This is a genomic window from Pseudomonas sp. 2725, from assembly GCF_050434585.1.
GTDB lineage: Bacteria > Pseudomonadota > Gammaproteobacteria > Pseudomonadales > Pseudomonadaceae > Aquipseudomonas > Aquipseudomonas jessenii.
Genome location: NZ_JBNDIV010000004.1, coordinates 461373 through 517687, shown reverse-complemented (window position 1 = coordinate 517687; position 56315 = coordinate 461373). Strand labels below are relative to the sequence as shown.

At 59.9% G+C, this 56315-nt stretch carries 59 protein-coding genes (1 of these 59 only partly in view); 25 read left to right on the top strand and 34 right to left on the bottom strand.

Annotated elements, in window-relative coordinates:
* Positions 1-91, bottom strand: partial view of a carboxy terminal-processing peptidase gene (locus tag ABIE16_RS13760; protein WP_429521370.1) — the start only. The gene continues 1991 nt to the left of window position 1, outside the view; 91 of the gene's 2082 nt are visible here — the first part of the coding sequence; it begins with the start codon at positions 89-91; its stop codon lies beyond the left edge, outside the window.
* A 138-nt stretch (positions 92-229) separates the two neighbouring features.
* Here ABIE16_RS13760 and ABIE16_RS13755 point away from each other — a divergent pair, with 138 nt between their 5' ends.
* Complete coding sequence (locus ABIE16_RS13755; RefSeq protein WP_218497216.1) at positions 230-1192, top strand: zinc-binding dehydrogenase; 963 nt, start codon at positions 230-232, stop codon at positions 1190-1192.
* A gap of 114 nt (positions 1193-1306) precedes the next feature.
* On the opposite strand, the gene ABIE16_RS13750 is transcribed toward ABIE16_RS13755, so the two are convergent.
* From ABIE16_RS13750 to ABIE16_RS13725, 6 genes are all read right to left on the bottom strand, one after another.
* Positions 1307-1960, bottom strand: a complete 654-nt coding sequence (locus ABIE16_RS13750; protein ID WP_150814121.1) for an HAD family hydrolase — start codon at positions 1958-1960, stop codon at positions 1307-1309.
* Positions 1961-1994: 34 nt separating this feature from the next.
* Positions 1995-2984, bottom strand: coding sequence for an ABC transporter ATP-binding protein (locus tag ABIE16_RS13745; RefSeq protein WP_218497218.1), 990 nt, complete (start codon positions 2982-2984; stop codon positions 1995-1997).
* Complete coding sequence (locus tag ABIE16_RS13740) at positions 2981-3781, bottom strand: ABC transporter permease (protein WP_218497220.1); 801 nt, start codon at positions 3779-3781, stop codon at positions 2981-2983. The genes ABIE16_RS13745 and ABIE16_RS13740 overlap by 4 nt, the downstream gene beginning before the upstream one ends.
* Positions 3768-4604 carry an ABC transporter permease gene (locus tag ABIE16_RS13735; protein ID WP_198530268.1) on the bottom strand — a complete coding sequence of 279 codons (837 nt, stop codon included), beginning with the start codon at positions 4602-4604 and terminating at the stop codon, positions 3768-3770. The genes ABIE16_RS13740 and ABIE16_RS13735 overlap by 14 nt, the downstream gene beginning before the upstream one ends.
* A gap of 5 nt (positions 4605-4609) precedes the next feature.
* Complete coding sequence (locus ABIE16_RS13730; protein ID WP_057715773.1) at positions 4610-5416, bottom strand: alkaline phosphatase family protein; 807 nt, start codon at positions 5414-5416, stop codon at positions 4610-4612.
* A 178-nt stretch (positions 5417-5594) separates the two neighbouring features.
* Positions 5595-6659, bottom strand: coding sequence for an ABC transporter substrate-binding protein (locus ABIE16_RS13725; RefSeq protein ID WP_218497232.1), 1065 nt, complete (start codon positions 6657-6659; stop codon positions 5595-5597).
* Positions 6660-7020: 361 nt separating this feature from the next.
* Here ABIE16_RS13725 and ABIE16_RS13720 point away from each other — a divergent pair, with 361 nt between their 5' ends.
* Positions 7021-7734, top strand: coding sequence for a UTRA domain-containing protein (locus ABIE16_RS13720; RefSeq protein WP_057715771.1), 714 nt, complete (start codon positions 7021-7023; stop codon positions 7732-7734).
* Positions 7735-7856: 122 nt separating this feature from the next.
* On the opposite strand, the gene ABIE16_RS13715 is transcribed toward ABIE16_RS13720, so the two are convergent.
* The 7 genes from ABIE16_RS13715 to minC all read right to left on the bottom strand — a co-directional run bounded on the left by ABIE16_RS13715 (position 7857) and on the right by minC (position 14662).
* Positions 7857-9968, bottom strand: a complete 2112-nt coding sequence (locus tag ABIE16_RS13715; protein ID WP_429521369.1) for a mechanosensitive ion channel family protein — start codon at positions 9966-9968, stop codon at positions 7857-7859.
* Between the two features lie 126 nt (positions 9969-10094).
* A complete protein-coding gene (locus tag ABIE16_RS13710) occupies positions 10095-10418 on the bottom strand; it encodes a hypothetical protein (protein WP_090453963.1) in 324 nt (107 codons plus the stop codon).
* Between the two features lie 27 nt (positions 10419-10445).
* Positions 10446-11735 (bottom strand): M18 family aminopeptidase, encoded by a 1290-nt coding sequence (locus tag ABIE16_RS13705; RefSeq protein ID WP_057715768.1) that lies wholly within the window; start codon positions 11733-11735, stop codon positions 10446-10448.
* 189 nt (positions 11736-11924) lie between these two features.
* Positions 11925-12560, bottom strand: a complete 636-nt coding sequence (locus ABIE16_RS13700) for an RluA family pseudouridine synthase (RefSeq protein WP_046037585.1) — start codon at positions 12558-12560, stop codon at positions 11925-11927.
* Positions 12561-12651: 91 nt separating this feature from the next.
* A complete protein-coding gene (gene minE, locus ABIE16_RS13695; protein ID WP_007974947.1) occupies positions 12652-12906 on the bottom strand; it encodes a cell division topological specificity factor MinE in 255 nt (84 codons plus the stop codon).
* Between the two features lie 3 nt (positions 12907-12909).
* On the bottom strand, positions 12910-13722 hold the full coding sequence (gene minD, locus ABIE16_RS13690) for a septum site-determining protein MinD (RefSeq protein WP_090453967.1): 813 nt from the start codon (positions 13720-13722) through the stop codon (positions 12910-12912).
* A gap of 202 nt (positions 13723-13924) precedes the next feature.
* Complete coding sequence (minC, locus tag ABIE16_RS13685; RefSeq protein WP_090457784.1) at positions 13925-14662, bottom strand: septum site-determining protein MinC; 738 nt, start codon at positions 14660-14662, stop codon at positions 13925-13927.
* Positions 14663-14780: 118 nt separating this feature from the next.
* On the opposite strand from minC, the gene ABIE16_RS13680 reads away from it, so the two are divergent.
* Complete coding sequence (locus ABIE16_RS13680) at positions 14781-15713, top strand: lipid A biosynthesis lauroyl acyltransferase (protein ID WP_090453969.1); 933 nt, start codon at positions 14781-14783, stop codon at positions 15711-15713.
* A 132-nt stretch (positions 15714-15845) separates the two neighbouring features.
* A complete protein-coding gene (locus ABIE16_RS13675; protein ID WP_090453970.1) occupies positions 15846-17018 on the top strand; it encodes a patatin-like phospholipase family protein in 1173 nt (390 codons plus the stop codon).
* Between the two features lie 115 nt (positions 17019-17133).
* Here the strand turns inward: ABIE16_RS13675 and ABIE16_RS13670 are convergent, their stop codons facing one another.
* The 8 genes from ABIE16_RS13670 to puuE all read right to left on the bottom strand — a co-directional run bounded on the left by ABIE16_RS13670 (position 17134) and on the right by puuE (position 25280).
* Positions 17134-17919 carry an outer membrane protein OmpK gene (locus tag ABIE16_RS13670; RefSeq protein WP_429521368.1) on the bottom strand — a complete coding sequence of 262 codons (786 nt, stop codon included), beginning with the start codon at positions 17917-17919 and terminating at the stop codon, positions 17134-17136.
* A gap of 377 nt (positions 17920-18296) precedes the next feature.
* Positions 18297-19082, bottom strand: coding sequence for an outer membrane protein OmpK (locus tag ABIE16_RS13665; RefSeq protein ID WP_218496859.1), 786 nt, complete (start codon positions 19080-19082; stop codon positions 18297-18299).
* A gap of 167 nt (positions 19083-19249) precedes the next feature.
* Complete coding sequence (locus tag ABIE16_RS13660; RefSeq protein WP_057715762.1) at positions 19250-20608, bottom strand: nucleobase:cation symporter-2 family protein; 1359 nt, start codon at positions 20606-20608, stop codon at positions 19250-19252.
* Between the two features lie 163 nt (positions 20609-20771).
* Positions 20772-22076 carry a urate hydroxylase PuuD gene (locus tag ABIE16_RS13655; RefSeq protein WP_340314462.1) on the bottom strand — a complete coding sequence of 435 codons (1305 nt, stop codon included), beginning with the start codon at positions 22074-22076 and terminating at the stop codon, positions 20772-20774.
* Positions 22077-22126: 50 nt separating this feature from the next.
* Positions 22127-22630 (bottom strand): ureidoglycolate lyase, encoded by a 504-nt coding sequence (locus tag ABIE16_RS13650; RefSeq protein ID WP_085723223.1) that lies wholly within the window; start codon positions 22628-22630, stop codon positions 22127-22129.
* Positions 22631-22754: 124 nt separating this feature from the next.
* Positions 22755-23750 (bottom strand): allantoicase, encoded by a 996-nt coding sequence (gene alc / locus ABIE16_RS13645; protein WP_057715760.1) that lies wholly within the window; start codon positions 23748-23750, stop codon positions 22755-22757.
* A gap of 91 nt (positions 23751-23841) precedes the next feature.
* The gene (gene uraD, locus ABIE16_RS13640; protein ID WP_429521367.1) at positions 23842-24357 is read right to left on the bottom strand and encodes a 2-oxo-4-hydroxy-4-carboxy-5-ureidoimidazoline decarboxylase; all 516 of its coding nucleotides are present in this window, start codon (positions 24355-24357) and stop codon (positions 23842-23844) included.
* On the bottom strand, positions 24354-25280 hold the full coding sequence (gene puuE / locus ABIE16_RS13635) for an allantoinase PuuE (protein WP_057715758.1): 927 nt from the start codon (positions 25278-25280) through the stop codon (positions 24354-24356). The genes uraD and puuE overlap by 4 nt, the downstream gene beginning before the upstream one ends.
* A 434-nt stretch (positions 25281-25714) precedes the next feature.
* On the opposite strand from puuE, the gene uraH reads away from it, so the two are divergent.
* Positions 25715-26068, top strand: a complete 354-nt coding sequence (gene uraH / locus ABIE16_RS13630) for a hydroxyisourate hydrolase (protein WP_003223171.1) — start codon at positions 25715-25717, stop codon at positions 26066-26068.
* 203 nt (positions 26069-26271) lie between these two features.
* Here the strand turns inward: uraH and ABIE16_RS13625 are convergent, their stop codons facing one another.
* The 3 genes from ABIE16_RS13625 to ABIE16_RS13615 form a co-directional block, all read right to left on the bottom strand.
* The gene (locus ABIE16_RS13625; protein ID WP_429521366.1) at positions 26272-26898 is read right to left on the bottom strand and encodes a LysE family translocator; all 627 of its coding nucleotides are present in this window, start codon (positions 26896-26898) and stop codon (positions 26272-26274) included.
* A gap of 72 nt (positions 26899-26970) precedes the next feature.
* Positions 26971-28320, bottom strand: coding sequence for an NCS2 family permease (locus tag ABIE16_RS13620; RefSeq protein WP_090453980.1), 1350 nt, complete (start codon positions 28318-28320; stop codon positions 26971-26973).
* 317 nt (positions 28321-28637) lie between these two features.
* Positions 28638-29084 carry a MarR family winged helix-turn-helix transcriptional regulator gene (locus ABIE16_RS13615; RefSeq protein WP_218496849.1) on the bottom strand — a complete coding sequence of 149 codons (447 nt, stop codon included), beginning with the start codon at positions 29082-29084 and terminating at the stop codon, positions 28638-28640.
* A gap of 82 nt (positions 29085-29166) precedes the next feature.
* Between ABIE16_RS13615 and ABIE16_RS13610 the strand changes: the two genes are divergently transcribed.
* Complete coding sequence (locus tag ABIE16_RS13610; protein WP_218496846.1) at positions 29167-30333, top strand: PLP-dependent aminotransferase family protein; 1167 nt, start codon at positions 29167-29169, stop codon at positions 30331-30333.
* A 166-nt stretch (positions 30334-30499) separates the two neighbouring features.
* Here the strand turns inward: ABIE16_RS13610 and ABIE16_RS13605 are convergent, their stop codons facing one another.
* From ABIE16_RS13605 to ABIE16_RS13585, 5 genes are all read right to left on the bottom strand, one after another.
* Entirely contained in the window at positions 30500-30871 is a 372-nt protein-coding gene (locus ABIE16_RS13605) for a glutathione S-transferase N-terminal domain-containing protein (RefSeq protein ID WP_046042961.1), read from the bottom strand.
* Positions 30872-30975: 104 nt separating this feature from the next.
* The gene (folE, locus tag ABIE16_RS13600; protein WP_007988130.1) at positions 30976-31521 is read right to left on the bottom strand and encodes a GTP cyclohydrolase I FolE; all 546 of its coding nucleotides are present in this window, start codon (positions 31519-31521) and stop codon (positions 30976-30978) included.
* A 77-nt stretch (positions 31522-31598) separates the two neighbouring features.
* Positions 31599-32156, bottom strand: coding sequence for a Smr/MutS family protein (locus ABIE16_RS13595; protein WP_429521365.1), 558 nt, complete (start codon positions 32154-32156; stop codon positions 31599-31601).
* Between the two features lie 78 nt (positions 32157-32234).
* Complete coding sequence (locus tag ABIE16_RS13590) at positions 32235-32555, bottom strand: hypothetical protein (RefSeq protein WP_008048404.1); 321 nt, start codon at positions 32553-32555, stop codon at positions 32235-32237.
* Positions 32556-32686: 131 nt separating this feature from the next.
* Positions 32687-33277 (bottom strand): cysteine hydrolase family protein, encoded by a 591-nt coding sequence (locus tag ABIE16_RS13585; RefSeq protein WP_056721821.1) that lies wholly within the window; start codon positions 33275-33277, stop codon positions 32687-32689.
* Positions 33278-33515: 238 nt separating this feature from the next.
* Here ABIE16_RS13585 and prmB point away from each other — a divergent pair, with 238 nt between their 5' ends.
* Entirely contained in the window at positions 33516-34424 is a 909-nt protein-coding gene (prmB, locus tag ABIE16_RS13580; protein WP_218496843.1) for a 50S ribosomal protein L3 N(5)-glutamine methyltransferase, read from the top strand.
* Between the two features lie 162 nt (positions 34425-34586).
* Here prmB and ABIE16_RS13575 read toward each other — a convergent pair whose 3' ends face one another.
* On the bottom strand, positions 34587-35378 hold the full coding sequence (locus ABIE16_RS13575; protein ID WP_218496831.1) for a hypothetical protein: 792 nt from the start codon (positions 35376-35378) through the stop codon (positions 34587-34589).
* 88 nt (positions 35379-35466) lie between these two features.
* Positions 35467-36465: an alpha/beta hydrolase gene (locus ABIE16_RS13570; RefSeq protein ID WP_090453986.1), complete on the bottom strand. Its 999-nt coding sequence runs from the start codon at positions 36463-36465 to the stop codon at positions 35467-35469.
* An 83-nt stretch (positions 36466-36548) separates the two neighbouring features.
* On the opposite strand from ABIE16_RS13570, the gene aroC reads away from it, so the two are divergent.
* The 5 genes from aroC to mtnC are packed head-to-tail and all read left to right on the top strand — an operon-like array spanning position 36549 to position 40692.
* Positions 36549-37640, top strand: a complete 1092-nt coding sequence (gene aroC, locus ABIE16_RS13565; RefSeq protein ID WP_057715749.1) for a chorismate synthase — start codon at positions 36549-36551, stop codon at positions 37638-37640.
* A gap of 29 nt (positions 37641-37669) precedes the next feature.
* A complete protein-coding gene (locus tag ABIE16_RS13560; protein ID WP_090453989.1) occupies positions 37670-38821 on the top strand; it encodes an MFS transporter in 1152 nt (383 codons plus the stop codon).
* Positions 38818-39438: a methylthioribulose 1-phosphate dehydratase gene (locus ABIE16_RS13555; RefSeq protein WP_218496829.1), complete on the top strand. Its 621-nt coding sequence runs from the start codon at positions 38818-38820 to the stop codon at positions 39436-39438. Before ABIE16_RS13560 ends, ABIE16_RS13555 begins: the two co-directional genes overlap by 4 nt.
* A gap of 20 nt (positions 39439-39458) precedes the next feature.
* Positions 39459-40004 (top strand): 1,2-dihydroxy-3-keto-5-methylthiopentene dioxygenase, encoded by a 546-nt coding sequence (locus ABIE16_RS13550; RefSeq protein ID WP_057715746.1) that lies wholly within the window; start codon positions 39459-39461, stop codon positions 40002-40004.
* Between the two features lie 4 nt (positions 40005-40008).
* Positions 40009-40692 (top strand): acireductone synthase, encoded by a 684-nt coding sequence (gene mtnC / locus ABIE16_RS13545; RefSeq protein ID WP_218496827.1) that lies wholly within the window; start codon positions 40009-40011, stop codon positions 40690-40692.
* A gap of 124 nt (positions 40693-40816) precedes the next feature.
* Here the strand turns inward: mtnC and ABIE16_RS13540 are convergent, their stop codons facing one another.
* On the bottom strand, positions 40817-41095 hold the full coding sequence (locus ABIE16_RS13540) for a DUF3509 domain-containing protein (RefSeq protein ID WP_057715744.1): 279 nt from the start codon (positions 41093-41095) through the stop codon (positions 40817-40819).
* Positions 41096-41465: 370 nt separating this feature from the next.
* On the opposite strand from ABIE16_RS13540, the gene ABIE16_RS13535 reads away from it, so the two are divergent.
* From ABIE16_RS13535 to ABIE16_RS13490, 10 genes are all read left to right on the top strand, one after another.
* Positions 41466-43304, top strand: a complete 1839-nt coding sequence (locus tag ABIE16_RS13535; protein ID WP_218496824.1) for a long-chain-acyl-CoA synthetase — start codon at positions 41466-41468, stop codon at positions 43302-43304.
* Positions 43305-43401: 97 nt separating this feature from the next.
* Positions 43402-43920 carry an ankyrin repeat domain-containing protein gene (locus ABIE16_RS13530; protein ID WP_218496822.1) on the top strand — a complete coding sequence of 173 codons (519 nt, stop codon included), beginning with the start codon at positions 43402-43404 and terminating at the stop codon, positions 43918-43920.
* Between the two features lie 231 nt (positions 43921-44151).
* Positions 44152-44682 carry a hypothetical protein gene (locus tag ABIE16_RS13525; RefSeq protein ID WP_218496819.1) on the top strand — a complete coding sequence of 177 codons (531 nt, stop codon included), beginning with the start codon at positions 44152-44154 and terminating at the stop codon, positions 44680-44682.
* Between the two features lie 80 nt (positions 44683-44762).
* Positions 44763-44954: a PLDc N-terminal domain-containing protein gene (locus ABIE16_RS13520; RefSeq protein ID WP_090453997.1), complete on the top strand. Its 192-nt coding sequence runs from the start codon at positions 44763-44765 to the stop codon at positions 44952-44954.
* Positions 44955-45114: 160 nt separating this feature from the next.
* Positions 45115-45990 (top strand): polyamine aminopropyltransferase, encoded by an 876-nt coding sequence (speE, locus tag ABIE16_RS13515; protein ID WP_057715739.1) that lies wholly within the window; start codon positions 45115-45117, stop codon positions 45988-45990.
* 216 nt (positions 45991-46206) lie between these two features.
* On the top strand, positions 46207-46440 hold the full coding sequence (locus ABIE16_RS13510) for a hypothetical protein (protein ID WP_150812355.1): 234 nt from the start codon (positions 46207-46209) through the stop codon (positions 46438-46440).
* Positions 46441-46649: 209 nt separating this feature from the next.
* The gene (locus ABIE16_RS13505; RefSeq protein ID WP_007971898.1) at positions 46650-46994 is read left to right on the top strand and encodes a ribonuclease E inhibitor RraB; all 345 of its coding nucleotides are present in this window, start codon (positions 46650-46652) and stop codon (positions 46992-46994) included.
* 366 nt (positions 46995-47360) lie between these two features.
* Positions 47361-48770: a circularly permuted type 2 ATP-grasp protein gene (locus ABIE16_RS13500; RefSeq protein WP_007988088.1), complete on the top strand. Its 1410-nt coding sequence runs from the start codon at positions 47361-47363 to the stop codon at positions 48768-48770.
* Between the two features lie 12 nt (positions 48771-48782).
* Entirely contained in the window at positions 48783-49733 is a 951-nt protein-coding gene (locus ABIE16_RS13495; RefSeq protein WP_057715736.1) for an alpha-E domain-containing protein, read from the top strand.
* Positions 49730-50539, top strand: a complete 810-nt coding sequence (locus ABIE16_RS13490; protein WP_429521364.1) for a transglutaminase family protein — start codon at positions 49730-49732, stop codon at positions 50537-50539. The genes ABIE16_RS13495 and ABIE16_RS13490 overlap by 4 nt, the downstream gene beginning before the upstream one ends.
* Before the next feature lie 120 nt (positions 50540-50659).
* On the opposite strand, the gene ABIE16_RS13485 is transcribed toward ABIE16_RS13490, so the two are convergent.
* The gene (locus tag ABIE16_RS13485; RefSeq protein WP_090454001.1) at positions 50660-51481 is read right to left on the bottom strand and encodes a c-type cytochrome; all 822 of its coding nucleotides are present in this window, start codon (positions 51479-51481) and stop codon (positions 50660-50662) included.
* A gap of 595 nt (positions 51482-52076) precedes the next feature.
* Here ABIE16_RS13485 and ABIE16_RS13480 point away from each other — a divergent pair.
* From ABIE16_RS13480 to ABIE16_RS13470, 3 genes are all read left to right on the top strand, one after another.
* Positions 52077-53282, top strand: coding sequence for an acetyl-CoA C-acetyltransferase (locus ABIE16_RS13480; RefSeq protein ID WP_007993058.1), 1206 nt, complete (start codon positions 52077-52079; stop codon positions 53280-53282).
* Between the two features lie 24 nt (positions 53283-53306).
* Positions 53307-55451: a 3-hydroxyacyl-CoA dehydrogenase NAD-binding domain-containing protein gene (locus ABIE16_RS13475; protein ID WP_429521363.1), complete on the top strand. Its 2145-nt coding sequence runs from the start codon at positions 53307-53309 to the stop codon at positions 55449-55451.
* A 95-nt stretch (positions 55452-55546) separates the two neighbouring features.
* Positions 55547-56269, top strand: a complete 723-nt coding sequence (locus ABIE16_RS13470; protein WP_102672401.1) for an amidotransferase — start codon at positions 55547-55549, stop codon at positions 56267-56269.
* Positions 56270-56315 lie beyond the last annotated feature (46 nt).

Below are 56315 nucleotides of genomic sequence, written 5' to 3'. Positions count from 1 at the left end.
AGCTATTGGCTGCGAATGTATTGCTCGACATCGGCAGCAAGCCGATACCGATGAATAAAGCGAGGGCAGTGCTGGGGAACAGATGCTTCATGCTGATTCGACGCGGGGACAATTGATAACGCATATTAGGCCGTCTTTGAAGTCGCCGGTTCTTTGGGAGCCGGTCGCATAATGCAAAAAACCCGACGCTATAGCTTCGGGCTCAGTCCAGACTCACTATGGAGGCACTGTGAAAGCATTGCAAGGCGTTGACGGTCAAGTGGTATGGGTTGATGAGCCGAGTCCTGCATGCGATGTAGGACAAGTTCGTATACGAGTGGCGGCAGCGGGCCTCAATCGTGCCGATTTGTTGCAGAAGGCCGGCCTTTACCCGCCCCCGCCAGGGGCCAGTCAAGTGCTCGGTCTAGAGTGCTCGGGGGTCATCAGCGAGGTGGGCGCCGGGTCCTCCTGGCAGGTCGGCGATCGGGTTTGCGCCTTGCTGGCCGGGGGCGGGATGGCCGAAGAGGTGGTTGTCGACGGGCGGCATGTGCTGCCGGTTCCCGATGGAATGTCACTGTTCGAAGCGGCTGCATTGCCCGAAGTTTATGCAACAGTCTGGTTGAATTTGTTTCAACTGGCCGCGCTCAAACCGGGTCAGAAAGTTCTTCTGCATGCCGGGGCAAGTGGAATCGGTTCAGCTGCCATTCAGCTGTGCAAAGCCTTCGGTAACCCGTGCTGGGTCAGTGTCGGCTCCGCAGAGCGATTGGCGTACTGCGAAGCGCTGGGCGCCCAGGGCGGCGTGGTGCGTAATGGCGATCTGGAGAGCCTGCGGGATCTGGGGCCGTTCGATGTGATTCTCGATCCGGTGGGCGGCAATTACGCGGCCCTGAACCTCAAGCTGCTGGCGCAGGATGGCCGCTGGGTGTTGATCGGTCTGATGGGCGGCCGCGAGGCCAAGCTGGATCTGGCTCAGGTGCTGGCCAAGCGTGTGCAGTTGCTGGGTTCGACTTTGCGCAGTCGCGACGATCAGTTCAAGGCCGATCTGTTCAGTGATTTGGGCCAGCATGTGTGGCCGTTGTTTGCTGAAGGGCGCTTGAGCCCGCAACTGGCCAGGACATTCCCGATCAAGGATGCCGAGGCGGCGTTTGCCGAGTTGGCGAGTAATACCGTGGCGGGGAAGGTGGTGCTGGTGATTGACGAAAGCCTCACCTGACAACACAAAAAACTGTGGGAGCGAGCTTGCTCGCGATGGCGGTCTGTCTGTCGGCATTAACGTTGACTGACACACTGCTATCGCGAGCAGGCTCGCTCCCACAGGGGATCCGGGTTACTTCCAGATATGGATCGGCCAGCCAGCCTTTTCAGCCTGCTCGCGCAACACCGGATCCGGGTTGACCACGTGGGGGAAGTCCACCTTCAGCAACAGCGGCAGGTCATTGCGGGAGTCGGAATAGAAACTCGCACCCTCGAGGTTTTCCTCCTCTGCATCCAGCCACTCCAGCAAGCGGGTGATCTTGCCTTCGCGGTAGGTCAGGGTGCCAACGGTGTGGCCTGTGTAGACGCCATGGGCCACTTCCAGTTCGATGCCCAGAATCTCGTCGATGCCCAAGCGCTCGGCGATGGGACCGACCAGGTGCGTGCCCGAGGCCGAGATCACCAGGATCCGGTCGCCGGCCTTGCGGTGCGCGGCGATGGCTTTGGTGGCATCGCTGAAAATGATCGGCTCGATGAAGTCCTCTACCCACGGACCAACCAGGTGCGCGACTTCTTCAGGCGTACGACCAATCAATGGTTCCAGGCTGAAGGCCATGTAGTCCTCCATGGCCAGATGGCCCCTGCCGTAGGCATCCATCAATTCCTTGTCGCGACGCAGGAACGACTCGCCATCGACCCAGCCGAGGCGGACCATTTGCTCGCTCCACAGTGAGGCGCAGTCGCCGTGGATCAGGGTTTCGTCCAGATCAAAAATTGCCAGGGCCATCAGTGCAGTTCTCTCTTCAGCGTCAGCAAAGGCATCAGGCTACCTCACACAGGGCCGTCGGATCGATGGAAAGCGCCAGGCGCTGACCATCGGGATGCAGGTCGGCCGCCGAGCGGTTCAGCACATCCACCACCAATTCCACGCCCCGGGCTTCGACCCGGTAGCGAATCACGTTGCCCAGCAGGCTGTGGCTGCGTACTTGCGCGTCCAGTTCACCGTTGAGGCTCAGTTCGATGGCTTCCGGGCGAATGGCAATGCGCTTGTTGATCGGTCGCTGCAACAGCTTCGAGGCACTGTCGGCGTCAAGCAGGTTGTAGTTGCCGATGAACCCGGCGGCGAACACATCGACTGGCGCAGTGTAGAGGGTTTCGGCGTCGCCACTTTGTACGATCTTTCCCTGATTCATCAGGAAAATCCGGTCAGACATGGTCAGGGCTTCTTCCTGATCGTGTGTGACGAAAATCGTGGTCAAGCCCAGTTCGCGCTGGATCTGACGGATCTGTTCGCGCAGGTGTTTGCGAATCCGCGCGTCCAGGGCCGACAACGGTTCATCCAGCAACAACAGGCGTGGCCGGGTCACCAGGGAGCGGGCGAGGGCCACGCGCTGGCACTGACCGCCCGACAGTTGGTGCGGGTAACGCGCGGCAAAGTCATTGAGCTCCACCAGTTTGAGCACTTCTGCGACGCGTTTGCGGCTGTCATCGGCATTGACCTTTTGCATGCGCAGGCCGAAGGCGACGTTTTGCTCCACGGTCATGTTGGGGAACAGCGCATAGCTTTGGAACACCATGCCGATCCCGCGTTTCTGCGGGCTCACCGGCACGATATCGGCACCATCGAGCAGGATTTTGCCGCCATCCACCGAAGTCAGGCCGGCGATGCAGCGCAGCAGGGTGGATTTGCCGCAACCGGACGGACCGAGCAGGGTGACGAATTCACCTTTCTGGATTTCGCAATTGATGTCGCTGAACACCGTGGTGCCGGCGAAGCTTTTCTGAAGATGTTGGACGCTGACATAGCTCATTCGCTTTTGTCCCTGTTCAAGATATTGGCGATCCAGGTCAGAACCAGCACAAAGAAGAAGTAGGAAATCACCAGCGCACTGGTGAAATGACCGCTGCTGTTGCGCATGTTGTTGAGGTAGACCTGCAGGGTTTCGTAGCGGGTACCGACAAGGATGTTGGCAAACACGAACTCACCGAACAGGAACGAGAACGACAGCAGCAACGCCACCATCAGGCCCTTGCGCAAGTTCGGCAGCACCACCAGGAAGGCGGCTTGAAAGGTGCTGGCGCCGAGCAACTGGGCGGCATCCATCAGGTCGCGCAGGTTGATCGCTTGCAGGTTGTTGGTGATCGCCCGGTACATGAACGGCAGCGCCACGGTGAAGTAGCAACCGATCAGGATCCACGGCGTGCCGACCATGGCGAATGGTCCGGAACCATAAAGCTGCAACAGCCCCACCGACGACACCACCGGCGGCACGGCGAAGGGCAGCAGGATCAGGATGTTCATCAGTGCGTCGAGTTTCGGGAAGTGGTAATGCACCACGAACAGCAACGGCAGAATCAGCACTACCGAAAGAATCAGCGAACCGATGCAGACCAGCAGCGACTGCCCGAACGCATTCAGGAAGCGCGGATCGCTCCACAGCTGGATGTACCACTTGAGGGTGAAGCCACTGGGCAGAATGGTCGCCGACCAACTGCTGGAGATCGAATAGATCAGCGTGCCGAGCAGCGGCAACAGCAGGATGGCAAACAGCAGATACACCACGACGCGGTGGTAGACACCGGCGGGCCCCAGTTCAGCGCGAGACATGGTAGCTCCTCTTCAACAGCAACTGATGCACGATGGTCACCAGGGTCATCAAGGCCACAAGCACCACGGCCAGGGCGCTGGCCAGGTTCGGGTCCAGGGAAATGTCACCGGATACCATCGCCGCGATGCGGATCGGCAGCACGTTGAAGTTGCCGGTGGTCAGGGCGTACACCGTGGCGTAGGCACCGAGGGCGTTTGCCAGCAGGATCACGAAGGTGCCCAGCAGTGCCGGCGTCAAAACAGGCAAGCCGATGTGGCGCCAGTACTGCCAACCGTCGGCGCCGAGCAGCGCAGCGGACTCGCGCCAGTCTTCACGCAGGGCATCGAAGGCCGGATAGAGCAGCAGCACGCCAAGAGGAATCTGGAAATAGGTGTAGAGAAGGATCAGCCCGGTTTTCGAGTACAGGTTGAAGTCCTGAATGATCCCGGCCTGCTTGAGCAGGATGGTGAAGCTGCCGTTGAAGCCGAGCAGAATGATGAACGCGAAGGCCAGGGGCACACCGGCGAAGTTACTGGTCATGTTGGCGAAGGCGTTGACGAAGTTGCGCAGTTTCGAGTCCACCCGGCGCAGGGAATAGGCGCCGAGTACCGCGATGATGATGCCGAACAAGCTGGACCAGAAACTGATCTCGAGACTGTACTGGATCGCCTGCAAGTAGAACTTCGAATTGAAGATCTTGGTGAAGTTGGCCAGGCCCCAGCCGAACTCTTCCGATTGCAGGCTGTTGATCATCACCCAGGTCAGCGGTGCGATTTCGAACACGATGAAGAACAGCGCAAATGGCACCAGGCACAAGGCCGCGAGCCATTTGCCGCGAGTCATGGAATTCACTTCAGAAGCTCCCGGCACACCGGCTTGTCGTGAGGCACGCCCAGCAGTTCGCAGACGGTGCCGCAAATGTCAGTCTGTTCGGGCGCAGCGCCCGAATCGAAACTGAAAGCGTCGCCGAGGACGAACAGCGGTACTTCGCGTTCTTCGGCAAGCAGCCCGTTGTGGGAGCGGTCGTTGTTCATGCCGTGGTCGGCGGTGACCAGCACTTGGTAACCGGCATCGAGCCAGCCTTGCAGGTAGTCGGCCAGGATGATGTCGGCCGAGCGGGCACTGTTGCGGTACTGCGGGGTGTCGAGGCCGTGCTTGTGCCCGGCGTCGTCGATGTTCATCGGGTGGATCAGCAGAAAATTCGGTGCATGGCGCAGGCGCAGGTTTTCGGCGTCGGCGAACAGGTGCGAATCCGGGTAGTGATCGTTCCAGTAAAAATGCCCATGCTGGATCGGTAGTTGCGGGTCATCGGTGTGACGGTCCCGGGCCGCCACGAAGGGCGAGCGGTTGTACAGCTCGCTGACCCAGTGATAGGCCGCCGCCGCGGTGACAAGGCCTGCGTCAGTGGCGTAGTGATAGATGCTGCGCTGGTTGGACAGGCGCGAGACATTGTTGTGGACGATGCCGCTGTCGATCGGCGCGACGCCGGTCAGGATGCATTCGTACAGGGGGCGGGACAGGGCCGGCAACTCGCACTGCAGTTTGTAGAGTGCCGCGCGTCCTGCGCCGACGTAGGCCTGCAGGTGCCCCATGGCGTGGCGGGCGACCTCGTAGTTGAGGCCGTCGAGCACGACAAGGATGACGTTGTGCTTCATAGGGGCGATGACTCCGTGAAACAGATGATTCAAGTACGCAACCAATCCCTTGTGGGAGCGAGCTTGCTCGCGATGAGGGACTTCCATTCAACATCAATGCTGAATGTCAGGTCGCTATCGCGAGCAAGCTCGCTCCCACAGGGATCTCCATCAGGCCTCCCGTTGGTGGGCTACCCGCTTACTGCATATTGATGATGACTTCTTCCTGCCACTTCTGAGGAAGGGCCTTGGAGGTCTTTTCCCAGGCGTCCGCGTCTTTGATCGGCGTCACTTTCTTGTACTGCTCGTTAGGCAGCAGCTTGGCCTGCACTTCGGCTGGCAGGGTCAGGTGTTCGGCGCGGATCGGACGGGCGTTGCCCTTGGCCAGGTTGATCTGGCCGGCGTCACTGAAGATGTATTCGCGGGTCAGCTTGGCGGCATTCGGGTTTTTCGCGTACTTGTTGATGATGGTGGTGTAGCCGGAGATCACCGAGCCGTCGGACGGGATCAGCACCACGTAGTCATCCGGGTTGGCCATCTTGGCCTTGTAGCTCAGGCCGTTGAAGTCCCAGACCACGCCGACTTCGATTTCGCCTTTTTCCATGGTGGCAATCGTCGGGTTGGACATCGACAGGCGACCTTGCTTGGCGATGTCGGCGAACAGATCCAGGGCAGGCTTGAGGTTTTTCTCGTCGCCACCGTTGGCCAGTGCCGCGGCCAATACGCCGTTGGCTGCCTGGGCCGCGGTGCTCACGTCGCCGATAGAGACCTTGTATTTACCGCCCTTGAGGTCAGCCCACTTGGTTGGCGCCTCGGAGCCATGCAGCAACTTCTTGTTGACGATGAAAGCGATGGTGCCGGTGTAGGCCAGTGCCCAGTTGCCATCTTTGTCCTTGGCCCAGGCCGGAATCTGATCCCAGGTCGAAGGCTTGTAAGGCTGGACCACGCCTTGCTTGACCGCGATCGGGCCGAACGCTGCACCGACGTCGCCGATGTCGGCGCTGGCGTTGTCTTTCTCCGCGGCGAACTTGGCGATCTCCTGGGCCGAGCTCATGTCGGTGTCGATGTGCTTGAGGCCGTACTTGTCGCTCAGGTCTTTCCAGGTGCCGGCCCAGTTGGCCCAGTCATTGGGCATGCCAACGCTGTTGACGGCGCCTTCCGCTTTCGCAGCGGCTTCCAGGGTTTTCAGATCATCGGCCGCGATGGCGGCGGTGCACATTGCGATGGTCGAGCCTAACAGTGATGCCAGGAAAAGCTTTTTCATTCCGAAGCTCCTTGGGTCGTGTTCAACGCTGCGATTGCGGTTTGTTGGTCTAGGTCAGCAATACCTGAGCCAATTTAAGGGGGCTGGATGACACTTTGATGTCGTTCGTCGCCCGGAATGACTTTTTGTTCAGCGGTATCGCGACTGGCCTGCTAAGCGTAGACCATGGTCAAGACCCCGGGTGGCAAGGGACTTGGCCGATGAATTGCAAGTTGTTGGAGGCAGGGAATGGCGACCGTTGGGCGGCTTTGTCACATCTGGTTCATCTGCGCTGCCTACGCTTGCAGACTATTGAATGAGCCGGTTTACACTGCGGTTCTGCCCTGAAATGGTGCTGGTCTAGTCCAGAAAGGAAACGTTGATGCGTGAAGAGGCAACAAAAGCGGTAACAGCCATCGGCCAGGTGCTTCAGGAGCAGATCGACCATGGACTGTTGACCCCCGGCAGCAAATTGCCGGCCGAACGCAAGCTCAGTGAATTGTTTGGCACCACACGGATCACTTTGCGTGAAGCGTTGTTGCAGTTGGAGTCCCAGGGGCAGATTTATCGCGAGGAGCGTCGCGGCTGGTTCGTCTCGCCGCCACGCCTGGCCTACAACCTCATGCAGCGTAGCCACTTTCACGCGATGGTCAGCGCCCAGGGGCGGGTGCCGTCGACCGAGGTGATTTCGGCGCGATTGCAGCCGGCGTCGGCGGCGGTGTGTGCCTGGCTGCAATTGCCGGCGCTGTCGAGCGTGATTCAGATCTGCCGTTCACGGCGGATTGACGGGCGACTGGTGTTGTATGTGGAACACTATCTGAACCCACAGTATTTCCCGGGGATTCTTGAGTTCGATCTGAATCAGTCGATTACCGAGTTGTATGCGCGGCATTACGATTTGCACTACGGGCGGGTGCGCTTCGAGATTGTACCTACGGCGTTGTCGGTGGATGCGGCGGCGGCGTTGAAAGTGTCGGTGGGTAGCCCGGGCTTGCAGATTGCCCGGGTCAACTATGACCAGCATGAACGCTTGATCGACTGCGACCTGGAGTTCTGGCGGCATGATGCGATTCATGTCGGGGTGGATGTGGTCTAACGTCCGACCTTCCTGTAGGAGCGAGCTTGCTCGCGATGGTCGTTAACGATTACGCGTTTTTACTGGCTAAACGCGGCGTTCTTGAGTTCATCGTCGGAACGCCGCCCGGAGCAAGCTCGCTCCTACACGGACTGTTCTGGCGCACCACCCGCGGTAATCACCTGAATACTCATCCGCGGTGTCGCCAGATCCAGTCCGGCTTCATCCATGTGCCGCTTGAGCGACAGGTTGAACGCCCGCGAAACCTCCCACTGCTTGATCGGCGCCGTCTTGAACCGGGCGCGAAGGATCGCGTTGCCCGACTCGAAACTTTCCACCCCCTGGAACTCCAGCGGCGACCAGATATTGCGCCGCTGCAGCGGGTCGGTGCGCATTTTCTGGCCAACTTCGCGCATCAGTTTGATTGCGTTGTCGATGTCCATGTTGGCCGGCACCGCTACCCGGAAGATCGCGTAGCCGAATTCCCGGGAGTAGTTCTTGATGCTTTTGATTTCGCTGAACGGAATGGTGTGGACGATGCCGTCGATGTCCCGCAGACGCACGGTACGGATGGTCAGGCCTTCGACCGTGCCGAGGTGGCCGCCGACATCCACGTAGTCGTCAATGGCCAGGGAGTCTTCGATGATGATGAACAACCCGGTAATCAGGTCGGCTACCAGCGACTGCGCACCAAAACCGATGGCCAGACCGATCACACCGGCACCAGCCAGCAGGGGCGTGACGTTCATGCCCATGTTCGCCAGGGCAACGATCAGCGCGATGATGAAAATCGCTATGAACAACACATTGCGGATCAGCGGCATCATCGTCTGTGCGCGGGCATTGGCCAGGCCTTTGCGCGAGCGGGTCAGCGCGTGATGCACGGCGGTATCGCTGAGAATCCAGATCAGCCAGGCAAACAGCAGCGTGCCGGCGAGGCTGAACAGTTTGACGCTGACTTCATGGCCGTCACCTTCGGTAAAGCGGATTAACGACATGCCCCAGACCCGCAGGCCGAGTTCGATAAAGGCCAGCCACACCAACAGGTGGACGATGGTGTAGAAGAAGTTTTTCAGCCGTTCCGAATACACCGCGTAGCGCCGGATGCCGCGCTGCGGTTTGAGGGCGTGGCGGCGTACCAGGCCGTTGATGACCATGCACAACACCAGCAAAACGGTGCAGATCAGCGACTGGCGCAGGGCGGTGCTGGTGTCGCCGGCGGAAATGAACGTCGCGAACAGGGAAATGGCCACCAGCACCAACGCCGGCACGTACCAGAAGGTGCCGAGAATCGACAGGGTGTCGTTGAGGGCGCGGCGGGTCAGGCGCCGGGACAGCGGCTGGTTGCGGATCAGGTGGGCGATCGGCCGGCGGAAACGCAGGATGAAGCGCCCCGTGGAGAGCGCGGCCAGGACGTTGGCGGCAGTCGCGGCGGTATGGGCCAGATGGCTGCCGAGGCTGTTGACCAGTTGCGGATCGCTCAGCGCTTCGCCAAACGCGGCGAAGCTGCCGATCAGCCATAGCGGCCGAAACGCCTGGTGCCGCAGGATGTACAAGGCGCAGTGGCGGTGTGGGCCGTCGAGCAGGGAAAAGGCAATCACGCAGATGGCCGAGAAGCAGGTGCCGACCACCAGTGCATAGGCCAGCACCATCGCCAGGCTTTTGCCCAGGGACGAGGGCAGGGCGTAGCTCATGTAGACCGTGATCACCAGGGCGATCAGCCATGGCCCGAGTTTGCGCAGCGCAAAACGCAACATGTCCAGGGCCCTGGGATGCTGCGGCAGTTCTTCGGTCAGGCCGAAACGCATCCGCACGCGGTGGCTGATCCAGATCAGGGCGGCGGCCAGCAGGCTCCAGACCATCAGGATCATGGCAAAGGCGAACAGCATGGGCAGCCATTCATTGGCCGGCAGCGCCAACGCCACCAGTTCTTCCCTGGCCTGATCGAATTCACTGGACCAGAGCGTGAGCGGACTGTCGACGCCGGAAAATTTCTTCTCGAAATTGGCCAGGGTTCCGCCAATCAGACCCAGTACGCCTTCTTCGGTAATCGGCTGGGCCTGTTTGGTGGTGTCGCGGAGCTTTTTCAGGTCGGCCAGCAGCTTGGAGCGTTGCTGGTCGTTCTCCAGTGACTTGATCACTTCGTCCAGAGATTGCCCCAGCGGTTCCTGTGCTTCGGGCTGCGCCTTGGCCTGGTTGTTGAGCAGGCCCGGCAGGCCGGCCGCCTGGGCAGGCGCCACTGACAGCAGCGTCATCAGGCAGACAAGGACAATATACGAGAGGGAAAAAAGACGAGCGAACACTAGGCGGTCAACCTCGCAGGGAGCGGATCGACCGAGTGTACGAGCCCGTCAAAATCAATGCGAGCCAAGGGCGAGGAATTATTCGTTGAGTTTGGCGAGGATCTTGAGAACAACGGTCGCGAGAATGGTCAGCATGCCGATCCACATGGCAAACACACCGGCATTCTTATCGCGAAAGTTGAAGCCGACGGCCAGCAGGAGCATCCCGGCAAGAATCGGAATCAGCATGGCGTGAAAGGTAGACATCGAAATCATGGAGACGGCCTTGTCGAAGGGATACTGGAAGTCTAGGCGGCTTTTTTGCACCGTGTTGTCTGTAGGAGCGAGCTTGCTCGCGATGAACTTCAGGGCGCCGTGTTTATCCAGAAAACACGCGTAATCGTTCACGTCCATCGCGAGCAAGCTCGCTCCTACAGGGTATTGCGGGGTTTACGGCAATTCGCGGCAGGCGTAGAACGCGTTCAGCACCTTGACCAGGTGCGCCAGGTCATGGCTGCCGCACAGTTCGCGGATCGAGTGCATGGCGAACGTCGGCAAGCCGATATCCACGGTGCGCACGCCCAGGTGGCTGGCGGTGATCGGGCCGATGGTCGAACCACAGCCCATGTCGCTGCGCACTACGAAGCTTTGCACCGGCACTTCTTCAGCCATGCACAGGTGACGGAAGAACCCGGCGGTTTCGCTGTTGGTGGCGTAGCGCTGATTGCTGTTGACCTTGATCACCGGGCCGGCGTTGAGTTTCGGGCCGTGGTTGGCATCGTGCTTGTCGGCGTAGTTCGGATGCACGCCGTGGGCGTTGTCAGCCGAAACCAGCAGGGATTTCTGAATGGTGCGTACGAATTCATCACCTTCAGGCAGCAAGCGACGCAAGGTCTGCTCAAGCATCGGGCCGTCGGCACCGCAGGCCGAGCAGGAACCGACTTCTTCGTGGTCGTTGCAGACCAGCACGCAGGTTTCGTCGGTGTCGGCCGTCAACAGCGCTTGCAGGCCGGCGTAGCACGACAGCAGGTTGTCCAGGCGCGCGCCGGCGATGAAGTCGCCATGCAGGCCAATGACCGCAGCGCTTTGGGTGTCGTAGAAACTCAACTCGTAATCGAGCACCACGTCGGCATTCAGGCCGTGTTCGCGGGCGAGCTGGTCGGTGAGCACCGCGCGGAAGTCCACGCGCTCGTCACCGGCAAATTGCGCGAGGATCGGCGGCAGTTCGGTCTGGGCGTTGATTGCCCAACCCATGTTGGCTTCACGGTTGAGGTGAATCGCCAGGTTCGGAATGATCGCGACCGGTGCCTTGAAGTCGATCAACTGGCTCTCGACCTTGCCATCACGACGGAAGGTTACGCGGCCCGCCAGGGACAGGTCGCGGTCGAACCACGGCGCCAGCAGCGCGCCGCCATAGACTTCAACGCCCAGTTGCCAGAAGCCCTGGCGTTGCAGTTCCGGTTGCGGCTTGACGCGCAGGCACGGGCTGTCGGTGTGGGCGCCGACCAGGCGAATGCCGCCGTGCAGTGGTGAATGGCGGCCCATCTTGATCGCGACAATCGAAGAGTCGTTGCGGGTGACGTAGTAGCGACCGTTGGCTTCGGTATTCCACGGCTCGCGCTCGTCGAGGCGTTGGTAGCCCGCCGCTTCCAGGCGCTGAACAAGGCTGGCGGTGGCATGGAACGGGGTAGGGGAGGCCTTGAGGAAATCGATCAGGCCTTGGTTCAACTCTTCGCGCATAAAGTAGCTCCAGACAGCAGTGGCGCCAGTTTAACGTATTGGTCAGGGAATTGGCGGTGGGCTAAGGATGGAGAAGATCACCTGTGGGAGCGAGCTTGCTCGCGATAGCGGAGTGTCAGCCAACATCAATGCTGGATGTGCCGGCCTCATCGCGAGCAAGCTCGCTCCCACAGGGTTTGCGTAAAGCGCCTAAAACGGTGCCGGGCACTCGAAGCGCAGGCGTTCGCCACTTTGCGGATGGGTGAAGCTGAGCATGCTCGCGTGCAGACACAGGCGCGGCCAGGCCGCCAGCGCCTGCTCATGGGCATAGAGCCCGTCACCCAGCAGCGGATGACCAATCGAGAGCATGTGCACGCGCAACTGGTGGGAGCGGCCGGTGATCGGTGTCAGCTCAACGCGGCACCAGTCGCCGCAACGCTCCAGCACTCGCCAGAAGGTCAGCGCGTGTTTGCCGAATTCATGGTCGACCACGTGGCGCGGCTTGGTCGGCGGGTCGTAGCGCAAGGGCAGGTCGATGCTGCCGCTGTCCAGTTCCGGCTGACCCCAGCACAGGGCGGTGTAGGCCTTTTCGGTTTCGCGGTCGTGAAATTGTCGGGACAGTTCGCGATGGGTGTCCGGGTCACGGGCCAGCAGGATGATGCCGGAAGTCTCCCAGTCCAGCCGATGGACAATTCGCGCTTCCGGGTAGCCGTTTTCCTGCAGGCGGGTAATCAGGCAGTCCTTGTTGTCGTCGGCCCGGCCAGGGACAGAGAGCAACAGGGTCGGTTTGTTCACCACCAGTACGGCGGCATCCTGATGGATGATGTGGATGTTGGACAGCGGCATTAAAACAGCCTCGTAACAAACGCCAACGGCGGCTCAGGTCCCTTGCAGTCGCGCAAGGGGCCTGAGCCGCCGTGGCTCCAGCCGGATCGACTCAGCGATCTGGCAGGGTGATATTGAGTTCCAGAATCGAGCAGCTGCCCTGGCTTTCCAGTGCGACATGCACGTCATCGGACCCGATATTGACGTACTTGCGGATCACCTCCACCAGTTCCTTCTGCAAGGCTGGCAGGTAGTCCGGGGTACTGCGTTGGCCGCGTTCGTGCGCCACGATGATCTGTAGACGCTCTTTCGCTACCGACGCGGTGCTTTGCTTTTTGTTGGCACGAAAGAAGTCAAAAAGGTTCATTGCTTAGTTGCCTCCAAACAGGCGCTCGAAGAATCCCTTCTTCTGTACATCAAGGAATCGATGATCCACGGTCTTGCCCAGCAGGCGGTCAACGGTATCGCTGTAGGCCTGGCCGGCATCGCTCTGGTCGTCGAGAATCACCGGAACACCCTGGTTGGATGCCTTGAGCACCGCCTGGGATTCAGGGATCACGCCGAGCAGGGTCACCGAAAGGATGTCCTTGACGTCTTCTACGCCGAGCATTTCGCCTTTGCTCACACGTTCCGGGTGATAACGGGTAATCAGCAGGTGTTCCTTGATCGGGTCTTCGCCGCGTTCGGCACGACGGGACTTGCTGGCCAGCAGGCCGAGCATGCGGTCGGAGTCACGTACCGAGGAGACTTCCGGGTTGGTCACGACGATCGCTTCATCGGCGAAGTACATGGCCAGGTGGGCGCCTTTCTCGATGCCTGCCGGGGAGTCGCAGACCACGAACTCAAAGTCTTCCTTGAGTTGCATCAGGACTTTTTCCACGCCTTCGACGGTCAGCGCGTCTTTGTCGCGGGTCTGGCTGGCGGCCAGCACGTAGAGGTTTTCCAGGCGCTTGTCTTTGATCAGAGCCTGTTGCAGGTTGGCTTCGCCGTTGACCACGTTGACGAAGTCATACACCACGCGGCGCTCGCAACCCATGATCAGGTCGAGGTTGCGCAAGCCCACGTCGAAGTCGACGATCACTGTTTTGTGGCCGCGCAGAGCGAGGCCGGTACCGATAGCGGCGCTGGTGGTGGTCTTACCCACACCACCCTTGCCGGATGTAACCACGAGAATCTTGGCCAAGGTGTTTCACCCCTAAGGAAAAAGGACTTTTCAGTCCCTGAAAAACATCTCCTGAAAAACTACTGCAGTCGGACAGCCTTGGCTGGAATCCGGTTTTGAGCGGCGTTTACCCCCGGTAAACACTGCTTTCGGCCTTTTTCCTACTTCGTTTGAGCCGTTTTCGCTACGTTTTAGAGATGCTTGGAAAATGCGGCAGTATCCGTTAAAGCCGAATGATGTTCAACACGTCACCGGACAGGCTGACCTGCACACCCGAACCCCATAGAGGGTCGCGGCGCAGATCTTCGGAAACCTTGTAATGCCCGGCGATGGAAATCAGTTCAGCACTCATTTGCTGACAGAAAATCCGCGCCTTGGTGTCGCCCTTGACGCCAGCCAACACGCGACCACGCATCGGGCCGTATACATGGATGTTGCCATCGGCGAGAAGTTCCGCCCCCGGGCTTACCGAGGAGATCACCACCAGATCGCTGCCCTGGGCATAAATCTGCTGGCCACCGCGTACCGGCGAGGTGATGATTTTCGTCGGCTTGATGGTCGGCTCGGGCGGTTTTTCCGGTTTTTTCTTCGGTTCGCCTTCGGTCAGGTCCAGTGGACGCTCCCGGGCACCGGACGGTGGCAGCACCGGCAGGTCGACCGCGATGGCGGCGGCAATGTCTTCGATGCGACTGGCGCGGATCGCCAGGGTACGCAGGCCATGCTGGCGGCAAACGCGCATCAGCCCTGGCAGATCGACCGCGCCTCCGTTGGCCGGGAGTTTGTCCAGGGCCAGTACCAGTGGCGCGTTGCTGAAGAAGTTGGGCGCCTGGGCGACCTTGGCGGCCAGTTGCCGATCAAGGCTTTCGAGGTCGTTACGGGCCAGTTCCAGCACCGTAATGGCCAGCATGCTGCCCTTCAACTGGAACACGGGATCTTGGTCTAGCGGTTCGGTTTGGCTCATGGTCGGCATACAACGACTTGTCACTAAAAGTGCCGAGACTTATAACGAGAACGCCCGCGGGCCGCAAGCCGGGTCGAACGATGTAGAATGCGCGGCCATTGTCATTCCGGAAGCATTAATGGACCGCCCGCGTTTTCGAAAAGCATTTCTATCTCCACGTTTCTGGCCGCTGTGGTGTGGCCTGGGGCTGTTGTGGCTGATCGTCCAGCTGCCGTACCCGGCACTGCTGTGGATCGGTCGCGCACTGGGCGCATTGATGTATCGCGTGGCCGGCGACAGACGGCGCATTGCCAAGCGCAATCTGGAGCTGTGTTTTCCTGAAAAAACCGCCGCCGAACGCAAACGCCTGCTCAAGGAAAACTTCGCCTCCACCGGCATCGCATTCTTTGAGATGGCGATGAGCTGGTGGTGGTCGCGCAAGCGCCTGGCAAATCTTGCTCATATCGAAGGGCTGGAGCATTTGCAGCAGGCTCAGCGTGAGGGCAAGGGCGTGATCCTGATGGCCCTGCACTTCACGACGCTGGAAATCGGCGCGGCGTTGCTCGGTCAACAGCACACCATCGACGGCATGTACCGCGAGCACAAGAATCCGCTGTTCGACTACATCCAGCGCCAGGGCCGCGAGCGGCACAACCTCGATTCGCTGGCGGTGGAACGCGAAGACGTGCGCGGCATGCTCAAGTTGCTGCGCTCGGGCCGGGCGATCTGGTACGCACCGGATCAGGACTACGGCGCCAAGCAAAGCATTTTCGTGCCGCTGTTCGGCATTCAGGCCGCGACCGTTACCGCCACGAGCAAGTTTGCGCGGCTGGGCAAGGCGCTGGTGGTGCCGTTCACCCAGGAACGTCTGGCAGACGGCAGCGGATATCGCCTGGTGATCCATGCGCCGCTCGAAGGCTTCCCCGGCGAAACCGAGGAGGCCGACTGCCTGCGCATCAACCAATGGATCGAAAGCGTACTGCGCGAGCATCCCGAGCAATACCTGTGGGCCCATCGCCGCTTCAAGAGCCGTCCACCGGGCGAGCCCAAGCTGTACGCCAAGCGCGTGTAGGAGCGAGCACGCTCGCGATGGTGGCCAACGATAACGCGGGACACCTGACCCCCGCGGCGTTTTCACAACCATCGCGAGCAAGGGAACAGGTTGAAACAACGAAATCCCATCAAGCACCATGGAGAGTTGTGCATGAGTCCAGGCGAACCGGTTACAGGGTTGATTCTTTCCGGTGGCGGGGCTCGGGCGGCCTATCAGGTCGGGGTGCTGGCGGCGATTGCCGAATTGCTGCCGCCGGGGGCCCGCAATCCGTTTCCGGTGATCGTCGGCACCTCGGCGGGCGCGATCAACGCCGTCAGCCTCGCCAGCGGGGCGATGGACTTTCGTAACGCCATCGAGCGCCTGACGGCATTCTGGCAGGGCTTTCGCAGTCATCTGGTGTTGCGCAGCGACTGGCCCGGGGTGATCCGCCAGGCCAGCCGCTTTGTCAGCCACAGTTTGCTCGGCATCGGTGCCCAGGTTCCGGTGGCGCTGCTCAACAGTTCTCCGTTGCGGGATTTGCTCAACGACAAGCTGCATATGGGTGGCATCGCCGAAGCGATCGCACAGAAGCAATTGCATGCGGTGGCGGTTACCGCGTTCGGCTATGAGTCCGGCCAGGCCGTCACCTTCTATGAGGGCGGCGGCAAGATCGATGCCTGGTTGCGCCATCGGCGTATCGGTGTTCCCACCCGGTTATCCGTTGAACACCTGCTCGCCAGTTCGGCCATTCCGCTGCTGTTCGCCCCGGTGAAAATCGGCGAAGAGTATTTCGGGGATGGCGCGGTGCGTCAGTCGGCGCCGATCAGTCCGGCGTTGCATCTGGGTGCCAGTCGGGTGCTGGTGGTGGGCGTCAGTGGCAACCCCCGCGGGATTGACCCGCGACAACCCTTGTTGCGTAGCTACACCGGTCAGCAGCCGTCCCTGGCGCAGATCGGCGGGCACATGCTCAACAGTACGTTCATTGACAGCCTGGAAAGCGACATCGAGCTGTTGCAGCGCCTGAACCAGTTCAGTCACCTGATGCCCGACGGTACACCCACCCGCGCTTTGGGCGTGGCGCCGGTGGACGTGTTGGTGATTTCACCGAGCCAGCCGATCGATGAGATTGCCGCGCGTCATCGCCAGGAATTGCCGGCGGCATTGCGCCTGTTTCTGCGCGGGCCGGGGGCGACCAAGACCAGTGGGGCGGGGGTTTTGAGCTACCTGCTGTTCGAGGCGGGGTATTGCAGCGAGTTGATTGAACTGGGGCGGCGGGATGCGTTGGCCAAGCGCGGGGAGTTGTGCCGGTTTCTTGGAATTGGGGAGTCTTTGGTTTCGGCTTGAGATGTAGGAGCGAGCCCGCTCGCGATGGACGAAAGGACACCGCGGGGTATCAGGACCCCAGCGTTATCGTTCACGACGATAGCGAGCGGGCTCGCTCCTACAGGAGGTTTTCAGATCAGAAGTGAACCTTGACCAGGAAGCTGGTCACGCTCTGATCGGTCTTGAAGCCCTCGCTGTCTTCGATACCGTATTTGTTTTTCCAGTAGTCATACTCGACACCGACGTACAGCTGCTTGGCACCCAGATTCAACGCCTTGCCCAGGTCGTATTTGACCTGCGGGTTGAAGTGCAGGTTGGCGTGGTACTCGCCTTTGCTGTTGACGTCGTTGTCTACCACCCAGTCCATGAAGCCGTCGATCAGGACGTCCGAGCCACCCACCGGAATGGTGTAGGACCAGACCGGAGTGATCTGCCAGACATCGTCACCCGGACGGCCACCCTCGGTGTGACGATTATAGAAGTTCAACTGGAAGTAATCGAAACCAGGAATGGCCAGGTCGAAACCAGGACCGACCAGGTACGACTCGGTGTCGTCTTCGCCGAACTCATACGTCATGGCCAGCAGCACGTCCTTGATCGGGCCGAACTCCAGCTTCTGGTCAAAGATCTTGCCGAACGACAGGCGTGGCTGGAGTTCGCCGTAGTGAGTGTTTTCACCCGCGAAATGGTCTTCCTTGCCGTTGTAGAAGATTTTGTCGATGAAGAAGAAGTTGTCGCCGTACTTCCAGGCATCGGCGTGTTCGAAGGTCACCGTCTGCTGGATGCGCGGGTTGACCTGGAAGTCCTTGCCATACAGGTAGGTCAGGCTGTTGTTCTGCCACTGCAGCAAATCGCCGGCCATGGCCTGGCCCCCGGCCAGCATCGATCCCGCCAGCATCAGGCTAGTGCACGTACGTTTCATTCGGTTGCTCCCAAAAAGTAGGTGGTTCCACGTTATTTTTTTAAGGTCGGCGCTCTGGTGTGGCGCCTTTTTCTGTAGCGGTAAAAAATCATCCATTCGGTCAGCTTTAATGCTGTTAGCAAGAGCTGAGCCAAGGCTTTCAAAAAGCAAAAAAACTCCCGTTCGACGGCTCAAGAGCGGTCGATTGAGAGGGGTTTTGGAGTGCCTTGGTGCCTGCCAGAGCCGGGATAAGTTGGCTTTCTGGTCAGGTTTTACATCCGGGCTTTTTTTTAAACCGGATTCGGGCGGCCGCGGAGAATACTGACTCCTCGGCCAGGTCTCAAGTGCTCCGCAACGGCGCACCGACGGCAGGTTTTGGGCACGGTTGCGGAGCAGCATCAGAAGTGCACCTTTACCAGCAGGCTGGCGGTGTTTTCATTGGTGTTGAAACGGGAGCTGTCCTGGACGCCGTATTTGTCTTTCCAGTAGCTGTATTCGGTGCCGACATACACCTGTTTCTCGCGCCAGCCCAGGGCTTTGCCCAGGTCGTATTTGATCTGCGGGTTGAAGTGCAGGTTGGCGTGATAGGTGCCGCGGGAGTTCTGGTCGTTATCCACGACCCAGTCGATGTAGCCGTCGATCAACAGGTTCGAGTTGCCCAGTGGCAGGGTGTAGGACCAGGCCGGGCTGATTTGCCAGACATCATCGCCAGGGCGCGAGCCTTCGGTCTGGCGGTAATAGAAGTTCAGGGTAAAAAAGTTGAAACCCGGTACCGCCAGGTCGAAACCGGGACCGATCAGGTAGGCCTCGGTGTCGTCTTCGCCGTTCTCGTAGGTCATGGCCAGCAGCACGTCCTTGATCGGGCCGAATTCGAAACGGCGGTCGAGGATCTTGCCGAAGGAGAGGCGTGGGCTGAACTCGCCGTAATAGGCATGAACGCCTTTGTTTCGGTCTTTCTCGCCGTTGTAGTAGGTGCTGTCGATAAACATGAAGTTGTCGCCGTACTTCCAGCGGTCGGCGTGTTCGAAGGTTATCGTCTGCTGGATCGCCGGGTTGATCGCGAAGTTCTTGCCATACAGATAGCTCAGGCTGTTGGTCTGCCACAGCAGTAGATCGCCGGCCATGGCCTGACTCGCGGCCAGCAGGCCAGCACCCAACAGCAGGTTGGTTTGTGTCCGAATCATCTGTTGCTCCCTCTTGTTTTTATTTTAAGGCGCAGGAAACCCTTACCCTGTAGGAGCGAGCCTGCTCGCGATGGTCGTCAACGATTACGCGTGTTATCTGGATAAACGCGGTGTTCTCGGGTTCATCGCGAGCAGGCTCGCTCCTACAGGGGGCGTGTGTTTCCGGGTTAATGCGTGTGAGCGTGGCAGTCGTTGATGGCCGCGCGTTCGGCGCCACCAAGGATGTTGAACAGCAGATTCAGCGTCAGCGCGCTGAGGGTGGCCATGGCAATGCCGCTGTGGGTGATCGGGCTCATCCACACGGGCAGGTGGGCGAAAAACTCCGGGCGTACAACCGGGATCAGGCCCATGCCGATGCTCACCGCCACCAGTAACTGGTTGCGACGGTCACCGATGTCGGCCTCCTGGAGAATCTTGATTCCGGTGGCGGCGACCATGCCGAACATCGCAATCGCTGCACCGCCCAGTACTGCCGGAGGAATCGACGCCACCAAAAACGCGGCTTTGGGCAGCAGGCTCAAGACGATCAGCAACCCGCCGGCAACGATGGTCACCGAACGGCAACGCACGCCGGTCATCTGTACCAGGCCGATATTCTGGGCGAAGGAGGAGTGGGTGAAGGTGTTGAAGAAGCCGGCGAAGAACGAAGCGCCGGCATCGCACAACAAGCCTCGACGCAGCATCCGTGGACAGACTTCCTGGCCGGTGATCTTGCCCAGCGCCAGAAACATCCCCGTGGACTCGACGAAAATGATCACTACCACCAGGCACATCGACAGGATCGGCGCGAGTTCGAATTTGGGCATGCCGAAGTGCAGCGGAGTGACGAATTGCAACCATGGCGCCTGGGCCATGCCACTGAGGTCGACCATGCCGAGCAGGCCGCAGAGCACATAGCCCAGGCACATGCCGATCAGCACGGAAATATTGACCCAGAAACCGCGCATGAAGCGATGCACCAGCAAGATGGTGCCCAGTACCAGTGCGGCGATGGTCAGGTAAATCGGTGAACCGAATTGAGTGGCGCTGGCACCGCCGCCGGCCCAGTTCACAGCCACGGGGAACAGCGACAAACCGATCGAGGTGATGACTGTGCCGGTCACCAGCGGCGGGAAGAAGCGTACGACTTTGGACATGAACGGGGCGATGATCATGCCGAAGAACCCGGCGGCGATGGTCGCGCCGAAGATCCCTTGCAGGCCGATACCGGGCATGCCGGCCATGGCGACCATGCTGCCGACGGCGGCGAAACTGGCGCCCATCATCACCGGCATGCGAATGCCCATGGGGCCGATGCCGAGGGACTGGACGATGGTGGCGATACCCGCCACCAGCAGGTCGGCGTTGATCAGGAAGGCGATTTCTTCACGACTCAGGCCAGCGGCCTGTCCGATGATCAGCGGTACCGCGATGGCACCACCGTACATCAGCAGAACATGTTGCAAACCGACCAGGATCAGTTGCAAGAGGGGCAAACGCTGAATGGCGGGTGCGTCGGGGATGCGCGCTTCGGATAGCTCGGACATGCAACACCTCGGATCTTTTTATTCTTGTGATTTACAGCTGCAGTGCTGCTGGCAGCTGTATTCGAATCTGGTGGACCGCGTTGCGGCCAATCGCAGGCAAGCCAGCTCCCACACAGGCCATGCAAAACCTGTGGGAGCGAGCTTGCCCGCGATGCTTTAGCGATTAATTGGTCTGGGCTCCCTGCACAATCCAGGCACCGATCAGGTCACGTTCCTGCTGAGTCATCTGCGTGATGTTGCCCAGTGGCATGATCTGGCTGGTGACGGCTTGCGCCTGGATCCGCGGTGCGTTCTGGCGGATTTGCTCGGGAGTGTCCAGCATCACCCCGGCCGGGGCCGCGCTGAACAACGGGCTGGTTGGTTTGGCCGAGTGGCAGACCGTGCAACGCTCCTGGATCACGCTGTGCACCTTGTCGAAACCCGGGCCGGCATTGGATGCCTGAGCCGGAGCGGCAGCAGGTGCTTCTGCGGGTTTGGCTTCAGCAGGTTTCAAACCACCGCCCACTGCGGTTTCCGGCAGCGGCTGGTATTCGATTTTCGCTGGAGCGTTGGCCACTTCTGGGGCGCTGGACATCGGCTTCGGACCGGACACATAAGCCAGGCAGATCATGCCCACCGCTGCCACTGGCAGGGTCCAGGCAAACTTGTGGCTGTCGTGACGGGTGTTGAAGTAGTGACGCACCAACACCGCCAGTACCGCGATCCCGGCCAGGATCAACCAGTTGTACTGGCTGCCGTAGGTGCTCGGGAAGTGGTTGCTGATCATGATGAACAGCACCGGCAAGGTGAAGTAGTTGTTGTGACGCGAACGCAACAGGCCTTTGGCCGGCAGCGCCGGATCCGGCGTGCGGTTCTCGGCAATCGCCGCAACCAGTGCGCGCTGTGCCGGCATGATGATGCGGAACACGTTGCCGACCATGATGGTGCCGATGATCGCGCCGACGTGCAGGTACGCACCCCGACCGCTGAACACTTTGCTGAAGCCGTAGGCAGCGCCGATGATCAGGACGAACAGGATGAAACCCAACAGGGCAGGGCGTTTGCCCAGGGCCGAGTCGCACAGGAAGGAGTAGATGAACCAACCGATGAACAGCGAGCCGAGGCCGATGGCCACGCCTTCAGGACCGCTCAGGGTGCTGCCCGGAGCCAGCAGGTAGAGCGTCGGGTTGGAGTAGAACACCACGCACAGCAGCGCGATACCCGACATCCAGGTGAAGTAGGCTTCCCATTTGAACCAGTGCAGGTTGTCCGGCATGGTCGGTGGAGCCAGTTTGTATTTTTCCAGGTGATAGATACCGCCGCCGTGGATCGCCCACAAATCACCGGCCAGACCGCTTTTCGGATTGACCCGATTGAGGTTGTTTTCCAGCCAGACGAAGTAGAACGACGCACCGATCCAGGCCACGCCAGTAATCATGTGAACCCAGCGCACGCTCAGGTTCAGCCATTCCAACAGATGTGCTTCCACAGTCTTTACCTCTCGCCTGTCACTCTGTTGTCGAGTGATCAGACCTTCTCTTATTGGTGGGGGGCGAGGATCAAACGCTCATCCTCTTTAAAAAAATGCTCATCGCAGTTATTGCCTGTGCCACTGCGATCAACCACCAGGAAGTCATCCCGCTTTTCGATCGTCAGCACCGGGTGGTGCCAGACGCCGCGATGGTAATTAATGCCCTGCCTGCCGTTGGTGACGAAGGCGCGGACCAAGCCTGATACAGGTTCATCGCCAAGTGGCGCGACCACGATCAGAAAGGGGTTGCCGAGCAGCGGAATGAAAGCCTGGCTGCCCAGCGGATGGCGCTCCAGCATGCTGACGGTCAGCGGCATGTCCTGCGCATCGGCGCGGAAGATGCTGATGATCGCGTTGTCCTCTGGCGTGGCGGTTTCGACCACAGCCAGTTTGTGGAAGCGCATGGTCGAACCGTTGTTGATCATGAAGTGATCGCTGCCGTCGGTTTCGATCACGTCACCGAAAGGGGCGAAGGCTTCTTTGGTCAGCGGTTCAATCGTCAGTGTGCGCATGCTGTTCTTATCCGAATTCTGTGTTGTTAGTTCTATCGCCATCGCGAGCAAGCTCGCTCCCACAGTGGACTGTGGCGTTCACAATACCTGTGGGAGCGAGCTTGCTCGCGATTGGTCCCACCGCTTATTTAGCGACCTTGCCCAAAACGCGCAGGCGGCTCACACCACCATCCGGGAACACGTTCAGGCGGATGTGGGTGATCGGGCCCAGTGCCTTGATCTGCTCGGCGAAGGTGTGTTCGGCGTGCATTTCCAGCTTCTGGCTTGGCAGCAGTTCGCGCCAGAACAGCGACTGGGTTTCGATCTGGCTGTCGGTACCGCCCTTCACGAACGCGCCCTGGATCGAGCAGCTGTCCGGGTAGTTGCCTTTGAAGTGCAGGGTGTCGACGATGACTTTCTCGACTTCGCCGGCATGACCCAGCGCGACGATGACCCAGTCATTGCCCGGGGTACGACGACGCGCGGTTTCCCAGCCATCGCCCATGTTGATGCCACGGCCCGGGTTGAGGATGTTGCTCATGCGACCGAAGTGTTCATCGGAGCAGGCGAGGGCGCGACCACCGTTAAGGGCCGCAGCCAGGTCGACTTGCTCGTTGTCGCCGGTAGCCGACCAGTCACGGAACGGCACGCCGTACACGCGCAGACGGGCCACACCGCCATCCGGGTAGATGTTGAAGCGCAGGTGGCTGAAGGCCTGGTCGTTGTTGATTTCGTGGTAGTGGTGGCTGTTGCCTTGCAGCTCGACGGCCGACAGCACTTCAACCCACTGGGTGTTTTCGTTCGGCTCGCCTTCGGTCAGGAAGCAGGCTTCCAGGGACGCCGATGGCGGGAAGTTGCCGGTGAAGAATGAAGTGTCGATGTCGACGCCCTTGATCGAACCCGGTACGCCCAGGCGGATCACTGCGCTGTCGAAGCCTTCGAAGCGCTTGCGGCGCGATTCCCAGCCGTCCATCCACTTGCCGTTGTCATCGAACACGCCCTCCTTCCATACGGCCGGGGTCGGTTGGAACAGACGGTTGGCGTCTGCGAACCAGTCATCGGTGACCGAGATGATTTTGGTGCCCAGGCGGGCATCGGCCAGGTTGACGAACTTCTCGAAAGGTACGGCGTAAGCTTTCATTCTTCTTGTCTGCCTTTAAATAAGTGGCTTGGGATACTTGCCAGGCCCCCGGGCGGTTTCGGCGTTCTTGAATCCGCTGGGGCCAGGCTTGCTATAGGGTCAGTAATCGGAACAGGGCGATCTTGTTGATCTCCGCCAGCGCGCACTTGAACTCGGTGTCGACCGGGTTGTGGATGCGCGTTTCGAACGCTGCGAGGATCTGATGCCGGTTGCTGCCTTTTACCGCCATGATGAAGGGAAACTTGAACTTGGCTTTGTAGGCGTCGTTCAGCTCGGTGAAGCGAGAAAACTCTTCGGCCGTGCATTGGTGAATACCGGCGCCAGCCTGTTCATTGGTGCTGGCTTCGGTAAGTTGGCCCTGGACGGCGGCTTTGCCGGCCAGGTCCGGGTGAGCGTTGATCAATGCCAGCTGACTGGTGTGATCGGCGCTCAACAGGATGTCGCTCATGCGCTGGTGCAGGGTTTCGATCTCGTCGATCGAGGCATCCTGGCCCAGGTCGAAGGCCTTCTCGGCCACCCATGGCGAATGTTCGTAGATGTCGGCGAAAGCGGCGACGAAGGCGTCGCGGCTCAGGGCCGAAGGTTTGACGGTTTGAAAGGTGCTCATTTGGCAGCCCCTGTGTACGGGTGGGTTTCTTGCCAGTGACGCGCGATGTCGACGCGACGGCTGAACCACACCTGTTCATGACTTTTAGCGTATTCGATAAAGCGCTTGAGTGAAGCCAGACGCGCCGGACGGCCGATCAGGCGGCAGTGCAGGCCGATCGACAGCATCTTCGGAGCCTCGGCGCCTTCGGCGTAGAGCACGTCGAACGCATCTTTCAGGTATTCGAAGAAGTCGTCGCCCTTGTTGAAACCCTGGACCTGGGTGAAGCGCATGTCGTTGGTGTCCAGGGTATACGGGATCACCAGGTGCGGCTTGCCGGTCGGGTTGTTCGGTTCCCAGTAGGGCAGGTCGTCGTCGTAGGTGTCGCAGTCGTAGAGGAAACCACCTTCTTCCATCACCAGGCGACGGGTGTTCGGACCCGTGCGGCCGGTGTACCAGCCCAGCGGGCGAGTGCCTGTGATTTCGGTAAGGATGCGGATGGCTTCGAGCATGTGCTCGCGTTCCTGGGCTTCGTCCATGTACTGGTAGTCGATCCAGCGATAGCCATGGCTGCAGATCTCGTGGCCGGCATCGACCATGGCGCGGATCACGTCCGGGTGACGCTGGGCGGCCATGGCCACGGCGAAGATGGTCAGTGGAATATCGAATTCCTTGAACAGCTTCAGGATCCGCCACACGCCGGCACGGCTGCCATACTCGTAGAGGGATTCCATGCTCATGTTGCGCGCGCCTTGCAGCGGCTGGGCTGAAACCATTTCCGAGAGGAACGCTTCGGATTCTTTGTCGCCGTGCAGGATGTTGCGCTCGCCGCCTTCTTCGTAATTGAGTACGAACGACAGGGCAATGCGGGCATTGCCCGGCCAGTGGGGGTGAGGAGGGTTACTGCCGTAACCGACCAGGTCGCGTGGGTAGTCAGCGCTCACTGCAGGCTTCCTTCTTATTCGATGATGACGGTTGGTGTGACGCAGCTGAAAATGGGATGGCGGGCTTGCGTCACAGCGATGGGCTGATTGTATACAACTTTATATTCACTTTGTAAGCCTGATTTTTCGCATTTTTCACCGACTGTCATCTTTTACTGCTATTGGCGTGAGCCTGCAAGAAATCTGCCTGACTGGTCAATTATTGATTGAAGGGGTCATAGACGGTGCGGTTTAGCGGGAAATCGGCGGTAAATATGCAGATGGCGGACGTCGTACGAAAAATGTCGTTTTTATTGTGTACAATTTTTTTGAAAAGTGTCTTAATCAGTCGCTCGCCGCAGCTTTTCGTGCTCCGAATCGGTGCGGTCTCCTTTTCAACTGACTTCGGGAGGCGCGAAGTCTGACTGCTCCACGCAGGCAGGCGCGCAGAATCAATGGGACGTTTGACCACACACGTTTTGGACGCAGCACACGGTTGCCCGGGCAGCTCGATCAAGGTCGAGTTGTACCGCGTTGAAGGATCGCACCTGGAATTGGTCGCCAGCGCGATAACCAACAGCGATGGCCGTGTCGATGCACCGCTGCTGCAAGGCGATGACTACCGCACCGGGGTCTATCAGGTTCAGTTTCATGCCGGCGATTACTACCGCGCCCGTGGCGTTCAGCTGCCGGAGCCTGCATTCCTGGATGTCGTGGTGCTGCGTTTCGGCATCTCCGCCGAGCAGGATCACTACCATGTGCCGTTGTTGATTTCGCCTTACAGCTACTCCACCTACCGCGGCAGCTGATCCCCCAGGCAGCTGCTGCAACCTGGAAGCGACTGCGCATATAGCTTCTTTGGTCTTTCGCCCGCTCACACTGCGGGCTTTTTTTCGTCTTGATAAATGCTGCGCCTGGTCTGACGCCATCGCGAGCAGGCTCGCTCCCACATTGGATCTGCGGCGGTCACAAATCCCCTGTGGGAGCGAGCTTGCTCGCGAAGCATTTGATCCTAGCGGCTGAGCAGAGACGCAGCCCCCGCGCCACTGAACAACCCCGCACTCACCCGATTGAACCAGCTCTGTCCCTTGCCGCTGCGCAGATACCGTGCCGCACCATGGGCGCTGAGGCCGTAGGCCAATTTGCACAGCAGGTCGAGCACGGTCCAGGTCACGATCATCACCAGCAGTTGTGGCAGGAACGGCTGTTCGGCACTCAAGAACTGCGGCAGGAAAGCGGCGAAGAACAGGATGTCTTTCGGGTTGCTTGCGCCCAGCATGAACGCACGCCCGAACAGTGCGCGAAAGCGTGGCACCGGCGCGGCCTGTGGCACTTCAGCGCCATGGGAAGGCAGGCGCGATTGCTGCCAGCTCTGCCAGGCGAGGTAGAACAGGTAAAGGGCGCCAAGAATCTTCAGGGCACTGAACAGCTGTTCCGACGCCAGCAACAACGCCCCCAGGCCCAGCGCCGAAGCACTCAGCAGGCAGATCGATGCCGACACGCCGCCGAGAAAGGCCGGGTAAGAGCGGCGCAGGCCGTAATTCAGACTGTTGCTGATCATCAGCAACGACAGCGGCCCCGGGATCAGGATCACTATCAGCGCAGCGCCGCTGAACAGCAGCCAGGTTTCCAGACTCATCACTTTCCTCCATTTGCACAAAAGCCCCACCCGACGGGGTGAGGCTGTTTTCAAGCGTGTACCGCGTGTGGTTTACAAGAAGATGAACTTGGCGATGAAGATCGCGCAGAGCACCCACAGGCTCACCGAAATTTCCTTGTACTTGCCGGTACCGGCCTTCATCGCCACGTAGGTGATGAAGCCCAGTGCGATGCCGTCGGCGACCGAGAAAGTCAGCGGCATCATGATGGCGGTGACAATTGCCGGAATGCTGTCGGTGGCTTCGTCCCATTCGATGTGGGCCATGCCGCCCATCATCAGCATCGCTACATAAATCAGCGCGCCCGCGGTTGCATAGGCAGGAATCATCCCGGCCAGCGGTGCGAAGAACATGGCTGCAATAAATAGCACACCTACGGTCACTGCGGTAAGACCAGTCCGACCACCCGCTGCAACACCGGCAGCACTTTCCACGTAGCTGGTGACCGGTGGAACGCCGACTACCGCACCGAATACGCTGGAAGCACTGTCGGCTTTCATGGCGCGGGAGAGGTTTTCGATCCTGCCATCAGCGCCCACCAGGTTGGCACGCTGGGCAACGCCCATCAGGGTGCCTGCGGTGTCGAACATGTGCACGAAGAGGAAGGCCAGAACCACGCTGACCATGCTGATGTTGAATACACCCACAACGTTCATGGCCATCCAGGTCGGAGCCAGGCTCGGTGGGGCGGACATGATGCCCTCGTAGTGCACCAGTCCAAGGCCCCAACCGGCGAGGGTCACGGTGATGATGCTGATGAGGATCGCGCCGAACACCTTGTGATAGCTGAGGATGGCGATCATCAGGAAGCACACGGCGGCGAGCAGCGGACCGGGTTCGCGCAGGGAGCCGAGCTTGATCAGGGTCGCCGGGCTATCGACGACGATGCCTGCGGTTTTCAGGCCGATCAGCCCCAGGAACAGACCCACGCCGGCGCCCATGGCGAAGCGCAGGCTGACCGGGATGCTGTTGAGCAGCCATTCGCGGATCCGCGAGAAGGTCAGGATCATGAACAACACACCGGACACAAACACCGCGCCGAGGGCGGTTTCCCAGTTGTAGCCCATGGTACCGACCACGGTGTAGGTGAAGAAGGCGTTCAGCCCCATGCCTGGTGCCAGGCCGACCGGCCAGTTGGCGTACAGGCCCATCAACAGGCAGCCGAGTGCCGCGGCGATACAGGTGGCGACGAACGCCGCCCCGTGATCGATCCCGGCGTCGGCCATGATGTTGGGGTTGACGAAAATGATGTAAGCCATGGTGATGAAGGTTGTCAGACCGGCAATCAGCTCGGTCTTCACCGTGGTGCCGTGCAAGCTGAGTTTGAACAGACGTTCCAGCAAGCCATTGCGTAATGGCGGCGAGATTTCCAGCGTCGATGCTTCGGATTTGCGGCTTTCCACAGCGAGTACTCCTCAAGAGTTTTATTGTTATTTCCAGGGCCGGATCCGAGAGGGGTGGCAGCGGCCCTTTGAGGTACTTGCGAATTTGTTGACCGCTTGGTCAGGAACTCGCACGAAGTGGATTATGCTTTTGTATACAAAGAAAGCAAATAATGTTTTTGATTTTGTAGACGAAAAGTTTGGCAATAGGGATATATCGCCTGTTCTGGCCCCTTCGCGAGCAAGCCCGCTCCCACAGGGGAATGCGGTCACCTGTGGGAGCGGGCTTGCTCGCGAAGGCGTCGGTTCAGCCACTGCAAATCCAGCAGATTGAATACTCAGTCTGCCGACAACTGGCCTTTTCCCAACGCCAGGTTCACCGTCAACCACCCATTCACCGCTGTCTCCCCGGCCTCGGCAAACACCCGCTCCAGCAATTTCACCTGCTCACGGCGCAACGACTGTTCGAAACGAGCGCCGTCATCGGTCAGTTCCAGCAGACGCTTACGCTTGTCAGTCTCGGACGCGACGCTGTCCACCAGATGCATCTCGACCAACTGACGCAACGGCATGTTCAGCGCCTGCTTGCTCACACCGAGTAAAGCCAACAGTTCCTTGACACTCAGGTTCGGATAGCGGGCGATGAAAAACACGATGCGCTGATGCACCCGACTCAGGCCGCGACGTTCGAGCATTTCATCGGCCTTGGCGGTGAAGGCCTGGTAGCCGAAGAAAAACGCTTCCATGGCTTGCTGCTGGGAAAGCGGGTTTTTAAGGTCAAGCATATTGACGTATCCGTTCGTGGAGGCGTAATTTCGGTCAACAAGTTTGACTCATTTTTCACATGCCTCGCTACCGGTGATCCCCATGGCTTTTTCCGAACGTGTCTCACGCCTTAAAAGTTCCTTGATCCGTGAAATCCTCGCTGCGGCCCAACGTCCGCAGGTGATGTCGTTTGCCGGCGGCTTGCCGGCCGAAACCATGTTGCCGAAGGTCGAGTGGGCCGAGATGCCGGTTTCCATGGGCCAATACGGCATGAGCGAGGGCGAACCGGCGCTGCGCGAAGCGCTGGCCGCCGAGGCGCGAGCGTTGGGAGTGCCATGTGAGGCAAGCCAGGTACTGGTGGTCAGCGGCTCACAGCAGACCCTCGACCTGGCCGCCAAGCTGTACATCGACAAGGGCACCGAAATCCTGCTCGAAGCGCCGACTTATCTGGCGGCATTGCAGATTTTCCAGCTGTTCGGCGCCGACTGCCTGACCGTGCCGCTGGAGGCTGACGGACCGAACTTGACGGCGCTACGTGCTCGCCTGGAACAACACCGCCCGTCTTTCATCTACTTGATCCCGACATTCCAGAATCCATCGGCGGTGCGTTACAGCGAAGCCAAGCGCAACGCGGTGGCGGCATTGCTTGATGAGTTTGGCGTGACGCTGATTGAGGACGAGCCTTATCGCGAGCTGACCTTCGACGGTGGCAGCGCCACGCCGATTGTCAGTCGCTTGAAGAAGGCCAGCTGGATCTATACCGGGACCGTGTCGAAAACCCTGTTGCCGGGTTTGCGTGTCGGCTACTTGATCGCCAGCCCGGACCTGTTTCCACATCTGTTGAAACTCAAGCAATCGGCGGATTTGCACACCAATCGGGTCGGCCAGTGGCAGGCGCTGCAATGGATCGGCACCGAGAAATATCAGCAACACCGTAGTGAGTTGCGCGATTTTTATCGGGGGCGTCGGGATGCGTTTCAGGCTGCGCTGGAAACGCACTTCTCCGATCTGGCGGACTGGAACGTGCCGCAGGGCGGGCTGTTCTTCTGGTTGAAACTCAAGCAGCCGCAAGACACCCGCACCTTGCTGAATGCCGCGCTGGCCAACGACGTGGCGTTCATGCCGGGGGAGCCGTTCTTCCCCGAGCCGGACAACCATCCGGGGTATCTGCGATTGAACTTCAGCCACATTGATCCGGCGCGGCTGGATGAGGGGCTCAAGCGGTTGGCGGCGGTGGTGCGTGCTGCCCAGGCCGCAAAAGCAGCCTAGATACAAATAAACCGGCCAATGGGCCGGCTTATTTTTGTCTGAAATTTATGGTGCCTGTGCCGGCCTCATCGCGAGCCAGCTCGCTCCCACAGGTTTTGTGTACACCACAAGTCCACTGTGGGAGCGAGCTTGCTCGCGATGGGGGCATCAGCCCCGCCCAAATTTTTCAGGCTGCCGCAAAACGCTTGTCCAGATAATCAATGATCACCTTGGACTCGTACATCCAGGTGGTCTGGCCATTCTCTTCAATGCGCAGGCACGGCACCTTGATCTTGCCGCCTTGCTCCAGCAAGGTCTGGCGATCCTGTTCGTTGTTCTTCGCGTCGCGAAGGGCCACCGGCACATTCAGGCGGCGCAGGGTACGGCGAGTCTTCACGCAGAACGGGCAGGCGTGGAATTGATACAGCGTCAGGCCCTTGGCAGCCGAATTGACCTGTGCCTGAACTTCCGCCGGGCGCTGCTTCTTGCCTGGGCGGGTGATGAAGTCGATGAAGATGATCAGTTGGCCAAGGCCGACACGAAGCGCTTTTACGAACACGTTGAAAGCCTCACGGTGCAAATGAATAAGGGCGCGCAGCTTACCTGATTTTTCACAGGCGAAAAAAAACCGGCGATGAACGCCGGTTTTCTTCGTGCCGCGAATTACTTGATGAGGCTGAGGAATTCGCTGCGGGTGGCGGCGTTCTCGCGGAACTCACCAAGCATCACCGAGGTGATCATCGTCGAATTCTGCTTTTCCACACCGCGCATCATCATGCACATGTGCTTGGCCTCGATCACCACCGCAACGCCCAGGGCGCCGGTAACCTGCTGGACCGCATCGGCGATCTGGCGGCTGAGGTTTTCCTGGATCTGCAGGCGGCGGGCGTACATGTCGACGATCCGCGCCACTTTCGACAGGCCCAGGACCTTGCCGCTCGGGATGTAGGCGACGTGAGCCTTGCCGATGAACGGCAGCAAGTGGTGTTCGCACAACGAGTACAACTCGATGTCCTTGACCAGCACCATTTCGCTGTTGTCGGAGCTGAACAGGGCACCGTTGGTGACCTCTTCCAGTGTCTGTTCATAGCCGCGGCAGAGGTACTGCATGGCTTTGGCGGCACGTTTTGGCGTGTCGAGCAGGCCTTCGCGGGAAACGTCCTCGCCGAGCTGGCCGAGGATCGCCGTGTAATTCTGTTCCAGGGACATGAAACTACCTGTGGGATTTTACGCAAAGGGCAAGGGTACGGTGACGGACACGACGCTGCAAGCGTGACGCGTCAGCTTTACTCGTCACGACCTTCCATCATGGTGCGTTTGAGCATCACATAAACCGCGCCGGCACCACCATGTTTCGCCTGGCACGAGGTGAAGCCGAGTACCTGTGGATGCTGGCGCAGCCAGGTGTTGACGTGGCTTTTGATCATCGGCCGCTTGCCGTCCAGGCGAACAGCCTTGCCATGGGTGACGCGCACGCAGCGGATTTCGAATTTGGTAGCTTCAGCCAAAAATGCCCAGAGGGTTTCCCGGGCCTTTTCCACGCTCATGCCGTGCAGGTCGAGGCTGCCTTCGAAAGGAATCCGCCCGACCTTGAGCTTGCGCATCTGGCTTTCCTGCACGCCATCGCGGGCCCACATCAGCTCGTCTTCAGGGCCGACGTCGATGACGAACTGATCGGACAGCCCGTCGACGGTGGTGGATTCGGTGCGCACGGTGGCCGCTTGACGCAGCTTGGCAATCTGCGCGCGGTCAGCCTTGGGTTTGCCGGTTTCGGCGCGATCGTGCTTGATCGGCTTGACGCCTTGGATCGCGCTTTTGAACAGGGAAAAATCGTCGTCTTGCATGTCAGCCTCCGCGAAGGGCGGCCAGTTTACCCAACTCGAAGCGAATCGGGCGCGACAAAAACGCGCGCGATGCCAGGCTCAGTCGTGTTTTTTCATCAGGTGCGGGGACATGGCCAGCTCCCGCGACTGCCGTGAGCGACGACGGCAACGGCGCCATAGCCAGACACCGAGGTACAGCACGAACAGGCCGATGGCCAGGATCACGGCAGCACCGGTGCGGCTTGTGTTCAATTCACCCAGGGCGGGTGCGTGGCCGAGCAGGCTGGCGGCACCGGCCATGGCCAGCAACACGCCGCACATCGCCAGCAACGCCGCGAACGTCGCGCCGATTCGAAAACGCCAGTTGCTTTGGCCTTTGGGCCGCAAGCGGCGAGCGTCAAAACCATCGGATAACTTCATTCCGACCTTCCTCAATGGGTATCGGCCCTTCGACCGGGAGTTGACCGGGATGTTCCTGAGGCTAAGACAATTACGGCAAATGGGAGGCTTTTGCGGATGAGCGGCGTTCCAGGCCGCTCATTGAGCGTCGATCAGATCAGTTCACGGGTCAGCGCGAGGGTGGCGAAGTTGTCGCCCATGATCGCCATTTCCGTCTGATGGACGTGTGCGGCACTGAGCACGCCGCCCTTGTAAGGCAGGTCGCGGGTGGCGCAGGCGTCTTCCACCAGGGTGCAGCGGAAGCCCAGGTTCTTGGCGGCACGTACCGTGGTGCTGACGCTGGAGTGGCTCATGAAACCGCAGACGATCAGGTCAAGGGCGCCGAGGTCTTCCAGGCGTTGTGCCAGTTCGGTGCCGTGAAAAGCGCTTGGCAACAATTTGCCGATGACGGTTTCATCGCTCTGTGGCTCCAGGCCCGGAATGAACTCACCACCTACGCCCTGTGGGTTGAACAGCCCGCCGAGGGTGCCGAGGTGGCGGACATGCACGATCGGCCGGCCGGCGGCGCGGGCAGCGGCGAGCAGTTGCTTGATGTTCGCGACAGCTTCATCCATGCCGCTCAGGGCCAGGGGACCGCTGAGGTATTCTTTCTGGGCATCGATGATGACCAGGGTGGCATGGCTCAGATTGGCCGCTGCATAACCGCGGCCGCTGAGTTGAAACATCGTTTTTGGAACAGACATTCTGGGGCTCCTTGGAGTGGGGCTTTTGCGCCATTGTCCTCTGGCTGAGCGGTTCTGTGAATCGCTACGATCGTAGGTGCCGTCGTTGCTGGCCTGTAGCCTTGTCAATAGTCACGTTTTGTTCAATAGCCTAGCGAAAAAATGGATAACTCCTACATTTGAATCGGTACTTTCCCGCGTCGTCGTGAAGTCGTTTGACTGGTAGAATCCCCCGTCGATTTTTCTGGAGTTTGCCGTCGTGATCACTTCCCGCCTTCGTACCCTGCGTGACCATATCCGTTGGGCCGTCAGCCGCTTCCATGGGGAGGATCTTTTTTTCGGCCATGGCACTGATAACGCCTGGGACGAAGCCCGGCAATTGGTGTTGGGCGCGTTGCACCTGCCGTGGGAAATATCCGACAGCTACCTCGACTGCAATCTGGAAGAAGACGAAGTGGTTCACTTGCAGCTTTTGCTCAAGCGCCGCATCGAAGATCGGGTGCCTACCGCGTATCTGCTGGGCGAGGCCTGGTTCTGTGGCATGTCGTTCATCGTCGATGAGCGTGTGCTGATCCCGCGCTCCCCCATCGGCGAGTTGATCGAAAACCGTTTTACCCCGTGGCTGGCTACCGAGCCGGCGCGGATTCTCGACCTGTGCACCGGTTCCGGTTGCATCGGCATCGCCTGCGCCTACGAGTTCCAGCATGCCGAGGTGGTGTTGGGGGACCTGTCGTTCGAAGCGCTGGAAGTGGCCAATCAGAACATCGAGCGTCATGGTGTCGATGAGCGTGTGTACACGGTGCAGGGTGACGGTTTCGAGGGCTTGCCGGGTCAACGTTTCGACCTGATCGTGTCGAACCCGCCCTACGTCGATGCGGAAGATTTCGCCGATATGCCGGACGAATACCAGCACGAACCGGAACTGGGCCTGGCCTGCGGTGACGACGGTTTGAACCTGGTGCGGCGCATGCTTGCCGAGGCGGCGGATCACCTGACCGAGAAGGGCTTGCTGATTGTCGAAGTGGGCAACAGCCAGGTGCACGTCGAGGCGTTGTACCCGGAAGTCGACTTCGCCTGGCTGGAGTTCGAGCGTGGCGGCCATGGTGTGTTCATGCTCAGCGCGCAGCAGTGTCGTGAGCATCAGGCGTTGTTCGCTTCTCGCGTCTGACCGGGCATTTGTGGCGAGGGGGCTTGCCCCCGTTGGGCTGCGAAGCAGCCCTGAACCCTCACACCAGATTTATCCAGATATGTCTGTGGTAGCTGTTTTGCGACCGCTTCGCGCTCGAACGGGGGCAAGCCCCCTCGCCACAAGGTGCAGTAACTCAAGCCTTCAACGATGCGTGGCAATCCAGATCAACAACCCCGCCTGAAACACCGCAAATGCCACCAGGCAGGTGATGGTGAATCGCAACCCGGCGTCTTCGCGTTTGTACTTGCTGACCTTTTCTTCGTGTTTCTTGAGTTTGACTTCCTGCTCGGCCAGGTTCTGTTCGGCTTGCTGGAGCATCTGCGCCGCCTCGAGGATTTCCACGACCTGCAGTTTTTCGCTGTTCCAGTCGCCAGAGAGGTCGCCGACCTTGACCGGCTTGACACTGCCTTTCAAATGCTGGGCATCGGCATACACCACGTCGAAACCGTGCACGCGCAAAAAATGATCGCGGCGCAGGCGGGTGTCTTCGTTCAGTGCATCCTTGTTGTTCAGGTCAAAGCCGTCGACGGTGTAGGTCGGCCAGCGCTTTTTCGCCCAATTGATGCCCTGGGCCGCCAAGTAGCGACCAATGCCACGGTTCAGCGGTTCAATCTGCAGTCCGCTTTCCGGTCCGAAATGCACGCGTTTTTCAGCGTGATCGACCCACACGTCCAGATGATTCTGTTCCTTGCGTACGCGCTGGCCGGGCAGGGTGATGCTCATGCGCATCAGGCTGTGCGTCTTGTCATTGCGTTCGGCATAGCCTAACTCGACAAAGCGCAATGGGCGTCCGCCTGTGTTGCGGTCAGTCTGCAGCGGCGCCAGACGGAGCATCTTGTGGTGCTCGACGTGGAGGTCCGCCCAGGGCAGCTCGACCGCTGGCGGTGCGTCTTTTTCAGCGCTGGTGTCGGGTGAAGTCTGGGTGTCAGTCATAACGGCGAGATCCTGTCCAAGCTCAGCTTGTCGCCAACCAATGTGTTGGCGACAAAGGCTTATCGGCCGTTTTTTTCAAGACTGGAGGTTAACTGGCGCGAAGTCCGTCAATAAAACCGAGGATTCGCGTGCCCAGTTCCGCCGCCAGGGGCAGCTGCGGGTCCTTATAGGAGGCCAGTTGGCGTTTGACGTCGTTGGGCACGATGCGCATGACGTGGTTCATGCCCTCGATCAGCGCCAGTTCGGCGTCCGGTTTGGCAGCCTTGAGCAGCCTTGCGTCATTGACGCCGACCTGGATGTCGTTGCTGCCCTGAATGATCAGTGCTGGCATCTTCAACTTCGCAAATGCCGCGGCCGGGTCCTGGCGGAACAGGGAAATCAGGTAAGGCTGCACGCTCGGGCGGAAAATCACCTGCAAGGGTGGCGGCACATTGTCGTCGGTTTTCCCGGCCTTGAGGCTGTCGAGCAATTCATTGCTGCGCAGCATCAGCGGTTGAGGCAGGCGATTGCCCAGTTGCTCGCGAATGACCTGATCCACCGGTCTTGCGCTGCCGGAGACAGAAATCACCGCGTCGGCATCGATATCCGGCGCAGCGAGGCTGGCGATCAGGGCGCCTTCGCTGTGACCCAGCACGATCAACTGGCCAAAGCGCGGATCGGTCTTGAGTTTCCGGCCCCAGGCTTGGGCGTCGGCCACATAAGCTTCCACCGTCAGATTGCGTTCATCCGGGGTCGCCGCCAGGCTCGCGGCCACGCCACGCTTGTCGTAACGCACGCTGGCGATGTTGTGTTTGGCCAGCACCCAGGCCAGGCGCTTGAGGCTGTCATTGCGCCCGCCGTCGGCGTTGTTTCCGTCACGATCCGTAGGGCCGGAGCCTGAAATGATCAGGACAACCGGTACTCGATTGTCGGATTTTGGCAGCAACAGCGAGCCGAAAAGCTCGCCGGTGCCCGTATCCAATGTGATCGGTCGTTGCAGGACAGTCGCCTGGGCGAAGCCGGAAATCAGGGTAAGGCTCAAGGCTAGAACTCGCAGCATCATCGCGCCATTATCAAGAAGATGCCGGTTGGACTCACGGGCACCCATAAGGTTCGAGGATGAACTACTTGGGTAGCCTGCGTATACTGGCGCGCATTACGTATTCAGGTTCATTTCACGGAGCGTCCTGCATGTCCGGCAATACCTACGGCAAGCTGTTCACTGTCACCACCGCGGGCGAAAGCCATGGCCCGGCGTTGGTCGCCATTGTCGATGGCTGCCCGCCGGGGCTGGAGATATCCCTGGAGGATCTGCAGCGTGACCTGGACCGCCGCAAGCCCGGCACCAGCCGCCACACCACCCAGCGCCAGGAAGCCGACGAAGTCGAAATCCTCTCTGGCGTGTTCGAAGGCCGCACCACCGGTTGCGCCATCGGCCTGTTGATCCGCAACACCGACCAGAAGTCCAAGGACTACTCGGCGATCAAGGACCTGTTCCGCCCGGCCCACGCCGATTACACCTACCACCACAAATACGGCGAGCGCGATTATCGCGGCGGTGGTCGCAGCTCGGCCCGTGAAACCGCGATGCGCGTCGCGGCCGGTGCGATTGCAAAAAAATACCTGGCCAGCCAGGGCATCGTCATTCGCGGCTACATGAGCCAGTTGGGGCCGATTGAAATCCCGTTCAAGACCTGGGATTCGGTCGAGCAGAACGCCTTCTTCAGCCCGGACCCGGACAAAGTGCCTGAGCTGGAGGCCTATATGGACCAGTTGCGTCGCGACCAGGATTCGGTCGGTGCGAAAATCACCGTGGTCGCCGAAGGCGTGATGCCGGGCCTGGGCGAGCCGATCTTCGATCGCCTCGACGCGGAGCTGGCCCATGCGCTGATGAGCATCAACGCGGTCAAGGGCGTGGAAATCGGCGCCGGTTTTGCCAGCGTCGCCCAGCGTGGCACCGAGCATCGCGATGAAATGACCCCGGAAGGTTTCCTCAGCAACAACGCGGGCGGCATTCTCGGCGGTATTTCCTCCGGTCAGCCCATCGTTGCGCACCTGGCGCTGAAGCCGACGTCGAGCATCACAACGCCGGGCCGCTCCATCGACATCCATGGCAACCCGGTGGAAGTGATCACCAAGGGCCGTCACGACCCGTGCGTGGGCATCCGCGCCACGCCGATTGCCGAGGCGATGATGGCCATCGTGCTGATGGATCACCTGCTGCGCCATCGTGGGCAAAACGCCGACGTGCGTGTGAGCACGCCGGTGCTGGGTCAGCTGTAAATGGCTGACATCATGGTCGCAGCCGTCTGATGGCGACTGCGGCGCTCCCGTACTGGCGGCTCTCCAGTTTCTATCTGTTCTATTTCGCCTTGCTCGGTTCGACAGCGCCGTTTCTGGCGCTGTACTTCGATCACCTGGGGTTCAGCGCCGCGCGCATCGGCGAGCTGGTGGCGATCCCGATGCTGATGCGCTGTGTGGCGCCGAACATCTGGGGCTGGCTGGGCGACTACACCGGTCGGCGACTGGCCATCGTGCGCTTTGGCGCGGTGTGCACGCTGCTGACCTTTTCGCTGATTTTCGTCAGCAAGACCTACGCCTGGCTGGCGATGGTCATGGCCTTGCATGCGTTCTTCTGGCACGCGGTGTTGCCTCAGTTCGAAGTCATCACCTTGGCGCATTTGCAGAGCCAGACCTCGCGCTACAGCCAGATTCGCCTGTGGGGCTCGATCGGTTTCATCATCACCGTGGTCGCGCTGGGCCGTTTGTTTGAATGGCTGAGCCTGGACATCTATCCGGCGGCGCTGGTGCTGATCATGGTGGGCATCGTGCTCAGCAGTCTGTGGGTGCCCAATGCCCAACCGGCCCCGGGCAACCGGGTGGCGGGGGAGGGATTCCTCAAGCAACTGCGCAACCCCGGTGTTTTGGCGTTTTACGGCTGCGTGGCGCTGATGCAGATGAGCCACGGACCGTATTACACGTTCTTGACCTTGCACCTTGAGCGCCTGGGTTACAGCCGGGGTGTGATCGGCATGCTCTGGGCGGTCGGCGTGGTCGCCGAAGTCCTGATGTTTCTGGCCATGAGCCGGATCTTCGCGCGCTTTTCACTGCGCCGGGTGCTGATGGCCAGCTTTCTGCTGGCGGCGTTGCGTTGGCTGTTGCTGGGTTCGCTCGCAGAGTTTCTTTGGGTACTGCTGTTTGCCCAGATCCTGCACGCGGCGACGTTCGGCAGCTTTCACGCCGCTGCCATTTCATTCGTGCAACGTAGCTTCGGTGCGCGCCAGCAAGGCCAGGGCCAGGCGCTGTACGCCGCATTGGCCGGCACCGGCGGTGCGTTGGGCGCGTTGTATTCCGGCTACAGCTGGAATGCCCTCGGCGCGGCATGGACATTTAGTATTGCCAGTCTCGCAGCCGTCGCGGCTGCCGTTATCATTGCCACACGTATGCAAGAGGACAGGCCATGAGCCTTACCCGTGAACAACTCGCCCAGGAAATAATCGACGCCGGGTGTTTTCTGTATGGCCGCGGCTGGTCGCCGGCCACCAGCAGTAATTACTCGACGCGCCTGTCGCCGAGCGAAGCCTTGTTGACCGTGTCCGGCAAGCACAAGGGGCAACTGGGCATGGACGACGTGTTGGCCACCGACCTGTCCGGCAACAGCCTGGAACCGGGCAAGAAACCGTCCGCCGAAACCCTGTTGCACACCCAGCTCTACAGCTGGCGCCCGGAGATCGGTGCCGTGTTGCACACCCATTCCGTGAACGCCACCGTGCTGTCGCGCCTGACGCCGCAAGACTTCATCGAGTTCGAAGACTACGAACTGCAAAAGGCCTTCAGCGGTGTGACGACCCACGAATCCCGGGTGCGGGTGCCGATTTTCGACAACGACCAGGACATTGCGCGACTGGCCGCCAAGGTGCAGCCTTGGCTCGACGCCCATCCCGATTGCGTCGGCTACCTGATCCGTGGCCATGGCCTGTACACCTGGGGCGCGCGCATGAGCGATGCCCTGCGGCAGATCGAGGCCTTTGAATTTTTGTTCGAGTGCGAGTTGAAGATGCGCTCGCTCTTTAAAGCATGAACCGTTAAGGAGTTGCCCTGATGAGCAGCCTGTCCGTCTATCACGTCTCCAGCCCTGAAATCCCCAACAAGGTGCTGACCCATTTCGAGGACATAGCCTCGACCCTGGCCGAGCAGGGCGTACGCTTCGATCGCTGGCAAGCCGCGGCGAAGATCCAGCCGGGCGCCACTCAGGACGAAGTGATTGCCGCCTACCAGGAGCAAATCGACAAGCTGATGACCGAGCGCGGTTACGTCACTGTCGACGTGATCAGCCTCAACAGCGATCACCCGCAAAAAGCCGAACTGCGTGCCAAGTTCCTCGACGAACATCGCCACGGCGAAGATGAAGTACGATTTTTCGTTGCCGGCCGTGGCCTGTTTACCCTGCACATCGACGATTACGTCTACGCAGTGCTGTGCGAGAAAAACGACCTGATCTCGGTGCCGGCCGGAACCAAACACTGGTTCGACATGGGCGAGCATCCGCACTTCGTCGCGATCCGTCTGTTCAACAACCCGGAAGGTTGGGTGGCCAATTTCACCGGTGAAGACATCGCCAGCCAATTCCCGCGCCTGGAGGACTGAGTCGATGCCGATCAAAGCGATTCTCACCGACATCGAAGGCACCACCAGCGCGGTGAGTTTTGTGTTCGACGTGCTGTTCCCCTATGCCGCCAAACACTTGCCGGCGTTTGTCCGTCAGCATGCCGAACGCGCCGATGTGGCGGAGCAACTGGCTGCCGTGCGCCGCGACAGCAATGAACCGGACGCCGACGTCGAGCGGGTCGTCGAGATCCTGTTGGGCTGGATCGCTGAAGACCGCAAGGCCACGCCGCTGAAAGCGTTGCAGGGCATGGTCTGGGAGCAGGGCTATCAGGCCGGGCAGTTGAAGGGGCACGTGTACCCGGACGCCGTTGAAGCGCTCGAGCGCTGGCATCGGGACGGCTTTCAACTGTTTGTTTATTCGTCCGGTTCGATCCAGGCCCAGCGGTTGATCTTCGGCTGCTCAGAGGCGGGGGATCTGACGCCACTGTTCAGCGGCTATTTCGATACCACTTCAGGCCCCAAGCGCGAGGCGCAGTCCTACGCCAACATCACCCAGGCGATCAACCTTGAGGCGGGGCAGATTCTGTTTCTGTCGGACATCGTCGAAGAACTCGACGCGGCGTGCACGGCGGGGATGGCCACTTGCGGGCTGGCCCGCGAGGGTGGGGAACTGGCGGGGCATGTCACCGTGGACAGCTTTGCGCGGATAAATCCCGCCAATTTCTAAACGCCGCAAAACCTGTGGGAGCGAGCTTGCTCGCGATAGCGATATGTCATCCAACATTGATGTTGACTGACACTCCGCTATCGCGAGCAGGCTCGCTCCCACAGTGTTTTTCCGGCAATTTTATTTACAGCGAGTGATAGGTCGGCAGGGCAAACCGTTGCTGGCTCTGCAGCATGGAAATCTGCGGCAGTTCACTGGCTTGTTCGGCGAGGTCGCGGCGAATCGCACTGATGACCCACGTCAGTTGGTCGCCATTGTGCAATTGCTGATAGGAAATCGAGCGCTTGAACACCTTGCCTTCGCCGCCGCTCAGGGTCAGCAGGATCCCACCGTCAGGCCGGGCATGGGTGGTGACTTCGAAGTTGGAGAACAGGGACGAAAATTTTTCCTGAATCAGGTTCATTTCTTTCAGCTCCGTTGGCTCTTGAATGGCAAGCATACGGAGAGGGTTGCAGTGATTGTGCCAGTCTGGGTTGTTTGTAAATTATCTTATAAAACAACAAGTTAGTATCTGTGGTGATTTTTGCTTTCGTGCATTCTGCATGAACGGCCATCGTGCATCCTGCATTTTGCGAGGTCGCTCGGCGATTCGATGGAACCATTGCGTGTGCGGGGGTTCACGATTGGCCTTGTATCAATCGCGGATCAAGATCGCGGATCAAGATCGCAGATACAAAACATTTCAAAAACCGCGTGTACAGCTCAAGAACCGTTGACGTATTTTCGGACTCAGTCATCGCAGCCCGACAATAAAAAGATCGAACGGGAGCATCATGAGTCGCACGTCGAACGACACGATTACCTGGAGCATGATGCTCCGCAAGCTGCCTTCCATCGCCAAGGCCATCCCCCGGGTGGTGAGGGGCATGAAGGCAGCCAACGTCAAGGACCCGACCCAGGCGTGTGGTTTGGGCTGGAGTTTCGAGCAAGCCACGTTGCGCAACCCGGATGGCCCGGCGCTGTTGCAAGGCGACGTAACGCTCAGTTACTCCGAGGTCAACCAATGGGCCAATCGCATCGCTCATCACCTGATCGGCCAAGGCATCGGCAAGGGTGATGTGGTGGCGGTCTTCATCGAGAACCGCCCGGAATTGCTGGTGACGATTCTGGCGGTGGCCAAGGTCGGCGCGATCAGTGCGCTGCTCAATACCTCGCAGACCCGCGACACCCTGGTGCACAGTGTGAACCTGGTGGCGCCGGTGGCGATCATTGTCGGTGAGGAGTTGGTCCCGGCGTACCTGGCGGTGCGTGAGCGGGTGTCGATCAAGGCTGCGCGAACCTGGTTCGTTGCCGATCAGGACACCTCTCGCCAACCCGGTATCGCGCCTGAAGGTTTCATCAACCTGATGACCGTCAGCCTCGACGACGCCAGCGACAACCCGGCCAGCAGCCAGCAGATTTTCTTCGACGATCCCTGCTTTTATATCTACACCTCGGGCACCACGGGGCTGCCCAAGGCCGGCGTGTTCAAGCACGGTCGCTGGATGCGCAGCTCTGCGAGCTTCGGCATGATCGCCCTGGACATGCGCCCTGAGGATGTCGTCTATTGCACTTTGCCGCTGTACCACGCCACGGGCCTTTGCGTGTGCTGGGGTTCGGCCGTCAGTGGGGCCAGCGGGTTCGCCATCCGCCGCAAATTCAGCGCCAGTCAGTTCTGGAACGATGCGCGCAAGTACCGGGCGACCACCATCGGTTATGTCGGCGAACTGTGCCGCTACCTGGTCGATCAACCGCCCAGCTCCGAGGACAGCCGGCACGATGTGAAGAAAATGATCGGCAACGGCCTGCGCCCCGGCGCCTGGAGCGAGTTCAAGACCCGCTTTGCGGTGAATCACATCTGCGAGCTGTACGCTGCCAGCGACGGCAATATCGGTTTCACCAACATTCTCAATTTCGACAACACCATCGGCTTTTCCCTGATGTCCTGGGAGTTGGTCGCGTACGACCACGACAGCGGCGCGCCGATTCGACAGGCCAATGGCCTGATGCGCAAGGTCGCCAAGGGTGAGCAGGGGTTGTTGCTGGCAAAAATCGACGACAAGGCCCCCCTGGACGGTTACACCGATCCGCAGAAAACCGCCAAGGTCGTGCTTCAGGATGTGTTCGAAAAGGGAGACCGCTACTTCAACACCGGCGACCTGTTGCGCAGCATCGGCTTTGGGCATGCACAGTTTGTCGACCGCCTGGGCGACACCTACCGCTGGAAGGGCGAAAACGTTTCGACCACGGAGGTCGAAAACATCCTCCTGCAACACCCGCTTATTTCCGAAGCCGTGGCCTATGGCGTGGAAATCCGCAACACCAATGGCCGGGCCGGGATGGCGGCGATCACTCCCGCCGAATCCTTGGCAACTCTGGACTTCAGTGAGCTGCTGGCCTTCGCCCGCGAGCAGATGCCGGCCTATGCAGTGCCGTTGTTCCTGCGGGTGAAAGTGAAAATGGAAACCACCGGGACGTTCAAATATCAGAAGACCCGACTCAAGGACGAGGCCTTCGACCCGGGTAAAACCGGCGATGACCCGATCTATGCCTGGCTGCCGGGGACTCAGACTTATGTACAGGTCACGGAGCAGTTGTTGTCCGACATTCACGGCGGCAAGTACCGCTATTGAATCTGACTATGGCGGCCCATGAGAAAAAACAAGTGACAGTGCCGGGGGCGCTCGGGAAACTGTCGGCTTTTACGAATGACAGAAAAGGGAGTGCCCAATGTCAGACAAAAGCCGCCAGATGACCCCCGAAGAAGCCGCCGAATTTACCGAACAGGTATTCAACAAGGCACGGGAGGGCGATGCGGCGATGATGGCCGCGCTGCTGACCAAGGGTTTGCCGCCGAACCTGCGTAACCACAAGGGCGATACCTTGCTGATGCTGGCCGCGTATCACGGGCATGTGGACACGGTAAAAGTCCTGCTGGAGCACAAGGCCGACCCGGAGATCCGCAACGACAACGGCCAGAGCCCGATTGCCGGTGCCGCCTTCAAGGGTGACCTGGCGGTGATCAAGGCCTTGGTCGATGGCGGCGCCCAGGTTGAAGGCTCGTCCTTCGATGGCCGCACGGCGCTGATGATGGCGGCGATGTTCAACCGCGTCGAAGTGGTCGATTACCTGATCAGCAAGGGCGCCGACCCGAAAGCCAAGGACGCCAATGGCATCACCGCGCTGGAGGCTGCCAGGACCATGGGGGCTTCCGATACCGTTGCGCAACTGCAAAAGCTCTTGAGCTGACGCCGTACCCTGTGGCGAGGGGGCTTTTGTGGCGAGGGGGCTTGCCCCCGTTCGGCTGCGAAGCAGTCGTAGAATCAGCATATGCGGTCTTTCTGATGTACCCCAATTGAATGTTTTGGGGCTGCTTCGCGACCCAACGGGGGCAAGCCCCCTCGCCACAGGTCCGCATTTCCCTCATTAATGCGCTATCCTTCGCGCCCTCAAAATTCACCTCGCTACAGGATCCTCCCCATGAAAGCCGCACTCGTCGAACTCATCAGCAAAATCAGCTCCGGGTGCATGGGCGAAGACGAAATCCTCAAGATCGCGGACGAAGCAGCCCAGGCCTACGCCGATCCCGAGGCATTTCTGACGGCCAATCTGGACATCAACTACGACGAAACCTTCCCGATCCCGCTGGGTGAGTGGGTGGTGGTCGGCAGCCTGCCGGAAACGGTGCTGTTCCAGGCTGACACATACATGGACCTGTTCGCGCAGATCGTCGCCTCGTTCGGCCCGGGGGTGGAGTTCAATCTCAAGCCCAAGCAACTGGCCAGGACCGAAGCCCTGACCGCGCTCAACCGCATCCAGATACAGATGAGCAGCATGAACAAGGAAAACGGTGGCTACACGCTGATGAACTTCAGCCAGTTGCTCGATGACGAGTTGCAGGTGGTCCTGGTCTACGGCAACGACGTGCCACGGGTGCTGGAGTTGTGCACCGAAGTGGGTATTACAGCCGCGCCATCCCTGGAAGCCCTGAAAGTGGCGATCCACGTCTGATCCAGACACTGTCAATAAAAAGGGATCCTCGCGACGACCGTCTATCCTGAGGGTGCATATCACTTTTCGGGAGCGTCACCATGGGTTCTACGTTCAACAGCCTGGTTGCCTTGATCATTTTTGTCCTGGACATCTGGGCCATCATCAACGTCTTCAAAAGTAGTGTCGGGACCGGGATGAAAATCCTCTGGGTACTGCTGATTGCGCTGTTGCCGGTGCTGGGACTGATCATCTGGGCCATTGCCGGGCCGCGGGGCAACGTCAAACTCTGAACAGGCTCCCACAGGATTGTGGAATGCTGATCAACAGAGGTTCGACCTGTCATGTTGCGCGACGTAGAATGCGCGCCTTTCCCGGCCAATCGAGACGCTCGATTGGCCATCATGGGCGGGTAACCGTCCGTTGCCACCCGCATTCATCGGAGCACTTCCCATGAGCAACATCCCTGCCAGCGACTACCTGGAAACCCTCTACGAAGGCTACGGCCAGCGTTTTCGCATGGAAAAACTGCTGCACGAAGTGCGCACCGAGCACCAGCACCTGGTGATCTTCGAGAACCCGCGCATGGGCCGGGTGATGGCGCTGGACGGCGTGATCCAGACCACCGAAGCCGACGAATTCATCTACCACGAAATGCTCACCCACGTGCCGATCCTGGCGCACGGTGCCGCCAAGCGCGTGCTGATCATCGGCGGCGGTGACGGCGGCATGTTGCGTGAAGTGGCCAAGCACCGCAGCGTCGAGCACATCACCATGGTCGAGATCGACGGCACCGTGGTCGACATGTGCAAGGAATTCCTGCCGAATCACTCCAAGGGTGCATTCGATGATCCACGCCTGAACCTGGTGATCGACGACGGCATGCGTTTCGTCGCTACCACCACTGAAAAGTTCGACGTGATCATTTCTGACTCCACCGATCCGATCGGACCGGGCGAAGTGCTGTTCTCGGAAAACTTCTACCAGGCTTGCCACCGCTGCCTGAACGAAGGCGGCATCCTGGTGACCCAGAACGGCACGCCGTTCATGCAGATCGAAGAAGTGAAGACCACCGCCGGTCGCCTGCGCAGCCTGTTCCCGGACTGGCACTTCTATCAGGCCGCCGTACCGACCTACATCGGTGGCTCGATGACCTTCGCCTGGGGCGCCACCAATACCGCTTATCGCAAGTTGTCCCGCGAAACCCTGCAACAGCGCTTCGCGGGCAGCGGCATCATCACCCGCTACTACAATCCTGAAATCCACATCGGCGCCTTCGCCTTGCCGCAATACGTGTTGCAGGCAGTGAACAAGCCAAGTAACGACTGATGGATTGAAACGCAGACCTGTAGGAGCGAGCCTGCTCGCGATGGACGTGAACGATGACGCGGGATGTCTGATTTAACGCGGCGTTCTCAAGTTTTTCGCGAGCAGGCTCGCTCCTACAGAAATTTGCGATGGGTGCAGATCCACCGGAACAATTAGCCAGCTAACAAGGTCGAGATAGAGGTAAGCCCATCCATGGGTTTTATCGAGGAGGCACCAATGCAAAAGTGGAAGGTCACTTTCGTGGATGATCATGGCGAAACCATCAACGAAGTCTTTGAGTGCACCGAGCGCCCGGACTACGAGCGTGCTGCCAAGCTCATCAAGGCCCGGCTTCTTCCTGTCGCCGCCGAACTGGATCTGAACGATCTGGAAGGGCGGACCAGTGACGCGAGCGTCAAAGAGCTCAAGTCCCAGAACAGCATTCAAATCCTCGACATTACTCCAATCTGAACAACACCTGTCGCATTCACATCCAGGCCTTGGCACGGGCTCTGTCTTGAGGCTACTCTGCAAGCGAGATCAGCGAATGAATCGCTAAGGTCTGGTCTTGTAGCTCCATGCTTGTTTCCCGCCGGCACATCGGTTGCCGTCGCTCGCGCTGTTCGGTTGCGGGTGAGGGAGTACGGAAAGTCTATCCATCGTTTTGAGGAGGACGTTTCATGAGCACAGCCTATCAAGAAGACATCAGCAGCAGCGTGCTGCGCCGCATGAAAGAAGGCGGTTTTGACTTTTCACGGTTTCATCCCATCGAGTTCTACGCCATTTTCCCGGATGAGGAGCGGGCACGCAGGGCGGCAGGTCATTTCCACCGTGGTGAATCCCTGGATGCGCAAGTCAGTGTGCGCGACGACGGCGCCTGGGCGCTGGAGCTGTGCAAGGTCATGTATGCCACCTACGACGATATCGGCGACTTCGAACAGGGTTTCGAAGCAGTGGTCGAGCCTCTGGGCGGCATCATCGAAGGCTGGGGTGTGAAACAGGAGGTACGAGGGCGACTCGCATAACCTTATGAACAGTGACAATCAGCAATCACGGCTGACCTTCGGGTTGGCCGTTTTCATTTGTGGGCGTTGGACACCAAAAAAAAAGCCACCAGGGCAGGCGGCTAAAAGGGAAGTCCGGTGAGCTTTTCAGCGAATGCCTGGATTATCCGTACCCATTGCCGGGCAGTGAAATCAACTCTGACTATGCTGGTGATAGGCGACCACCACGCCTTGCAATGAAGCGGGGGCGATCAGGTTGGGGCATTTACCGCACAGGATTGGTGCGGTACGTGCGCGTTGATTATCCAACCGATTGAAATTTAAGCGTTTATGCCGATGGCACGGGCCTTGCGAAGGTCTGGACGTCCGAGTGACAAGGAGTACGGCATGATCCGCACCTATTTTGATGAGATGTACGATGCCGGCGGCCAGGTCCGCCCGCATTATCGGGAGTTTGCCCGTTGGCTGGCCGAGACGCCTGACGAGCTTCTGGCACAACGGCGACGCGAGGCCGATCTGTTGTTTCATCGCGCCGGGATTACCTTCACGCTCTACGGGGACGAGCAGGGCACAGAGCGCCTGATCCCCTTCGACACCATTCCACGCAGCATCCCCGCCAGCGAATGGCGGATTGTCGAACGCGGCTGCATCCAGCGGGTCAAGGCGTTGAACATGTTCCTCGCCGACCTCTACCACGAGCAGCGCATCATCAAGGCCGGCATCATTCCGGCCGAGCAGGTGCTGGCCAACGAGCAGTACCAGTTGGCGATGCAGGGCCTGGACCTGCACCGCGATATCTATTCGCACATCTCCGGCGTCGACCTGGTGCGCGACGGCGACGGCACCTACTACGTGCTCGAAGACAATCTGCGTACGCCGAGCGGCGTCAGCTACATGCTCGAAGATCGCAAGATGATGATGCGCCTGTTTCCCGAGCTGTTCGCGGCGCAACGCATTGCCCCCATCGACCACTACCCGAACTTGCTGCTCGACACCCTGAAAAGTTCAAGTCCCATCGATAACCCGAGCGTGGTGGTGCTGACGCCGGGGCGCTTCAACAGTGCGTTCTTCGAACATGCGTTCCTGGCGCGGGAAATGGGCGTGGAACTGGTGGAGGGCGCGGACCTGTTCGTGCGGGACGACAAGGTCTACATGCGCACCACCGACGGGCCGAAAGCGGTCGACGTGATTTATCGTCGCCTCGACGACGCCTTCCTCGATCCCCTGGCCTTCAACCCGGAATCGATGCTCGGTGTGCCGGGGCTGCTGTCGTCCTACCGTTCCGGCAACGTGGTGCTGGCCAATGCCATTGGCACGGGGGTAGCGGACGACAAATCGGTGTATCCGTTCGTTACCGACATGATCCGTTTCTACCTCGATGAAGAACCGATCCTGAAGAACGTGCCGACCTGGCAATGCCGTAATCCGTCTGAGCTTTCCCACGTGCTGGCCAATCTTCCAGAACTGGTGGTCAAGGAAACCCAAGGCTCCGGCGGGTACGGAATGCTGGTGGGGCCGGCGGCGACGGCGGCGGAAATCGAAGCCTTCCGTGCGCGGATCATCGCCAAGCCCCATGCGTATATCGCGCAACCGACGCTGTCGCTGTCGACCTGTCCGACCTTTGTCGAAAACGGCATTGCGCCACGCCACATCGACTTGCGGCCGTTTGTCCTGTCGGGTCGTGAAACCCGGGTCGTGCCCGGCGGCTTGACCCGTGTCGCCCTGCGCGAAGGCTCCCTGGTGGTCAATTCCTCCCAGGGTGGTGGAACCAAGGACACCTGGGTGGTCGAGGATTAAAGGAAGCCTGTCATGTTAAGTAGAACTGCCTCGGATTTGTATTGGATGTCGCGTTACCTGGAGCGGGCGGAAAACCTCGCCCGGATGCTCGACATCAGCTATTCGCTGTCGCTGATGCCGCAGGACGGTCGTGGCGACGGTTTGCACGAACTGGCCATGCCGCTGTTGATCACCGGCACCCTGGACGATTACCTGGAGCGCCATGGCGAACTGCATGCCGAACGGCTGCTGCATTTCTTCGCCCTGGATGCGGCCAACCCGGCGAGCATCTACAGTTGCCTCGGTGCGGCACGGGCCAGCGCCCATGCGGTGCGTGGGCGCATCACCGCCGACATGTGGGAAAACATCAACGCCACCTGGCTGGAAATTCGCGGCATCGCCGAACAGGGCCTCAGTCGCTACGGCATGAGCCGTTTCTGCGAGTGGATCAAGGAACGTTCCCACCTGTTCCGGGGTGCGTCCTACGGCACCATCATGCGTAACGATGCGTTTCGCTTCATTCGTCTGGGGACCTTTATCGAACGGGCGGACAACACCTTGCGTCTGCTCGATGCCCGCTACGAAATGGCCGGCGATCAGGCCGAAGCGGTCAGCGATGGCACCGCTCATGCGTATTACCAGTGGAGCGCGTTGTTGCGGGCATTGTCGTCGTTCGAGGCCTACACGGAAATCTACCGCGACGCCCCCGGCGCCAGGCATGTGGCGGAGTTGCTGTTGCTGCGCGCCGATGTGCCGCGATCCCTGCGCGCCTGCACCGAAGAAATCGACCAGATTCTCTCGCAATTGCCGGGGGCCAACGGTCGCCCGGCACAACGCCTGGCGGCAGAAATGGACGCACGCCTGCGCTACACCGGCATCCATGAAATTCTCGAAGAAGGCCTGCACGCCTGGCTGACCGAGTTCATCCCGCTGGTGCGCCAGTTGGGTAACGCGATACACAGTTCTTATCTGGAGGCCGCATGAGACTTTCCATTAGCCACGAAACCACCTATCACTACGAAGACAAGGTGCGTGCGAGCATCCAGTATCTGCGCCTGACCCCCCACGACAGCGAGCGCCAGCACGTGCTCAGCTGGCAGCTCGACCTGCCGCGTCCGGTGCGGGCGCAACTCGATCCGTTCGGCAACATCCTGCATGTGCTGACCATGGACGAGCCCCATGAGGCGATCATCATCGGTGCCCGTGGCCAGGTCGATATCGACGAATTGCGTGAGGCCGAACACGAGAGCCAGTCGGCACTGCCGTTTCTGCGCTTCACCCGTTTGACCGAAGCCGACGCCTCCCTGCGTGCGTTCGCCGAGAAGGAATGCAGGCAACGTCGCGATCGCACGGCGCTGATCGATCTGATGCACGGCCTCAACCAGCATATGACCTACACACCGGGCTCCACGGAAGTGGACACCAGCGCGGCCCAGGCCTTTGCCGGACGGTCCGGCGTGTGCCAAGACCACACCCACGCGTTTCTCGCCTGCACCCGCAGCCTGGGCATTCCAGCGCGTTATGTGTCGGGCTATCTGTACAGCGAAAACAGCGAACACCTGGCCAGCCACGCCTGGGCCGAAGCCTGGCTGGATGACGCCTGGTACAGCTTCGACGTGACCAATGAGCTGGCCCGGCCGGAACGCCATCTGAAACTGGCGGTGGGCCTGGATTACCTGGATGCCTGCCCGGTGCGCGGGATGCGCCGGGGCGGCGGGTGTGAGCAGATGCACGCCAAGGTGCTGGTGTCACCGACGCCAGCGCCGGTGATTTCAGTGCAGCAGCAGTAGGCGCGATACCAAGGAACCTTGTGGGAGCGAGCTTGCTCGCGATGGCGTCATTTCAGTCAATACTTTTGTGACTGATACACCGCTATCGCGAGCAAGCTCGCTCCCACAGGTACGATGTTGTTACGGCTTAACCTTGCGCCCGACCATATGCTGCAAATACCCCACCAGGCTCTGCAGATCCCCATCCGGCAACACCTCGGCCGAGAACCCGGGCATCTTCGCTTGCGGCCACTGGCGCAAACTCTGTGGATCGCGGATGTAGCGCTTGAGGAAGTCCGCACCGAAATACTCGGTCGGGTTGTACGGAATATTCAGGTCCGGCCCGAATTGCGCGTCCCCGGCGCCATTGAGTCGATGACACGCCAGGCAGTTCTTCTGGAACAACGCAAATCCCTTGTTCACCGGATCATCCGCCTTCAATGCCGGATCGGGCAGCAGTGCGGGAAAGCGCTCGGCCACGGGTGCCAGGCGTTTGATGCTCGCCACCTGGAATGGCCATTGTTCTGGGCTGATGTTGCCGGCCTGCGGATTGCTCCAGACCAGATAGAACGGCCCGGCGCCCGGCTTGCCTTCGGATAGCGGTGGCCAGGGCTTGCTCGGGTCTTCAATCGCCAGCCACGCCTGTGCACCCTGGGTATTGAGCAACGGCGCGGCGGTCATTTCGGCGGCAAAACCATCCAGCGCAACGGCTTGCAGGTGGTCTTCAGGCTTGATGCCGGTCAGCAGTGCGGACAGCGGCACGGCGCGGTAGCTCATGTCCCGCTTGTAGGAAACGTCGTTGCTGATGTCGATGGTTTGAACCTGAGGATGCTTGAGCAATTGCTCGGTCTGCCAGGTGCGACTGTTCGCGCCCAGCTCCAGGTTCAGCTGTGCGGCATACAGGGGCGAGCCAAACAGCGTGGCCCCGAGCAGAATGAGCATTTTCAAGTGATCGCCGTCCATGTCGTGCAAGTGCCGCAAAGATTGGCACAGCCACGCTGGCCCGGGTAGCGGGCCAGTCACATTTTGAGAGTGGCAATTCAAAAACTGTGACGCCGTAGCTTTATAGACGCGACTAGCCGATGACCTTGGTCAGGTTCGGCAATATCAACAACAGCGTGGTGGCGAAAAGGATGAGCCCGGCTTGACGTACTTTCGATTGTTTGAACATGGCTTGACCGCCTTTTTTGTTATTTCCTGATGCCTGCCCGCATAGCATCCATGATGGCAGCGCGTTGCACTTCCTGTAGTGACGAGTGCCTCGGCAAAACCCGACGACAACTTCGTACATGTTCACCTTAGAGCCCGCGATACGCTTGGCTTAGATCCATTTCGTATGGTGTTCTTCAAATTCGCGTTAAAAATGGCATGAGGCCTAGTGCCAGCTTCTTTGGCAGCCGTTGGCTAGACAGCTTGGTGTCCTGAACGGTAGCTGACTACCGTTCGTCTGAGCGTGAGGGTCAATGTCTGTGAGCGCTGCGGTCATTGAATCAAACGCGGCTCGGGCCAAGAGTGGGCACTCGGTATCTACCCACCTGCACTGCGGTTCGAGGACGTCATGACCCAAGCATTGATTTTCGACGCGTTACGCACGCCCCGTGGCAAAGGCAAGGCCGATGGCGCCTTGCACAGCGTCAAACCGGTGAACCTGGTGGCTGGTTTGCTCACCGCACTGCAACAGCGCACAGCGCTGGACACTAGCCAGGTCGATGATGTGGTGCTTGGCTGCGTAACCCCGATTGGTGATCAAGGTTCCGACATCGCCAAGACTGCCGCTCAGGTGGCCGATTGGGATGTCAGCGTGGCGGGAGTACAGATCAACCGGTTCTGTGCTTCGGGGCTGGAGGCCGTGAACCTCGGCGCGATGAAAGTGCGTTCCGGTTTCGAAGACCTGGTGGTGGTCGGTGGTGTCGAGTCGATGTCCCGGGTGCCGATGGGCAGCGATGGCGGGGCCTGGGCGCTGGACCCGGCGACCAACCTGCACAGTCACTTCACGCCACAGGGCGTGGGTGCCGACCTGATTGCCACCCTTGAAGGCTTCAGCCGTCAGGACGTCGATGCCTACGCCCTGCATTCCCAGCAAAAGGCTGCACGGGCGCGGGCCGATGGCTCGTTCAACAAATCGCTGGTGCCGGTGCAGGACCAGAACGGCATCATCCTGCTCGATCACGATGAGTTCATTCGCGCCGACTCGACCCTGGAAGGCCTGGGCAAGCTCAAGCCGAGTTTCGAGATGATGGGGCAGATGGGTTTCGATGCCACCGCGCTGCGGGTATACAGCCATGTCGAGCGGATCAACCATGTGCACACCCCCGGCAACAGCTCCGGGATTGTCGACGGCGCGGCGCTGATGCTCATCGGCTCCGAAGCCAAGGGCCGGGCGCTGGGCTTGCAGCCACGGGCGCGGATTGTCGCCACGGCGGTCACCAGCACCGATCCGACCATCATGCTCACCGGCCCCGCGCCGGCGACCCGCAAGGCGCTGGCCAAGGCCGGGCTGCGGGTCGAAGACATCGACCTGTTCGAGGTCAACGAGGCGTTCGCGTCGGTGGTGTTGAAATTCATCAAGGACATGGCCGTCGATCCGGACAAGGTCAATGTCAACGGCGGCTCAATCGCCATGGGCCACCCGCTGGGCGCCACTGGCTGCGCCATTCTCGGCACCCTGCTCGATGAGCTGGAAGCCCGGCGCCTGCGTTATGGCCTCGCGACCCTGTGTGTCGGCGGCGGCATGGGCATTGCCACCATCATCGAACGCCTCTGAGCCCGGACATCAAGGAACCCAGTTATGAGCGAAGCCATTCGTTACGAAAAAGACCAGGACCAGATCGTCGTCCTGACTATCGACATGCCGGGCCAGAGCGCCAACACCATGAACGCGGTGTACCGCGAAGCCATGGCGGACTGCGTTGCGCGCCTGGTGGCCGACAAGGACAGCATCGCCGGTGTGATCATCACCTCGGCCAAGAAGACATTTTTCGCTGGCGGCGATCTCAACGAGCTGATCAAGGTTGGCAAACCCCAGGCCAAGGCCTTCTACGACATGGTGCTGAGCCTCAAGGGCCAGTTGCGCGCCCTGGAAACCCTCGGCAAGCCTGTGGTCGCGGCGATCAATGGCGCCGCACTGGGCGGCGGCTGGGAAATCTGCCTGGCCTGCCATCACCGCGTGGCGCTGGACCACCCGTCGGTGCAACTCGGCCTGCCGGAAGTCACCCTTGGCCTGCTGCCGGGCGGCGGAGGCGTGGTGCGCATGGTGCGCATGCTCGGCCTGGAAAAAGCCCTGCCTTATTTGCTTGAAGGCAAGAAAGTGCGGCCACCACAGGCATTGCAGGCAGGATTGATCGACGCGTTGGCGACTGATCACGAAGACTTGTTGGCCAAGGCGCGGACGTGGATTCTGGCCAATCCAGCGGCGGTGCAGCGCTGGGACGTGAAGGGCTACCAGATTCCGGGCGGCACACCGTCAAACCCGAAAGTTGCGCAGATGCTGGCGATTGCGCCGTCGATCCTGCGCAGCAAAACCCAGGGCACGATGCCCGCGCCAGAGAAAATCCTCTGCGCAGCGGTCGAGGGCGCCCAAGTGGACTTCGACACGGCGCACTTGATCGAAACCCGCTACTTCACCGAACTGACCACCGGCCAGGTCTCGAAAAACCTGATTGGCACGTTCTGGTTCCAGCTCAACGAAATCAATGCCGGCGGCTCGCGGCCTCAAGGCTTTGCGCCTTATGTTACCCGCAAGGTCGGCGTGCTCGGCGCCGGGATGATGGGCGCCGGTATTGCGTTTGTCAGTGCGTCGGCGGGGATCGATGTGGTGCTCAAGGACATCAACCTCGCGGCGGCGCAGAAGGGCAAGGCGCATTCGGCGGCGCTGCTGGACAAGAAGGTTGCTCGCGGACAAATGAGCATCGAGCAACGCGACACCGTTCTGTCACGCATTCAAACCAGCGAAAGCGATGCCGACCTAGCCGGTTGCGACCTGATCATCGAGGCCGTGTTCGAGGATCGGGATTTGAAGGCCAAAGTCTCGTTGGCGGCGCAGAAGGTCGTCGGCGCGGACGCGGTGATCGCCTCCAACACCTCGACCTTGCCGATCAGCGGCCTGGCGTGTGCCGTGCCCGATCAGAGCAAGTTCATCGGCCTGCATTTTTTCAGCCCCGTGGAAAAAATGCCGCTGGTGGAAATCATCAAGGGCGCCAATACCAGCGATGAAACCCTGGCCCGCGGCTTCGATTACGTCCTGCAAATCAGGAAAACCCCGATTGTGGTCAATGACAGCCGCGGTTTCTTCACGTCGCGGGTGTTCGGCACCTACACCAATGAAGGCATTGCCATGCTGGGTGAGGGCGTGAGCGCGGCGATGATCGAGACTGAAGCGCGCAAGGCCGGCATGCCAGTAGGACCGCTGGCGATCTCTGACGAAGTTTCCCTCAGCCTGATGAACCATATCCGCCTGCAAACGGCCAAGGACCTGCAAGTAGAAGGCAAGCCGCTGACAGAACACCCGGCATTTACCGTGATTGACTTGTTGCTCAATGAGTTCAAACGTCCGGGCAAGGCTGGCGGTGGAGGTTTCTACGAGTATCCGGCGGGCGGCCAGAAACACCTGTGGCCTGAGTTGAAAACCCGCTTCGAGAAAGCCGACGGGCAGATTTCGCCCAAGGACGTGCGTGATCGCCTGCTGTTCGTGCAAGCCATCGAAACCGTGCGCTGTGTGGAGGAGGGGGTGTTGACCTCGACGGCGGATGCCAACATTGGCTCGATCTTCGGCATCGGTTTCGCCGCTTGGACCGGCGGTGCGCTGCAGTTCATCAACCAGTACGGCGTGCAGGACTTTGTGGCCCGAGCCCAGTATCTGGCCACACAGTATGGCGAGCGGTTCGCGCCTCCCGCCTTGCTGCTGGAGAAGGCCGCCAAAGGGGAGGCGTTCTAAGGGGGAGATGATGCATTTCGGGGCTTGCCTTGTCACAGCGTTTCAAGGCAGGCTCTGGGGTGTGCATTATTCCCATCACGTGTCAGGTATTTTTTATGTCGTTACGCATCTGCATTCTGGAAACCGACCACCTGCGTCCGGAATTGGTTGACCAATATCAGGGCTACGGGCAGATGTTCAAACACCTGTTTTCGCAGCAGCCGATTGCCGCCGAGTTCACGGTCTACAACGTGGTGCAGGGTGAGTACCCAAGCGACGACCTGACGTTCGACGCCTACCTGGTGACGGGCAGCAAGGCCGACTCTTTCGGCACCGACCCGTGGATCGAAACCCTCAAGAAATATCTGCTGACCCGCTACGAGCGCGGCGACAAGTTGCTGGGTGTCTGCTTCGGTCATCAGTTGCTGGCGTTGCTGCTCGGTGGCAAGAGCGAGCGTGCGACCCAGGGCTGGGGCGTCGGCACCCACAATTACAAATTGGCCGCCAAGGCGCCGTGGATGAACCCGGTGCGCGAGGAGCTGACGTTGCTGATCAGCCACCAGGATCAGGTCACGTCGCTGCCGGAGAACGCCACGGTCATCGCTTCCAGCGACTTCTGCCCGTTTGCCGCCTACCACATCAACGACCAGGTGCTGTGCTTCCAGGGGCATCCGGAATTCATCCACGACTACTCCCGTGCACTGCTGGATATTCGCCAACAGGCACTGGGCGAGCAGGTCTACTCCAAAGGTATCGCGAGCCTGGAACAGGAACACCACGGCACCACGGTTGCCGAGTGGATGATGCGGTTTGTCGCGCACAAGCCAACAGCTGTTTAAAACCTGTAGGAGCTAGCCCTGCTCGCGATGGTCGTGAACGATAACG

Coding starts and splice junctions, on each gene's coding strand:
- ABIE16_RS13490 (WP_429521364.1), top strand. CDS start 49,730: ATGAGACTTTCCATTAGCCACGAAACCACCTATCACTACGAAGACAAG.
- minE (WP_007974947.1), bottom strand. CDS start 12,906: ATGAACCTTTTTGACTTCTTTCGTGCCAACAAAAAGCAAAGCACCGCG.
- ABIE16_RS13715 (WP_429521369.1), bottom strand. CDS start 9,968: ATGACGCTGCTGTCAGTGGCGCCTGCCCAGGCGGCCGGCCTGCCGGGC.
- ABIE16_RS13530 (WP_218496822.1), top strand. CDS start 43,402: ATGTCAGACAAAAGCCGCCAGATGACCCCCGAAGAAGCCGCCGAATTT.
- ABIE16_RS13470 (WP_102672401.1), top strand. CDS start 55,547: ATGTCGTTACGCATCTGCATTCTGGAAACCGACCACCTGCGTCCGGAA.
- ABIE16_RS13750 (WP_150814121.1), bottom strand. CDS start 1,960: ATGGCCCTGGCAATTTTTGATCTGGACGAAACCCTGATCCACGGCGAC.
- ABIE16_RS13660 (WP_057715762.1), bottom strand. CDS start 20,608: ATGTCCGAGCTATCCGAAGCGCGCATCCCCGACGCACCCGCCATTCAG.
- ABIE16_RS13610 (WP_218496846.1), top strand. CDS start 29,167: ATGGCTTTTTCCGAACGTGTCTCACGCCTTAAAAGTTCCTTGATCCGT.
- ABIE16_RS13730 (WP_057715773.1), bottom strand. CDS start 5,416: ATGAAGCACAACGTCATCCTTGTCGTGCTCGACGGCCTCAACTACGAG.
- ABIE16_RS13670 (WP_429521368.1), bottom strand. CDS start 17,919: ATGAAACGTACGTGCACTAGCCTGATGCTGGCGGGATCGATGCTGGCC.
- ABIE16_RS13540 (WP_057715744.1), bottom strand. CDS start 41,095: ATGAACCTGATTCAGGAAAAATTTTCGTCCCTGTTCTCCAACTTCGAA.
- ABIE16_RS13480 (WP_007993058.1), top strand. CDS start 52,077: ATGACCCAAGCATTGATTTTCGACGCGTTACGCACGCCCCGTGGCAAA.
- ABIE16_RS13740 (WP_218497220.1), bottom strand. CDS start 3,781: ATGTCTCGCGCTGAACTGGGGCCCGCCGGTGTCTACCACCGCGTCGTG.
- ABIE16_RS13555 (WP_218496829.1), top strand. CDS start 38,818: ATGAGCCTTACCCGTGAACAACTCGCCCAGGAAATAATCGACGCCGGG.
- mtnC (WP_218496827.1), top strand. CDS start 40,009: ATGCCGATCAAAGCGATTCTCACCGACATCGAAGGCACCACCAGCGCG.
- ABIE16_RS13625 (WP_429521366.1), bottom strand. CDS start 26,898: ATGAGTCTGGAAACCTGGCTGCTGTTCAGCGGCGCTGCGCTGATAGTG.
- alc (WP_057715760.1), bottom strand. CDS start 23,750: ATGAAAGCTTACGCCGTACCTTTCGAGAAGTTCGTCAACCTGGCCGAT.
- ABIE16_RS13720 (WP_057715771.1), top strand. CDS start 7,021: ATGCGTGAAGAGGCAACAAAAGCGGTAACAGCCATCGGCCAGGTGCTT.
- ABIE16_RS13475 (WP_429521363.1), top strand. CDS start 53,307: ATGAGCGAAGCCATTCGTTACGAAAAAGACCAGGACCAGATCGTCGTC.
- ABIE16_RS13725 (WP_218497232.1), bottom strand. CDS start 6,659: ATGAAAAAGCTTTTCCTGGCATCACTGTTAGGCTCGACCATCGCAATG.
- ABIE16_RS13590 (WP_008048404.1), bottom strand. CDS start 32,555: ATGAAGTTATCCGATGGTTTTGACGCTCGCCGCTTGCGGCCCAAAGGC.
- ABIE16_RS13570 (WP_090453986.1), bottom strand. CDS start 36,465: ATGGGTGCCCGTGAGTCCAACCGGCATCTTCTTGATAATGGCGCGATG.
- ABIE16_RS13500 (WP_007988088.1), top strand. CDS start 47,361: ATGATCCGCACCTATTTTGATGAGATGTACGATGCCGGCGGCCAGGTC.
- minC (WP_090457784.1), bottom strand. CDS start 14,662: ATGAGCCAAACCGAACCGCTAGACCAAGATCCCGTGTTCCAGTTGAAG.
- ABIE16_RS13735 (WP_198530268.1), bottom strand. CDS start 4,604: ATGACTCGCGGCAAATGGCTCGCGGCCTTGTGCCTGGTGCCATTTGCG.
- uraD (WP_429521367.1), bottom strand. CDS start 24,357: ATGAGCACCTTTCAAACCGTCAAACCTTCGGCCCTGAGCCGCGACGCC.
- ABIE16_RS13505 (WP_007971898.1), top strand. CDS start 46,650: ATGAGCACAGCCTATCAAGAAGACATCAGCAGCAGCGTGCTGCGCCGC.
- folE (WP_007988130.1), bottom strand. CDS start 31,521: ATGTCCCTGGAACAGAATTACACGGCGATCCTCGGCCAGCTCGGCGAG.
- ABIE16_RS13485 (WP_090454001.1), bottom strand. CDS start 51,481: ATGGACGGCGATCACTTGAAAATGCTCATTCTGCTCGGGGCCACGCTG.
- ABIE16_RS13615 (WP_218496849.1), bottom strand. CDS start 29,084: ATGCTTGACCTTAAAAACCCGCTTTCCCAGCAGCAAGCCATGGAAGCG.
- ABIE16_RS13705 (WP_057715768.1), bottom strand. CDS start 11,735: ATGCGCGAAGAGTTGAACCAAGGCCTGATCGATTTCCTCAAGGCCTCC.
- speE (WP_057715739.1), top strand. CDS start 45,115: ATGAGCAACATCCCTGCCAGCGACTACCTGGAAACCCTCTACGAAGGC.
- ABIE16_RS13575 (WP_218496831.1), bottom strand. CDS start 35,378: ATGACTGACACCCAGACTTCACCCGACACCAGCGCTGAAAAAGACGCA.
- ABIE16_RS13675 (WP_090453970.1), top strand. CDS start 15,846: ATGAGTCCAGGCGAACCGGTTACAGGGTTGATTCTTTCCGGTGGCGGG.
- ABIE16_RS13535 (WP_218496824.1), top strand. CDS start 41,466: ATGAGTCGCACGTCGAACGACACGATTACCTGGAGCATGATGCTCCGC.
- ABIE16_RS13665 (WP_218496859.1), bottom strand. CDS start 19,082: ATGATTCGGACACAAACCAACCTGCTGTTGGGTGCTGGCCTGCTGGCC.
- ABIE16_RS13510 (WP_150812355.1), top strand. CDS start 46,207: ATGCAAAAGTGGAAGGTCACTTTCGTGGATGATCATGGCGAAACCATC.
- ABIE16_RS13745 (WP_218497218.1), bottom strand. CDS start 2,984: ATGAGCTATGTCAGCGTCCAACATCTTCAGAAAAGCTTCGCCGGCACC.
- uraH (WP_003223171.1), top strand. CDS start 25,715: ATGGGACGTTTGACCACACACGTTTTGGACGCAGCACACGGTTGCCCG.
- ABIE16_RS13585 (WP_056721821.1), bottom strand. CDS start 33,277: ATGTCTGTTCCAAAAACGATGTTTCAACTCAGCGGCCGCGGTTATGCA.
- ABIE16_RS13595 (WP_429521365.1), bottom strand. CDS start 32,156: ATGCAAGACGACGATTTTTCCCTGTTCAAAAGCGCGATCCAAGGCGTC.
- ABIE16_RS13560 (WP_090453989.1), top strand. CDS start 37,670: ATGGCGACTGCGGCGCTCCCGTACTGGCGGCTCTCCAGTTTCTATCTG.
- ABIE16_RS13650 (WP_085723223.1), bottom strand. CDS start 22,630: ATGCGCACACTGACGATTGAACCGCTGACCAAAGAAGCCTTCGCCCCT.
- aroC (WP_057715749.1), top strand. CDS start 36,549: ATGTCCGGCAATACCTACGGCAAGCTGTTCACTGTCACCACCGCGGGC.
- ABIE16_RS13700 (WP_046037585.1), bottom strand. CDS start 12,560: ATGCCGCTGTCCAACATCCACATCATCCATCAGGATGCCGCCGTACTG.
- ABIE16_RS13550 (WP_057715746.1), top strand. CDS start 39,459: ATGAGCAGCCTGTCCGTCTATCACGTCTCCAGCCCTGAAATCCCCAAC.
- ABIE16_RS13525 (WP_218496819.1), top strand. CDS start 44,152: ATGAAAGCCGCACTCGTCGAACTCATCAGCAAAATCAGCTCCGGGTGC.
- ABIE16_RS13495 (WP_057715736.1), top strand. CDS start 48,783: ATGTTAAGTAGAACTGCCTCGGATTTGTATTGGATGTCGCGTTACCTG.
- ABIE16_RS13680 (WP_090453969.1), top strand. CDS start 14,781: ATGGACCGCCCGCGTTTTCGAAAAGCATTTCTATCTCCACGTTTCTGG.
- ABIE16_RS13520 (WP_090453997.1), top strand. CDS start 44,763: ATGGGTTCTACGTTCAACAGCCTGGTTGCCTTGATCATTTTTGTCCTG.